The organism is Aurantivibrio plasticivorans (genome assembly GCF_055392955.1).
In genome coordinates this window covers 1-57,671 of record NZ_AP036020.1, presented here as the reverse complement: position 1 = coordinate 57,671, position 57,671 = coordinate 1, and the positions used below count along the sequence as shown (strand labels likewise).

Sequence of the window (57,671 nt, the reverse complement as noted above, 5' to 3'; positions counted from 1 at the left end):
ATGAGCTGAGTTTCAATTGAGCCCTCACCCAAGAAATTTGGAAATAGTGTTTCCAATCGCAGATGTGTCGACTCATTGGTGTAAAAGCCCGTAGCTTGAGAATCAGCAATGATTTTTTGTAGCGTTTCGACGCCACGGCTACGACCTGGAATTGATACAGGAACGACGACCAACCCTGCTTTCAGGCAGGCGAAATAGGTCACAACAAATTCAATGCACTGTGGAAATGCCAGAATGACCCGATCACCGATAGTCGATTTTTGCTTCAGCTTTTGTGCCAAATGATCGGTCAGTTTTTCCAATTGTAGATAAGTGACCGAATTTTCCACTTCGTTATTTTTTAGAAAAATAAACGCGTCATGCCCCGGCGTTTCAATAGCGTAGGCAGACAAATAGTCCAGCAAGCTTCTCCATCTAGGATTGCTTCGCCCAACAGTTTTAATACTCTGTCTATGCGAATCCATGCTCATACTCTCAATGTATGTTGGTGTCGTCGGACCAGCAGCGTCCTGGCATCAACGACATGAGCTCCATCAGCCTGAGACTGATGTGCGACTGAAAACGTAATGGTTATTTGAAGCAAAAAACGCCAGCGTCCAACGATGTAATACAATAAATTTGAAGACGCACTGCTTTTCGAGGCGGCAGAGTATAAGAAAAGATATTGTTTGTTCAATAGAATTTACAGGTTTGATTTCTATTTTTAGAAATTAATCGTGTATTAGAAAAAATGGCGGCTTAAAATTATTGTCGCGATTATCAATCTGTACAATGAGGGGTAATTGTTTTCGCCTCAGCGCTTCGTATAATCCTCTCGTGCAATTCAAACAGTTATCAGAAAACCATTCGACACATATACACTCCAGCTTTTTAGCGCTGGCTTCGCTACAAAATAGATTCGTTTCTGCACGCTGTTCATAACGTATTTCAAATCACATATATTGAAAAAATGCCTTTAAATATAGGGCTAAGTAAAAAAGAGATCGCCAGATAATGAGCACCACAACAGATGATTTAAGCGTCGAAAAATATCGATTGCAATCAAGGAGAGGCTTGACTGTTGACGAAAATGCGAAACCTTTTTTGCGCCAACTTATGAAATTAAACGAAAGGCGATTTTTGCTATATCTTGGCTGTCACGTTGCGGTTTGGATTTTTGCCGCAACCGCTATAGTACAGATTGATAATTTGGCATTTCAAATAGTTTTGTCGATTATTTTAGGTAATCAGCTTCATGCGTTTACCGTGCTGCAACATGAGTGCATTCATGGAACAGCGTTTAAAGCGAAAAACATTAACTATTGGCTTGGTGTGATCTTGGCCTGGTTTATCATCATGCCCTACACAACTTTCAAAGAATGTCATCTTTGTCACCACCGCTATTTAGGCGACACATGTAAAGATCCAGATGAATGGAACTACGGTGGTGGGACGGTGCTATCAATGTTATTGCGCATCATGACTTTTGTCCCGCGATTCGTTTTTATTTCAACAACACGCTATGGAAATTTAGTTGCAAAGCGCGTTTTAGTAGAGCTTTTAACAAACATTATAACGTGGCTTCTGCTGGGAGTGACGTTAATCTACACCGGGCACGGCGCCGAGTTTTTTCTTATTTTTGTTTTGCCCTTACTCATATTGGCAGTTGTCATTAACCCAGCATCACGTGGTTATGAACATTTTCCGCTTGTTTATATGAAGCAGGATGACCAATTTTTGCGGGCCGATATTGCGAAAAGCACGGTATCAGTGACGCACCCAGTTTTTTCCATACTATGGGCAAACATCAACTATCACGTCGAGCATCATGTTTACCCTGGCGTGCCTTTTTATAATTTGCCGGCGCTTTCAAAACTTATGAATAGCAAAAACTATCTACGTCGCCGGTTTATTTTCGAAAAAATATAGACTTACCTACATTCAATCATGTGATTTATTCACAATATAATGGAGCACAGCATGTCAGAAGATATTACAGTCGAGGAAGTATCAAGTTACGAGCTGCTAGACGCATCAACACTGGATAACAGAGCAATACCCAAATTTCAGCCTCAGGAATGGGATAAAGGCGGCTTTGATATCCAATCTTGGCTTGAAAGAACTGCAACTAATCGACTAGCTGATACCGAGTTTGGCGGCAAAAAAAATATCTTGGGGCCAACCGAAGCCGTGATGACCGATCCCCTGTTGAACCAAGTGTGTAAAACAGACCTTGCGGTTTTTCTTACCGCCGAAAAAGTCTCAATGAATAACTTGTGCCAAATGGTTAGTTTCGCGCCCGATGAGGCTAGCCAAGTATTCCTCGCTACCCAATCGTTAGATGAAGCACGTCATTACGAAGTTTTTTGTCGCCGTCTCGCTGATCTCGGTGTTAAACCAGAAGAGCGCGAACAAATGGTAAAAGACATGACTATGCCGAAGATGCAGCAGTTTTATGACCTGATCAATGAACAGGTTGATAAGAAAGCATTCATCCCAGCATTGTTAGCACACAACGTAGTACTAGAAGGCATGGTTTACCCTTTCTATCGCTATGAAATTCGCTATTGGTCTCGCCTAGACCCAGCACTAAGCAATATTATTCGCAACGTTTTCGCCGATGAAGTTCAGCACGTAAGCTATGGTGAACACTTTATCGCGCAGGAAGCTAGAATGGGTTCCCCTATGCGCGCGACAATCCAAAAACTCGCTGGGGAATTCCACCAGTTGATGTCAGAAGTGTTTGAGGAAGCTATCACGAATTTGATCGGCATTTATCAAGCCTCAGCGGATAAACATGCATCAATCATGGCTGACGTTGAGATTTTCCCTGGCATGAAGATGGGCAACATGTCTGAAGAAGATCAAACCCGTAGGCTTCTTAGCGAAATTCAAGAAGAGTATCAAAAACGTTTGCAAGCAATCGGCTTCGCTTAGGTTTTGTAATTCATCCCTGATTCGATGGTTTTTAAATGGATTCAATAGATAACCCACTAGAAAAAATTAGGGTTCCTAGTCTTATTCATAAGCTGTTATTGCCATTGTTAATAGCAATACAAATAGCCAACACCTTGGCTATTTGTATTATGTTGGCCATCTCATACACATTGAGATTTTTGCAAATAGCTTTGTTTGCTCTACCCTATTGTAAGACAGCATGGACAAAGATAGTTACCTGGTACCACGACTGGGTTCAACTACTAGCTGATAACCTATTGGAAGACCCTCGCGATGAACCTATTCTTGCCTGCGTTATCGGTTTGACGCTAACAGCGTTACCCGTGTTAATAATCCAGTTAGCTGTCGGTGAACTCAATTACGGACTAGTTTTACTTTTTTACGCATTTATATACGGGGCCAACATACGGTCTTTTGTACGTTCATTTAGCGCGATGCACCAAGACGGTCATAAACCTGGCGGCGTATTCAAAGGCGGTAGCTGGTGCGAAAAAGCAACCGGGAATTCGTTCACCTATTGTTATCTCGCCATATTTCGAGGAATCATTCCTCACTCTCCGGCGCACACGCAACAACACCATCGGGAAAATACTAGCCCAAAGGATGTGTATGCAACAGAAGAGTTCGATCATACAAACCCCTGGCACTTTATGAAGTACATGGTCAATGAAGTTATTTATCAACAACTCATGATCACGCCTTATATGTACTTCAAAAAGAACAAACAAATAGAGCAAATGCGCTGTATGGTTATGGGGAATATTGTATACTTTTTGCTATTTACCGCGCTGGCATTGTTTGACTTAAAGATCGCATTTTTTTATATGGCCGTTCCATGGTTTGCAAGCAACTTTCTTATGGGTGTCATCCATTGGTGCCAACATGCTTTTTATGGCGGCCAGCAATCTCCTTTAGATTTCGCTTACAACACCACGACTGTTTTAGAGACACCTGAAAACTTTCTCAATGAAGGGTATCACGTGTGCCACCACCACCCGAGTTGTCGTCATTGGAGCGAAGCGCCAGAGCTTTTCATCGAAATTCAGGATGATATGCGCCGCTCTAGATCTATTGTTTTTAAAGACTTAAGCACAATGGATTTGTACCTTTTGCTCATGCTAAAGCGCTATAAGACGCTAGCTAAAAAGCTAGTCTGGTGGCACGACGTAACAGAGGAAGACAAGATAACAATTCTTAAGTCCCGAGTTCGTCCAACTCGGTATGAAGCCAACGGCACCACTAACGGTTCTTCCAATAGCGCGACAACCTCTATCAGTACCACAGCAGTAAGTGCTTAATAGGTAAGGTAATGGCAAGATTTAGTACATACCGAGTAGTAAATATTATTAGGCAAACGCATGATTCAGTGACAATCCAAGTCACTAGACCGCTATTCAGACATAACTACCTACCCGGTCAAACAATCACGGCGAAAATTTACAGGCATGGTTCTGTCCACTACCGATCGTATTCAATTTCAAGCACAGCGGGTATCGACAAGTATTTGTCGTTCACAGTTAAAAAAGTACCTGGTGGTGTAGTTTCAAGTTACTTTAATGATGCACTTTCTGTCGGTGACCGTGTTGAATTATTCATTGCTGAGCCAAGCAGCTTTTGCCTTAGACATTCAAAACAACACTACAACACAATGTTGCTCTTCGGTGCAGGCAGCGGTGTGACTCCACTATTTTCTATTCTAAAGTACACTTTAAGAAACTTCCCTCACTGTGAAATAACATTAGTCCTTGGAAATAGAGAAGAAAGCGATATCATTTTTAGAGATGAATTGTTAGCGCTGCAACAGCAACACCCAAAGACCCTCCACTGCTATTTTACTTTAACCCAACCAGATCAACACTGGAGTGGCCGAACTGGTCGAATAGACGCGCCTCTAATCAATGCGATCATTTCTAGTTTTCTAAATCGTGATTCCAAGCCCGATATTACGTTTGTTTGTGGACCTGAAGGCTTGATGGATACTGTAGAGAACACCATGTGTGGCGCATTAGGTCCAAACTTGCACATCTTACGAGAGTCCTACACTCGATCAAACGTCAATACAAAAACCACACATACGTTTCCCGATACGTCTATTACTATTGTCGATGGTGACGCGTCGATACAAATACCTGTCGAATCCGGCGAATCTATATTGGCTGCAGCCATCAAACACAACATCGATCTTAAACACTCCTGCAAGAGCGGTTTTTGCAGCGCATGCCGCTGTAAAATTAGAAAGGGAAAAGTCTCGCTAGAAGGCTATAGCTGTCTAACAGAAAAAGAACGAAACGAAGGCAGCACGTTACTTTGTATCGGCTACCCCGATTCACATGATGTGGTTATAGAAACTCAAGGTCCTTAATAGTATCTCGCACTACGACGAAACACTTGCCACCGAGCTATACAACTCAGCTGGACTTTCTTGATGTATAGTTTGCTCAAAGTAATCTTTTACCGATTCTTCTACAAAAAACTTTGTTTTAAGGTCAGGGTCGAAGAAATTAGATGCCTGTATTCCCGTTTGAGCTTTGAAATGCTTGCAGAAATGTGAGCTATCAACATAACCTGCATCCTGAGCTGCTTGGGAATGTGAACGACCCATAGCAATTGAAATCACAAAAATATGCATTTTGAATTTGTTCCTAAATTCTTTAAACGTCATATTGAATGATTTTTTAAATAACTGTACTACTCTAGGAACAGACAGCCCAACTGCATCGGCTGCATCTGATATTTTGTAGTTTTTACCCAGCTTACCCATTATCATCAGGCCGATGATTCGTTTTAGCCTTTCATCTCCTACATCGCAAAAATTGTCGAAACGATGCAATCTCAAATGCAGCGCAGTGATCAAGCCATCAGCTGCGTCGATACCAAGCTGGTGGTTGTTAAGTTCATGCAAAACCGTTAAACAGTAGGTTTCGATGTTTTCTTCAAAATCCCAATAAACCGGGCCGTACTTTCTATTGGCTTTGATTTGAAGCACTTCAAAATCTTCATTGAAATAATCCAAGTACAGTACGGCCAGGCTTTGGTTCTCGTTATGGCAAGTGATTTCTGTCGAGGCGGGCACTAATACCATTCGGCATTCCAACACATCTGATTCACCCTTTACTGTTATTTTTAGTGGCCCATCTAAACAAAACATTAAATAGCAAGGAACATATTTCCTCGTTCTAGCCTTTATCGATGGCCCGACAAACAACAGCCGTTTGCGCCAAACATAGATTAGGCTACCGTCGTGTTTACTCGTTGTGTCGAGAATGGAGGTGTTTTTCAGCGTCATTGCAGTAGTCCCCTTAACTAAATTCCTAGAATAGAACCATAGGTACGCAACACATCGTATCGATATGCACCTATGGACTTGGTAAACCCCAAATTAATGCCCATCCTTCCTTTGCACAAAGATATAAATGTGGCATATGTTATCGCATAATTTTGTATTAATAGTTTTTAGAAGCTATGCGACAGAACTTTATAGCATATTTAGGATTTCATATGTTAGGGGGCAACACTTTATTCCATTCGAAATTTCTACATCTTGAAATGACCAAGGGCTAAACTACATTTATTTTTCTTATAGGCATCTTTTTTGACGCCTAAAATTACGGTTCTAGTCGATACGGTGCGATGGCGTTATTGCTTTTTTAGAAGTTGTTAACCGAATCACTTTTTTTATTTTCAATTTTTCACGTCATTTACTTAACTGCTAGCGCTCTATAATTGATTCGGTTTTGTAATATAGACCGCGACGCTTTGATTCCTTTTCGGCATTAACCAAACAGCATTTTTAGAACCGATATTGAATCAGTAGATTATCTCGCGGAATGATTAAGAAACCGCTTAGCCGCTGATAAGTCACTTTTGTGATGCTGAGAAATTGGGGAAGGCGGTACTTCTAGGTATTGATTGAAAAAGCGATTAACTCAAGGATATTGCTTGGGAAGATAGCGGGTTTGCCTTTAGCGATTTCATGTCACGCTATTTTGGGCGTTGCGGGCTAATCAATTATTTAGTGGCTGGTTGTGCTATTAGTTGAGTTGTCGAGAAGGTAATGCCGAGCGTCAAAGCAGCACCCCTCCTCAATAGGCTTAAGCGTTTAACGGCCGTAACTTTTTACAATAGATTGATAGCCAGTTTTCAATTGGCCAATAGTAAAAGGAGGCTTGAAAAAGCCGTAATAGTCGCCGTTAGGGTCTATAAGTACAATTTGTTCACCATGGTCGACATTGTAGTTTTCATCAGCACCTGCTTCTTTCTGAAAGCCGATGTGAAACTGGTTTGATAGTCGCTTGATCGTTAAGAAATCTCCGGTAACGCCCACAAACGCCTGATTGAATTTAGGCATGTAGGCAGCTAACGCTTCTGGCGTGTCGCGAGCTGGGTCGACGCTAACCATCACCACTTGGGTCTGCTCTTTAATCTCAGGCTCTAGTTGAGCATCCATAGCATTCAATATAGCCAAGGTTGCTGGGCAGAACCCTGGACAGCTAGAAAAACCAAAAAATAACAAAGTCCATTGACCTTTAAGCGACTCTTTCGTAAATGGTGTGCCGGTGTGCGCGACCAACTCAAAATCATTAATTGCTTTAGGCTCTTGGTAAGTTATTACGCCTAGTCCAACCAGTTCCTTCACACTCAATATACGTGGCTGCATCATGGTATATGTAAACAAACCCACTAGAATGGCTATAAAACCGCAAACAGCGGCCACTGTTAATGTGATATTTCGTTTTTGTTGATTCATCTTTAATTCAATAAGTAACCGTTTAGTTAAAAAAGTGCTTCCATCAAAAATCAAGGAGCGGATTGTTTACTGAATCGGTAAGTGGTTGTACCGGTAGCAAATAGTGATCGAGTAGCATTATGACAAATAGCGCCATAAGGTAGACAATGGAATATTTAAAAGTATCCTTTCCCGCGCTTTTTCGCTCTGTAAACATCATCACGCAAGCCCAGTACAAAAAGCCTAAACCAAGAACAACTGCACCGAGCAGGTAAAGCCAATTCAGCATACGTGTAGCGTACGGAAGCAGCGTCACAGCAAACATAATGAGTGTGTACAATAGGATGTTGAGATTCGTAAACTTTGTACCGTGCGTCACGGGCAGCATAGGAATATTTACTTTTGCATATTCGTCTTTACGATGTACAGCAAGCGCCCAGAAATGTGGCGGTGTCCAGGCGAATATAATTAATACCAACAACAACGCATGGCCACTCACTTCACCCGTAACGGCCGTCCAGCCAAGCAGCGGTGGTGCAGCTCCCGCGACGCCGCCAATGACAATATTTTGCGGAGTGGCACGCTTTAAATATAGTGTGTATATAAACGCATAGCCCACCAGTGACGCTAACGTCAGCCAAGCTGTTAATGCATTGATAAAAAACATCAAAACAGCCATGCCAATCAAACCTAGCAAGGCAGCAAAAAATGCGGCATTCAAAGGCTCAACGCGACCTTTAGCTAATGGCCTATTGTGTGTGCGAGCCATGTATTGATCGACCCGTCGATCGACGAGATGATTGACCACAGCAGCTGAGCCTGCACAAAGCGCTATCCCTAGGTTACCTAATATCATTACATCCCAGGGCACCATCCCCGGTACGGATAACAGCATGCCGATCACAGATGTTAGAATCATTAACGCAACGACATTGGGTTTGGTCATCTCGAGGTAGTCTTTCCAAATCGGTCCTGACGCCGCTGCCTGATCCGATTCGTTCGCTTGTGTTTCGCTTGTAGTAGCCATTTTGATCTCGCTGCGTGACATTTTATTTGCCACTAAACTCTATTAATTCGACGTTTTAATTAAAAATTTGATGTCATCTAACAAGTCATTTCCCGACTGTGTTTCGGTATACATCATTACCAAGGCACTATATCTATGTAGCAAGTAGTACTCATGGCCATCTAAATCGGCTTTCACTTCTTTCATTGAAGAAAGCATGCTGAGCCAAGCATCTCGTTCACTTTTTAGAACTTTCGCTTTAGGGTGTTGAGACTTTATAAACTCTAACAGTTCGTCACTAGGTTGTTGTGCACCCAACCAAATAAACAAACGCTCCAGCTGGTCCGCTTCACGACCCAGGCGTATATGAACCTGCCTCGAGAGGTACATCAATTCTTCGCACGTGCTATCGCAATCGTTGTCGAGTAAAAAAACTAACCTAAATTTGGGCTCTTGCTCTGCAATGGGCCAAGGCTTTCCCTCAAGGGTTTGAAATTCAAAGCCTGCAACTGAAGCGGGCTCAGAAATTAACACGCCTTTATTTTTTGTCCCCTCAGGGATCCCCCAGCCAGTAACAAACATGATGTACGGGACGAATGTGGAAAGCGCCGCTATAGCAAAAAGCCCAAGCAACTGTTTGCGCCCGACTGACTGTTTGTTTGCTGGTTGATTCATTGAACTCTCTTTTGCTTTTAGTTGGAAAACTTGCTGCGTATAACATTCCAGACATTGGTGCTTGCAAACAAAAACCACACGATTAAACCGATACCCATTGAAAACCATTGAACGGCATATCCGACATGTTTTTCTGGCGTAACGGCAACGGGTTCCCAGTATGCAAGTAGTGCACTGGGTTCATCTGCGTTCAAACGTATCTGCTTAGGAAAGAATTGGATTCCCATGGCAGCGCTAATCTGTTCTATGTCGACCGTTTGAATCACTTGCGGCCATTGATCGTCAGTAAACTCTTGCGGCTCTAGAACATAGCTTTCACCTGGAATGCTATAAATTTCACCCCGGATCGTAATCGGACCACTCGGCGCAGGGTATACTTCGGGTAGCTGGTCCCGAGAACCTGGTGCCTTAACCCAACCTCTATTCACTAGCGCCCAACGTTTGCTGTTCGACGCCACATCAAGGTATTCGAAAGGTTGCAAAATTTCGTAACCCACGCTGCTTTCATATATAGCGTTGTCGAGAAAAAATAGTCGCTCCGGATCAAACTGTCCTCGCAACTCGACCGGTGTAAACGCTAGCAGCTCTTCCGGTGTATTCAGTAACGAACTTAGCGCAACGTCAGGTTGATTTTGCTTTATCTGACGTTGCTCGATAATTTCACGCTTTTCGTCGGCCCTATTAAGCTGCCAAACACCCAAACTCAGTAGAACGGGCAATACGGCAACAGCTAAAAATGTCACCCGAAGATCTAGTTGAAACCTAATTCTCATGACTCTTGTGACTCGAGGATATGGCTGCTACCGTAGCGAACACTAAACCAAACACTACCTATCAATCGTATTTTGTGAGCTCAAACCATGTGGTTAAAAGTCATCATCGTCATTTTGTTTATCGCCATACTGATCAGCCTATCAAGCGGGTTAGTGTTTCTGCTGAAGGACATGGGGGTCCCCGGCTCTAAGCGAACACTTTACGCTCTGGGTGTTCGCATAACACTTGCCGCGCTGCTAATTGCAAGTATTTGGTATGGCTACGATGCGGGTATTTTAACAAATACCGCACCCTGGGGGCGTTAAACGATTGTCGCTACCAATGGCGACTTTTACTCTGTCGGTTTTTTCTTTTCCCTAAAGCTACAAAAGCAGGCCTAGGCCTGCTTTTGTAAAAATCCTTTTAAAATTATGCGGTTACGAACCTAAAATATAAACAAAGATAAATAGGCCAACCCAAACCACATCAACAAAGTGCCAGTACCAACTCGCAGACTCAAAGCCAAAACAGTCATCATGACTGAAGTGTCCCTTGAATACAGAACGCAACCACATAATTAGCAGCATCACTGTACCCATAGTCACGTGCGCACCATGGAAACCCGTTAACATAAAGAAGGTGCTACCGTAGATACCTGCGTTTAGTGTTAAGCCAAGATCCTGGTATGCGTGAACATATTCTTCTACTTGTAAGAACAAGAAACCGATGCCAAGTAGTACAGTTAAACCCAACATGATGTTGAACATCTTGCGGTTAGATTTAAGTAAAGCGGTATGCGCAAAATGCACAGTCACACTAGATGTTAAAAGAACAATGGTGTTAATCAGCGGAAGACCTTTCCATCCCATCGCTTCATTCGCACCGGTATAAGTACTGTTGCCTTTGTAAACTGCATCAGGGTTTGCTTCCTGAGGAGTCGTTAGCAACGGCCAATCAGCTGCAAATTCAGGCCATAGCAACGCACCCGTATTGGCGTTAGCACCCTGACCGTCAATCCAAGGCAAAGCCAGTTGGCGAACATAGAACAGCGCACCAAAGAAGGCAGCAAAGAACATCACCTCTGAGAAGATGAACCAACCCATGCCCCATACGTATGAGCGCTTTAACTGGGCACCGTTCAAGCCTGCCATATTTTCTTTAATAACAATACTGAACCAGTTCCAGAACGTAACAAACAGGATCAACAACCCGCATGCGAACAGAGTAAAACCTGATTCGTTGCCATTAATCCAGTTGGCGGCCCCAAATACTGTTACAAACATACCTAAGCTTGCGAAGAGCGGGAGTTTGCTCTGCTCGGGTACGTAATAGCTACCTTCACTCGCCATTCTATTTCTCCACTATAAAGTCATTCACGATGACTAATTCATTATTGGGTAATCAACGTTTAACGTTGGCTAACCTGTTCATCTTGCGATGCGTCGGTGATATCAAAGATCGTATACGACGCTGTAATATCTTTAATGCTTTTAGGCAAATCTGGATCAACCCAGAACTGCAAAAACATATTAGCTTCTTCACCAGCTTCAAGCGGCTGATTGTCAAAGCAGAAACATTGCACTTTATTGAAGTGTGCTGCTGAAGTACTGGGCACAAAACTAGGAATAGCTCGTGACACCATGGGACGATCTGTGGTGTTTTTTGCATAGAAGCTTGTGTCAACGACCTCGCCCGGGTGGACATACATTACTGCATCGTTGGGCTTAAAATCCCAGGGCATATTTTCATTATTAGTGGCAATGAAAGTAACCCGAATCGTCCGGCTTTCATCAATAACGCGCGGTGATTCTTTATCGGTAACAGCTTCAGTTTGACCCTTGCCGTTTAGCCCTGTGACTTCACAAAAAACATCATAAATCGGCGGTAATACATAAATGGCAAACGCAAACATTACGATAGATAAAACACTTAGTTTTATAACCGTTTTTTGAATATTGCTATTTGCCATCTTTTATACCTTAGCTCAGCAGTTTGGCCGTCTTATTTCACTTCAGGTGGTGTGCTGAAAGTGTGGTACGGAGCTGGAGAAGCGACGCTCCACTCTAAACCTTCAGCGCCATCCCAAGGCTTGTCTACTTCCACTTTTTTACCCGCGACAATAGTCGAGATAATGTTGTACAAGAATAACAACTGCGACAAACCGAATGTAAATGCACCGATAGAAGACAACATATTGAAGTCTGCAAATTGCGTTGCGTAATCTGGAATACGGCGAGGCATACCTGCTAAACCAACAAAGTGTTGCGGGAAGAAGGTTAGGTTAAAACCAATGAACGCAATCCAGAATTGTGCTTTACCCATCGCTTCGTTGTACATACGGCCAGTCCACTTAGGTAACCAGTAGTAGACACCGGCTGCCAAACTAAAGATAGCTCCAGCTACCATGGTGTAGTGGAAGTGCGCAACGATGAAGTAGGTATCGTGATACTGAATATCTGACGGCGCAATTGACATCATCAAACCAGTGAAGCCACCCATGGTGAACAAAATCACGAAAGCAATTGAGAAAAGCATCGGCGTTTCGAACGTCATCGACCCGCGCCACATAGTGGTAATCCAGTTAAACACTTTCACACCGGTGGGTACCGCGATCAACATCGTGGCATACATGAAGTACAACTCACCTGCGAGTGGCATACCCACAGTAAACATATGGTGAGCCCACACGATGAAACTTAAGAATGCGATCGCTGCCGTTGCGTAAACCATTGAAGAATAACCAAACAACGGTTTGCGCGAAAACGCAGGAATAACGGCAGAGACAACACCAAACCCAGGAAGAATGATGATGTATACCTCAGGGTGCCCAAAGAACCAGAAAATGTGCTGGAACAGAACAGGGTCACCACCACCAGCTGCATCAAAGAATGATGTGCCGAAGTGTATGTCCATCAACATCATGGTAACGGCACCAGCCAATACAGGCATTACCGCAACAAGCAAGAATGCAGTGATCAACCAAGTCCACACGAACAATGGCATTTTCATCAACGTCATGCCAGGCGCACGCATATTAAGCACGGTAGCAATAATGTTGATTGAACCCATGATGGACGACACACCCATAATATGAACACCGAAGATAAAGAAGGTAACGGTGTCAGGTGCATAGGTAGTTGAAAGTGGTGCGTAGAAAGTCCAACCGAAGTTTGGCGCGCCGCCTTCCATAAAGAAGGTAGAAGCCAACATCAAGAACGCAAATGGAAGAATCCAGAAGCTCCAGTTGTTCATACGCGGTAATGCCATGTCTGGAGCACCGATCATCAACGGGATCATCCAGTTTGCCAAACCCACAAAAGCGGGCATGATGGCACCGAACACCATCACGAGGCCGTGCATGGTGGTCATTTGGTTAAAAAATTCTGGCTCAACAATTTGCATGCCTGGTTGGAAAAGCTCTGCGCGAATTACCATCGCGAAGAAACCACCCAAGATAAACATTGCAAAACTGAACCACAGGTACATTGTACCGATGTCTTTGTGGTTGGTAGTAAACAACCACCGGCCTAGACCTTTCGCGGGACCATGTGCCATTGTTTACTCCTCCTATTGTGCTGCTTGAACGACATCAACTGGCTGAATTGAATCACCCATGTTGTTGCCCCAGCTGTTGCGCTGGAAAGTAATTACTGCCGCCATTTCTACAGGGGTAAGCTGTTCGCCAAACGCCTGCATCGCGGTACCACTCACACCATTCGCCACGAGGCTTAGGTGATCCATAATTGGGCCGGTCGCCACTGGGCTGCCTTTAATCGCAGGGAATGCACCCGGCACACCTTCACCCGTTGGGCCATGACAAGCGGCACATACACGGTTGTATACCGCCTCGCCTTCAGCGTACAACTCATCGAAGGTAAATGTTTGGCTAGCTAGCTCTGCAATTTTGCGTGCTTGTTCTTGCTGAGCACCGATCCACTGATCAAACTCAGCCTGCTCGACTGCTTTAACAACGATGGGCATGAAGCCGTGGTCTTTACCACACAGCTCAGCACACTGGCCGCGGTAAATACCGGGCTCTTCAATGTATGCCCAAGATTCGTTGACGAAACCTGGGATAGCATCTTTCTTCACCCCTAGCGCAGGAACGAACCAAGCATGCAACACGTCGTTTGCTGTGATTAAGAAACGTACTTTTTTCTTAATTGGCAATACGAGATGGGTATCAGTTTCAAGGAGATAATTCGGGATGGTTTTAACATCGATGCCAGAGTCCAGTTGACGGGCCTCATTATGCTCGGGATGTAGGTTGGAAAAGAAAGAAACGTCTTTTCCAAGATATTCGTATTTCCACTTCCACTGATAACCTGTGACAACGATATCGAGATCCACTTGCTCTTCAGTATCATATATCTTGATCAGCGCTTTGGTCGCAGGAAACGCCATGCCAATCAAAATAAGGAATGGAACCAAAGTCCAGGCGATTTCTAAGCCTAGGTGCTCATGGAACTGAGCCGGCTCACGATCACTTGTCTTTCGATGCGCGATGATCGAATAAATCATAACGCCGAATACAGCCACACCAATGACCACACAAATCCAAAAGATCAGCATGTGCAAGCCATAAATTTCCTGACTTACCGGTGTGACACCTTGGGTCAAATTGACCCCCCAACGCTTTGCTTCTTCTGCTACCGCTGACTGGCTACACAGCGCCAGTACCAAGGCAGAGCTAAGCAGTCGGTGGAAAAGCGGTTTTGCTCTTCTCAACATCGCCCGTTTTCTCCGTATTACAAATGTGAAAATCGTCGTAAAGCACAACAAGAACACCCCCAAAAAGGCAGGACGGCCCCAAGACTATGCGCTTAACCAGACTCAAGTATGTATATTGACCCAATAAAGCCGCGTGATCAGCTCAAACACCATTGCGAACAGCTTGATTACCCATCGAGATTATTATTAGAAGGGCGAACACCAAACCTATCTGCGTTTGGAACCAATAGTAAAGACGCGCCAAGGGGGCCACAAATCCCCACAAAAATCAAGGTTTTGATGGGGCAAGTAGTTGATCTGGACCAACTGGGACGCGTATTTTACAGAGTTCGAAAATAATTTCAGTATCTATTTGCCCCATAAGTGCCTCAATTTACTGACTTTCTACCAGATATCCACAGCAAAAGTGACAAAAATTTACGCGAAGGGATGTGATTTTGTGCGCCACATGTTGCTAATATTTGCACAAGTTAGCGCATTAGTGATCAATTACTACTGCTGAGTCTAGAATCTCCAATCAATAGAACTAACGGTTCTTATGACAAACTTGAGTTTATAGTCCTTTAGGTTATTTTTACCTTTGAAACACGCAACATTTTTTCTATGGCAGCTGGTATCGCCACTAACCACACAACGACACTACTGCCACTGAACAATCATGAGCAAACCACGCACCATGCAAATAAGGGAAACCATTCGACACGCGAAAGAGCAATCGGACTATACCGAAGGCCTGCGCGCGCTGATCGTTAAGCAACTTCCCAAGCTGCACGGCGCCATACAGCTACCCGAGAGCAACCCTGAAGGTGCTCTTCTCGATTTCGTTATCCGCTATATCGAGCACGTACCCAACTTTGTCGACGCCTTGCGCGGGCTAACGAAAGAGGCTGGGATTTATGACGATTACGCCTCGATATTTATCACGCTGGCTGAAGAGTTTTTCACCCAACCTCCTGAGGTGTTAGCCGACCATAACGGGCTGGATGCGTTGATGGACGAAGCCTATTTGGCCCACCGCCTAATCGAAGAGGTCAATGACCGGCTGATCGCGCATAGCGGAATCCCTCTTGTACCCATGGACATGACACGCGCTAATTTGATTGTGCACGAGTTAATTGGCGAGCCTTTCGCAAATGACCTAGATTTTGTGGTGCATTACTCCACTGAAATTCACATGGATAAAGAGAAAGAGCTTAGCAACAACAGCAATTTCCAGCGTTATGTAGACGAACACAAAAAAAATGGCTGGAGCACGGAGTTAAATCGCTGGCCTTGCTTAGCAGATGATTTGGATATCAATTTAGAGTTTGAATCCTTGAAAGACACAACCCCCGTCGACAACCCTGTGCTTCACTGATTATGGACTACTCTTAATCAACATAGCCTTTACGCGCCACGGCTAACCTTACCCTTTAAAGTTACTGGTTTTCATCAGAACCCAATATTTTGACGACCTGCGGTGCATTTTTTTGCTGCTCATGATCATGAATCTGCGCTTGCGCATTGACGATAGGCGTATTCACTCGCGTTTCTAGCTCGGCCTTAGGTCGTCCATTATCATCATCAAACTGTGTCACTTCTTTAAAGTCGCAGCTAACACACTCTCGATGATGGGTATTTTTTATCTTATAGACAACGATGCTATCCATATCGGAGCAGCGCGGGCAGACTGCCCCCGCAATGAAGCGTTTTTTTATCGAAGGTTTTTCGGCTGACATCAATACCGTCCTGTTATTTTGAAATGCCAGTATGGCGTAATAACGGATCGATATCGGGTTCACGTCCGCGAAATTGTGTAAACAACGTCATCGCCTCGTCTGAACCGCCGCGTTGCAAGATGTTTTCTAAAAAGGACGTCGCTGTCTCAGAGTCAAAAATGCCGTTTTCTTCAAACAAAGAAAACGCATCACTGGATAAAACCTCTGCCCATTTGTAACTGTAATAACCTGCTGCATAGCCACCGGCAAAAATATGGGAAAAGCTATTTTGAAATTTGTTGTAGCTGGGAGGCGTCGTCACAGCAACTTGCTCTCGCACCTCGTCTAAGAGCGCTTGCGGGTCACGAGGGTTTTCTGGGTCGTATTCCCAGTGCAAACGAAAATCGAAAAGCGAAAATTCAATTTGTCGCACAGTTTGCATTGCCGATTGATAGTTTTTCGCCTTTAACAACTTGTCCAACAAATCTTTCGGAAGTGGCTCGCCACTTTTATAGTGAGCGGAAATTAATGGGATAACTTCTTCTTCCCAGCACCAGTTTTCTAAAAATTGGCTGGGCAACTCCACCGCATCCCAGGGAACCCCATTTATGCCGCTAACCGCAGGACAATCAATTTGCGTCAGCATATGGTGCAAACCATGGCCAAATTCGTGAAATAACGTCGTTACTTCGTTGTGGGTTAATAGTGATGGCTTTTCTTTAGTTGGCGCCATGAAGTTACAGGTCAAATACGCAATCGGTAATTGAACACCGTCTGCAGTTGCGCGCCTTACACGGCATTCATCCATCCATGCTCCACCGCGCTTGTTTTCGCGCGCATAAATATCGAAATAAAAACCGGCAATCGCTTTCCCATCTCGCAACACGCGATAAAAGTCAGCGTCTGCATGCCAGGTTTCAACCGTCTCATCTTTCTTAAAACTGATGTTGAATAGCCGGCTAGCGACGGTAAACAAACCATCAATCACTTTTGCCGCAGGAAAGTATGGTCGCAACTCTTCTTCAGAAATATTAAAAATCGCTTGGCGTTGCTTTTCAGAATAGTAGGCAACATCCCATGCTTCTAAAATTTCGACATCGTAATGCTCTTTGGCGAACAACGTCAGTTGAGCAAACTCTTGTTTTGCCGCTGGGAGTGCTTTTTCTGCAAGATCAGTTAAAAAGCTCACCACTTCCTCAGGTGTATTGGCCATCTTGGTTGCCAATGACCGTTCAGCATAGTTGTTAAACCCAAGCAGCTGGGCAATTTCGTGACGCAGCCTTAATGTCTCTCGGATCAGTTCATCGTTATTCCACTGTCCAGGACCCTTATCACCGACAGCTAAGCCTTCACTAGATGCTCGCGTGCAATACGCGCGATACATTTCATGCCGCAATTCACGATTGTCAGCATGGGTCATGACGGCCAAATATGATGGAATATCGAGCGTTAATACATAACCATCGATATTTTTCGAGCTGGCAGCCTGCTCAGCCATTGCCAATGCAGTTTCAGGAAGACCCGCTAATTCATCTTCGTCATTTATAACTTTGTACCAGCCTTGTGTTGCATCCAGCACGTTGTTTGAAAACTGTGTAGACAGCTCCGACAAGCGTTGTTTAATTTCCGCATAACGCGCTTTCTTTTCCGCCGGCAAGGCAACGCCTGCCAATTTAAAGTCTCGAAGGCTGTGTTCTATAGTTTTTTGTTGCGCTTGTGACAGTGACTTATATTCTTCGCTGTCCGCTAGCGCTTGATAAGCTTCATAAAGTGCTGGGTTTTGGCTCACTTCTGTAGAGTATTCGGTCAGCAATTGCAAAGCTCGGGTATAACCTTCTCGTAATGCTTCCGAGTTCATCACCGAATTCAAATGTCCGATAGGTGACCAGGCTTGAGAGAGGTGGTCTTCTTGGGCCTCGAAGGGAGCAACCAGACTGGCCCATGTAGGCTGTTTGATGCTGGCCAACAAACTTTCGAGAGACTGTCGATTAGCCTCAACCAGTGCTCTAATAGCTGGCTCTACCTGTTCTGCGGTAATCGATTGGAAAGGTGGTAATTCGTTCGCTTCAACCAAAGGGTTAGTGCTCATTTACTCAATCCTAAACTGGCGATTAATCAATAGGTTAGCTCTGTTTTCAATCCACAGAAACGAGGCTAAAAACAACGCGCAGGAACGCTATGTTACACTCGTTCGCTAGACTTTGCGCCGCGAGATTTCGGGCCCCGCTCCATTCACAATAGACTAGGTACGCAGCATGTCCGCCATTAGACCTTACCAAGGCATCAACCCTCAGATTGGCAAGAACGTCCTTGTCGACGAAGCAGCCGTCATTATCGGCGATGTCCAGATTGGCGACGATTCTTCTATTTGGCCTGGAGCAATTATTCGCGGCGACGTAAACCATATACGTATAGGCGCCCGCACCAGTATTCAAGATGGTTCGGTACTTCATGTCACCCATAAGAATGACACCCTTCCTGACGGTTGGCCTTTGATTATTGGAGACGATGTCACGGTGGGTCACAAGGTTATGCTGCACGGCTGTACCATTGGCGACCGCGTGTTGGTTGGCATGGGAACGATTGTGCTCGATGCCGTTGTTGTGGAAGACGACGTGATGATCGGTGCTGGCAGTCTCATTCCACCGGGAAAAACATTAGAAAGTGGCTATTTATACGTTGGCAGCCCAATAAAGAAAGTGCGTAAGCTCTCAGAGCAAGAAATCGAAAAGTTACAATATTCAGCTGCGCATTACGTGCGGGTGAAAAACACTTATCAGCGCTAATCCATTAGCCCCTTCGCGCTCTATTTGTGAATTGCGAGTACTGCTGCACGCAAAATTAGCCAGCCCATCTACACTCTATAAGAGAGCTCTCTGCCCAGCAGAGCTGCTCATTTTTCTTCAATGTAGTAGGTAGTTGTTTATGTGGCTGCGTCGCTTTTCATTACGCACACGTATAGTCGTGCTCATGGCTCTCATTCTTTCAGCTTTTGCCGCAATCGGTGCGGTATCACTCAGGCAGGTTGAACAAAATATTTTCGAGGAACGGAAACGCTCTATCGCGGCGGTAGTTGATTCTGCCTATTATATCGTCGATGGTTTTTATCGGGATTTTGAAAAGGGTCAGCTTAGCGAGCGGCAAGCACAGCTCGAAGCCATTCGTGTATTGCGCAGTTTGCGTTATGAAACAGACAACTACGTCTGGATCAACGACTTAGCGGGCAACATGGTCATGCACCCCAACAATCGTGAACTTGAAAATAGTAACGTTCTCACAATGGAGGATCCCAACGGTTTACCAGTATTTAAACTGATGATTGATAAAGTCAGAGCATCCGGAGCAGGCTACCTAGAATACATCTGGGACTATCAGGGTCAGCGTGAGCCTGCTGAAAAAATCTCTTTTGTTCGCGGCTTTGAAGCCTGGGGCTGGGTGATCGGCACAGGTGTGTACGTGGTGGACCTTCAATCAACGATTGACACCGCTATATTGACTACCATGCTGGAGTGCATGGTATTCATGCTATTGATCGGTGGCGCAGTGCTAATACTCGTCAGCAGCATTACCTCACCGTTGAGACATATGGTGAATCGCGGCACGCAGATTGTGCGAAACGAGGTGATCGATCTCGACGTCAATTTTAATGAATTGGGTGATGATGAATTGGCCCGCCTGGGTCAAACCTTGAATGAGGTTTTTCGACAAATTCGCGGCACCTTACAGCAAGTTACTAATACGCAAAACATCGTATCGCGCTCCTCATCGACGGTGGCCGACACTGTTGGGCTTACCAAACAATCACTGCACAGTCAGCAGCAAGAAGTGGATAGCCTAAGCAGGGCGGTGCGAGCACTCGGCGGTGCGAGCACTCGGCGGTGCGGTGCAACAGGTGTCGAACGACACTGAAACCGCCGTGGCGCTCTCAGCGGATGCTAACAACGCGGCTCAGGAAGGCAGCCGAGTGGTACAGGATACTGTCAGTGAGATCCAATACCTGCACAGTGCAATGCACACCACTGCTCAATCGATGGATACCTTGGTCAAGGATGTGGAAAGTATTGTCTCGGTGCTAGCGGTGATTAACGGCATTGCCGAGCAAACCAATTTGCTTGCGTTGAATGCTGCAATTGAAGCAGCACGAGCCGGAGAGCAAGGCCGAGGCTTTGCGGTTGTCGCCGACGAGGTCCGCGCATTGGCGCAACGTACGCAGCAGTCGACTCAGGAAATTCAAACGATAATTGAACGCTTACAACACGGCACTGGCGATGCGATGCACAACATGAGCAATAGCTCGGAACGCGCTGATAAAGCCGCGCAATACAGCAATGCTGCGGATCAAGCGTTTCAACTTATCAGCGATATTATTGCGCAGATCGATCACAACACAGCGCAAATTGCGAGCGCAGCCAAGGCGCAACAGAACAATGCGGGCGAGATAGAACACTCCGTTGACACCTTCTGCTCCACCATAGTGCCTGTGCGAGAGTCTATGGACAAAACAGCGGATAGCGCACAAGCGATGGCCGACGCGGTCAAGCAACTAGAAGCGGGAATACGTAAAATTAAGGCAAGCGGTAATTAAATCTCACGACGCATACCCTCGCGCAGCATCTGAATAACCGGAGCAGTTTTAGGACGAACTCGTCGCCACAGATAAAAAGATTCGGCCGCTTGCTCAACGAGCATACCAAGACCGTCAGCTAACGCGACCAGGCCTTGTGATTCTGCCCACTGCAAAAATGCAGTCGGACCACTGCCATAGGCCATATCATAAGCACAGGTTTGGGCTGTCATTTGTGCGGGGTTTAACGGCGGTGCAGCACCCTGCAAACTCATTGATGTGCCGTTGATAATGACATCGAAAACGCCTGGCGGGATACTATTTAAGCCACAGCCGGATACATCCCCCATACCTTCAAACGATTTAGCAAGATCCACCGCTTTACTCGCGGTACGGTTTGCGATCACGATAGATTTAGGTTCTTCGTCTAGAATAGGCCCCAATACACCGCGCACTGCGCCACCAGCACCTAAAATCAATACACGTTGGCTTTTCAAGTGCCAGCGCTGGTTGATAGTGATATCTCGAACGATGCCAATACCATCGGTATTGTCTCCGAGGATAGAACCGTTTTTATCCCGAATCAGCGTATTAACCGCTTTCGCTAGCTTCGCGCGAAGAGACACCTTATCCGCATATTGATAGGCCAGTTCTTTTAAGGGGAGCGTTATGTTCAGCCCCATTCCACCGAGTTCAAAAAAGTCGTCGACTGTTTCTTTAAACTCTTCAGGTGTAACTTCTTGCTTGGTGTACATCATGTCCTGCTCAGTTTGACGAGCAAAGGCGCGATGGACTTCCGGTGATTTGGAATGGACGATAGGTGAACCGAATACTGCGTACAAGTGAGGTCCGAACATTTAATTGGTTAACTCTTTATACCCACTGCCTGTGCGGTAAAAACTTTTCCGTTAATTCCGCTTCCGGGCTACCGGGTTCCGGATGCCAGTTATACCCCCATTTCACCGTTGGAGGCAACGACATTAGAATGGATTCTGTTCGTCCACCACTTTGCAACCCAAATAAAGTGCCACGATCAAAGACCAAATTAAATTCTACATAGCGTCCGCGACGAAATAATTGAAATTCTTTTTGCGCGTCCGTGTAAGGTGTGTTTTTACGTTTTTCAACGATCGGGATATAGGCATCGATATAGCTATTACCGACCGCTTGCAAAAATTCAAAACTTTTTGCAAAACCCAGTTCTGAAAAATCATCGAAAAATAATCCGCCAACACCCCGAGCTTCACTGCGATGTTTTAAGTAAAAGTATTCGTCGCACCACTTTTTAAAACGAGGATAAATATCTTCGCCAAATGGTTCGCACACATTCTTTGCGGTTTGGTGCCACGCGATACAATCCTCTTCTTTACCGTAATAAGGCGTTAAATCGTAGCCACCGCCAAACCACCAAACAGGTTCTTGGCCCTCTTGCTCAGCAATAAAAAAGCGAACGTTAGCATGGCTTGTCGGGATAAATGGGTTGTGGGGGTGGATGACCAAAGAAACCCCCATGGCTTCAAAACTTCGTCCCGCTAGCTCGGGTCGGCTTGCAGTAGCTGAAGGCGGAAGCTGGTCACCGTAAACATGGGAAAAGTTAACGCCACCCTTTTCAATGACAGCGCCGTTATCCATTACTCGTGAACGACCGCCACCACCACCAGGGCGCTCCCAGGCATCCTCTGTAAACTGGCTGCTACCATCCGCACATTCCAGGGCGCTACAAATATTATCCTGCAGGCCCAACAGGTAGGCTTTTACTGCATGTTTATCAACGTCACTCATTATCTACTCGCTGTGGGTACTCAATTAGATTCGCGCCGAAGACGAAGTTACCCGCCAGCGCGAATTAGCGTGCCAGTGATTAAATCACGTATTTCCGATGGTTTCTGCAAGCGCTGCGTTTCTCCGGGTGTAATATCATCCAGCTTGTCACCGAAATAACGCCTTACACTGAGCTCATCAGCCGCGGCGGACAGCCCAGCAGGGTTTGCGGAGGTTGAAACAATCGGGTGGCCAACCCTTTCACAAAGGGCTATAACAAGAGGGTGAGCACTCACTCTTACTGCAATGCTCGGATGTTCACCTGTTACCCACTGCGGGACAAATCCATCATTTGGGATGAGGTAGGTATAGGGTCCAGGCCAGTGAGTATTTAGCGTGGCAAGCTGTGTTTGATTTAAACCTTCGAGCAGCGGCTCAATCTGGCTGAGACCCGAGGCTACAATGATTAGCCCCTTCTCTACTGGGCGGTCTTTTAACGCCAGTAATCGGCGGACAGCTTGCTCGTTATAAGGGTCGCAACCAAGCCCCCAAACGGACTCAGTTGGATAAGCAATAACGCCGCCGCGCTGAATACATGCGGCGGCCTGGGCAATTTGTTGGTTTTTAGACCAATCCATCCGCTTTGAGCTGCTCCTGCAACTTAGCGTCTTTACCCATAACTGCACTAGCGTTAGCCGCACGCTCTTCGATCAAGCGCTGATGCATTTCAGCATCGGCAACACCAATGATTTGCGCCGCTAGGTAAGCCGCGTTTTTAGCGCCGGCTTTGCCAATTGCAACAGTCGCCACAGGAATGCCACCAGGCATTTGCACAGTCGACAGCAAAGCATCTAAACCATCGAGTGTTACATCAATAGGCACACCAATCACAGGCTTTAGGGTGTTAGCAGACACTGCGCCGGCAAGGTGGGCAGCCATCCCTGCAGCACATATAAACGCTGCACAGCCGCGTGCATCAGCATCTTTTACATAGTTGTGGGTGGCTTCTGGCGTGCGGTGAGCAGAGGTCACTTTCGCTTCAAAAGGCACACCTAAAGACTTTAAGGTTTCAAAGGCTGATTTCATTACGCCAAGGTCAGAATCAGAACCCATAAGAATAGCGACAAATGGCTTACTCATATCAATTTTACCTGGGGTTTAAAGGGTTAAATAAGGGGGCTTCGAGACTGTATCTGCGTAAATAAGACAGTGCTCGAAAAGTCGCGCAAGTTACATCAACTGAGCACTTTGCTCAAGTATCACGCCGAATTTTCGACCAGACCACAACGCTGATAGCCGCTGCCGGTATTGGCAACTAATCCTCGCAATTCTAGATTCATCAATACGCTCAATAAGTTACCGGTGTCGAGCTGGGTGCGCTGCACAAGAGTATCGAGGTCTGCTGTTTCAAAGCCTACACTGGTAAATACCAAGGCTTCGTCACCCGACAGGGCTTCCTCAACCGACACGGTTTGCATAGCGCTGCCCTCCGGGGCCATAGCCTCCTTCCATTGCCACTGGAGCATTCCTGCCAGTGCTTGGCGCATGTCGTCCGCGCACTCAACCAAGGTGGCGCCATCTTTTAAGAGCGCATGACACCCTCTGCTAACTGGATTATGTATAGAGCCTGGGATGGCAAACACTTCCCGCCCTTGCTCCATGGCATAACGCGCAGTAATCAATGACCCACTTTTCAATGCCGCTTCCACCACCAACACCCCCATACTCAAGGCGCTAATGATTCGATTACGGCGGGGAAAGTGACTCGCTTGCGGACCGGTGCCAAAGGGGTACTCAGTCACAAGACAGCCACCACCGTCGAGAATCTGTTCGGCTAGGCCTTTATGTCGGTGGGGGTAAACCCTATCGATACCGGTCCCCATGACCGCGATAGTTTTGGCTTTTGCAGCCAACGCGCCTCTGTGTGCGGCGCCATCTACACCGAGCGCCAAGCCGCTAGTGACCACCAACCCTGAAGCACCTAATTCTCGCGCGAATTGAAACGCATTATCTTGGCCTACCGGCGATGGCGAGCGACTTCCAACCATCGCAATTTGCGGCAAATGCAACACGGAAGCATCGCCTTTAACATACAACAAAGGCGGCACCGCACTAATTTCACGTAATAATGCGGGGTAGTCGTCGCTGGACGAAAGAAGAACGGTAATGCCTGATTCGCCCGCACGTTCACGATCCTCGACAACAGCTTGCCATAATGGATGACGGCATTCTTTCGCCAAGAGATCGCGGAGATGTGAATAGATTGCCTCGGGCAGCTGAGCCAACTCATCATCCGGTGCGGAAAACGAGGCACTTGCAGAACCAAAGTGATCACACAGCTGCCAATAACGCTGCGGGCCGATGCCGGGTATACGAAGCAGTAATTGAGTTGCAAATAGATCGTCACTGGCGGGCGTCAAACGCCCACCATGCAATGTACCACTGTCCATGTGAGTACCTGGTGTTGTGTAAGGGAGAAATAAATATGCCCCAGCTAATTAGCTGAGGCAATAGGAACAGAAAGAAGGATTAGGGCTTACGGATAATATCCGAGGTAGAGATTGGCTTTTCCGCCTCAAGAACAATACCAAAGCTTAGCTTTTCAAAGGTACGGAATACCATCAAAGTGCCGGCTTCTTCTTCGGGCAAGCGTACAAACTTGTTGGTGATACGGTCACGAGTTTCTGCCGCTCGTTTAAACACCGTAAACACATTACCGACCGCAACGCCTTCTCGCTCGCCACGGTTAATGACAACGACGTCTAACTTGCCAACCTGAGTCACACCACCTTCAACGGCGAGAATTTTACCGACAATGTCATCGTTGGGGGCAGAAGGGAAAAAGCTCGAGTTGATAGAGCGCTCTTCTTCACTTAACAAGCGATCGGTGATTCGAATTTCTTCATTGGTGCTGACAACACTGGCAGTTGCGATATCGTTTTCCAGCGCTTTGAGTCGCACATTACCAATGTGCAGGGCCTGTACACCGAGTACCTCGTTAGTGTCCGGGTCTACAAACACATCGCCGCGGCGATAAATGCCGTAAGCGGCGATGTCTTCGGGGAATTCACCGCGTGCATATAACGTATCTCCAGCGCCAACCACCAAACGATTGCTACCGCCTGCCAATACATAGGGCGCGCCTTCAAGCTCAGCCCCACTCACGACGCGACTTTTTGAAAGGAAAGTATCAATCGCATCTAGAGGGATGGTTGGAATGGCTTCTGACAAAGGAATGACACGTACCGATGGCTCAAGCTTCACCGCAGTTGGGTCTACCTTAAACGTACGAGCGCTATCGCCGCGCTCGACGGTTAAACGAGGACGTCCATCGAGATAAATTAAGGTAATGAGATCCCCAGGATAAATGAGGTGGGGGTTGCTTATCTGTGGGTTTACATGCCAAATTTCTGGCCACATCCAAGGATTTTGGAGGAAACGTTGCGAGATATCCCAAAGCGTATCGCCTTTGACTACCGTATAGCGATCAGGGTGATCATCGCGGAGGATGGCTTCTTGTGCCCAGCTAGAAACACTCATCACAATCAAAGTGATAAAGCCGATTAGATGTCTTTTCATAGAAACCAGTCCTGTTCAATTCAGCTATTGCGCCATTTGGCGTTATAATGGGCGAAGCTGACTTAGGGTTCCGTGATTGCGTAGCGCAATTAATTAATACATAGCGTATTTATTTGTAGGTCCGGGTTGGGATTAGCCCCACCCCCATCGCAGCTTTCTTAGAAAGACTAGCTACAAGATTATGGCCCAAACCCAAGGTCTAAAATAGCATAAATTCAGTGCGATCATAATGTTAGCAACGAATGTTATGTATTTACTAGAGGTTAATCACAAAGGGTTTTATTTCCTTACCAGCGGCAATTGATCATGGCAAAGCTCGATATATTAGAATTTCCCGACCCTAGGCTGCGCACAGTCGCTCAACCTGTCGAGACGGTCGATGACCGTATCTGTCAGTTAGTTGAGGATATGTTCGAGACTATGTATGACGCCCCAGGCATCGGTTTAGCGGCAACTCAGGTCAATGTTCATGAGCGTGTCATTGTCATTGATATCACTGAAGATAAAACCCAGCCGTTAGTATTCATTAACCCCGAGATATCCGTTTTAGATGACGAAAAGTCAGACTACCCAGAAGGCTGCCTGTCCGTTCCCGGCTATTCCGAAGACGTCACACGCCCGGCGCACATTCGGGTTAAAGCGCTCAACCAGCACGGCGAGAGCTTTGAAATCACACCGGACGGTCTGCTCGCGGTGTGCATCCAACACGAAATTGATCACCTCGACGGTAAGCTATTTGTCGATTATCTATCGCCATTAAAGCGCAACCGCATTCGCAGCAAGCTCGAAAAAGAACAGCGCTTACGAGCCTAGTGCAGGTAAGCGCCTCATCTTTTTTCACCATCTAACTACATAATAGAGGGCTAATCAGGCCATATGCAGGATATTTCACCCTTGCGCGTGATTTTTGCGGGTACCCCTGACTTTGCCGCACAACACCTCGCGGCACTAATTGACGGCCCACACCAGATTATCGCGGTCTACACCCAGCCAGATCGTCCAGCAGGCAGGGGTAAAAAACTGAAACCCAGCCCCGTTAAACAGCTAGCGGTAGAACACGACCTACCCGTTTACCAGCCACTCAACTTAAAGCAGCAAGAAACACAAGAACAGCTGGCGGCGCTCAACGCCGATATCATGATCGTTGTCGCCTACGGGCTGATCCTGCCGCAAGTCGTCCTAGATACCCCTCGCCTCGGCTGCATTAATGTACATGCATCACTATTGCCTCGCTGGCGCGGCGCGGCGCCCATTCAACGAGCGATAGAAGCGGGTGATACCGAAACAGGCGTGACCATTATGCAAATGGACGCGGGCCTAGACACTGGCGACATGTTGAAAAAAATTGCCTGCCCTATCCAAAACGACGACACGAGCACCAGCTTATTTAACACCTTGGCCGCGCTCGGTAGTGATTCAATCAACAATGTCCTTGACGAGCTAGCCGCCGGAAAATTAATACCCGAGCCGCAAGATAACGCGCAAGCTAACTACGCCGAAAAAATTTCCAAAGCAGAGGCGGATATAAACTGGCAGCTAACGGCCGAAGACATTGCGAGAAAAGTTCGCGCATTTAATCCCTTTCCTATTGCGTTTACCCACTCCAACAACGAGCGAATAAAAATCCATAAAGCCACCGCGCTGGAAACTTCCAACACAAAGGCACCAGGTACCATCCTTGAGATCACCCCAAAAGGCTTGTTAGTCAGCTGCAGTGAAAACGCACTATTGCTCGAAGAAATTCAACTCCCAGGAAAGAAAGCCATGACGCCCCACGCAATTTTATTGGGGAATCAATCGCGCTTTAACGTCGGTGATCAATTCACTTGCGAGAATCCAGCATAATTTATGGATGTTCGCGCACAAGCCGCTTTAGTGATTGGCAAACTTTTACAACAAGATGGCTCTCTAGCCACGTTGTTGCCTGGTGCACAAATACAAGTCGCCGACAACGATTCGGCATTGTTGCAAGAACTTTGCTACGGCACGGCACGCTGGTATCCCAAGCTACAATGTTATCTCGATGAACTTCTAGAAAAACCTTTACGCAATAAAGATAGCGACATTCACGGGTTATTACTCGTCGGTTTATATCAGTTAGTTTTCTTACGCACCCCCACTCATGCAGTACTCGACAATACCGTTACGGCGACCAAACCATTAAAAAAAACCTGGGCTAAAAACCTAGTTAACGGCGTATTACGGGAATTTTTGCGGCAACAATCCGAACTCGACCAGGTATTAACCAAGCGCCCTGCGTTTACTACCGCACATCCCAACTGGCTGAACAAACGCATCCAACAAGCCTGGCCCGACCACAGTGCGGCGATTCTCGCCGCCAACAATGCTCATCCTCCTTTCACGTTGAGAGTTAACCAACGCAGAGTATCGAGAGAGGATTATCTCAATTGCCTGAGCCGCGCTGGTATCGAAGCGACAAAAACACTCCACAGTCGCGATGGCGTCACGTTAGAAAAAGCCTGTAGCGTTGCTCAATTACCGGGTTTTCAACAAGGCGACATCAGCGTGCAAGACGAATCGCCACAATTAACGGCCGACCTTATGCAGCTAGCCCCAGGCCAACGCGTCTTAGATGCTTGCGCTGCACCGGGAGGAAAAACCGCACACCTGCTTGAAACGCAACCCGAGATCGCACTCACGGCGTTAGATATTAGCGAACGGCGCCTACAGAGAGTCACTGAAAATGTGCAGCGCATCGGCATGGAAAAACTCGCCACGCTTGTCTGCGGTGATGCATCACAACCCAGTACGTGGTGGGATGGCAAACCATTTGATCGACTATTGCTTGATGCGCCCTGCTCAGCCACCGGCATTATTCGCCGTCAACCCGACATCAAAATGCTACGCACACCAGCGCAAATAGAACAACTTTGCGAGACACAGGCATCACTGATGGACAACCTCTGGCCACTGCTCGCGCCTGGCGGTTTGCTGCTCTACGCCACATGCTCCATACTGCCCTCAGAAAACAGCGAACAAGTGCAGCGCTTTTTGAATACGCATCCCGATGCTGTACATCGGCCAATTGACGCCGCATGGGGATTAGATCAGACCGTAGGCAGACAATTACTCCCACAAATGAACGGCCATGACGGCTTCTATTACGCTACAATTAGCAAACAGAAATAATCAAACGCGCAGATTACGGGGTTAAGCTATCCCCGCAGCACATCTATCGTTAAAATCGCACACCTTGTTGCCAGTGGCACCATAAGGACTTTATAAACGCGATGAAAATTATCATTCTTGGTGCCGGTCAGGTAGGGGGCACCTTGGCTCAAAACCTCGCCAGCGAAGCGAATGACATCACCATAGTCGATGCCAACGAAAATAAATTACGTGACCTACGTGATCGCCTCGATATCGGCGTGGTGGTAGGTGTTGCCTCGTACCCAGAAATTTTGATTCAAGCCGGTATTCGCGATGCGGATATGCTCATCGCCGTCACCAATGACGACGAAACCAATATGATCGCCTGCCAGGTTGCATACAGCTTGTACCGCACACCGACCAAGATCGCACGCATTCGATCTCACGCGTATCTTTCTCATAGCGACCTATTTCGAAACGACGCAATTCCCATCGACGTGTTAATCAGCCCCGAACAATTGGTGTCTGATTATATCTATCGTCTAATCGAGCACCCTGGCGCACTTCAAGTGTTGGATTTTGCGCAAGGTGAGGTGCAACTGGTTGCGGTGAAAGCTTATTACGGTGGCCCACTAGTAGGACAAGAGCTGCGCTTTTTACGCCAGCACATGCCTTCTATCGATACACGTGTTGCAGCGATCTTTCGGCGCGATCGACCCATCACGCCACTTGGCTCCACGATTATCGAAGCCGATGACGAAGTCTTTTTTATCGCAGCGAAATCCAATATTCGTGCCGTCATGAGTGAATTGCGGCGATTAGAATCCTCATACCGACGCATCACCATTGCCGGTGGCGGCAACATCGGTTTGCGTTTAGCGCGCAAGTTAGAAAACCAATATTCTGTCCGCGTATTAGAGCGTAACCCTGAACGTTGCCAACAATTATCGGAACAGTTGACCCGCGCTATCGTTTTGCAAGGCAGCGCATCTGATCAGGAATTGTTGCTCGAAGAAAACATTGAAGATACCGATGTATTTCTCGCACTCACCAATGACGACGAAGCCAACATAATGTCATCCATGCTTGCTAAACAATTGGGTGCACGTAAAGTGATGACGCTAATCAATAACGCGGCTTATGTTGACTTAGTTCAAGGCGGCGAAATTGATATCGCCATTTCACCGCAACTGACTACAACCAGTGCCCTGCTGACCCACGTTCGTCGCGGCGATATGGTAAATGTGCATTCTTTACGCCGCGGTGCAGCAGAGGCCATCGAAGTTATCGCACACGGCGATGAAAAATCTTCACGCGTAGTGGGCAAAGCCATCGAAGATATTGATTTGCCCGCGGGTGCCAATATAGGAGCCATTGTGCGAGAAACTAATGGCACCTCGGAAGTGATTATTGCGCACGATGACGTTGTCGTGGAAACCGGTGATCATGTGATTTTATTTTTAGTCGACAAAAAATATACGCGGGATATCGAAAAGCTATTCCAAGTTGGCTTTAGCTTTTTTTAATCGGGCCGCACACTCATGCATCCAGCGATTATTTCACGCGTTCTCGGTATGTTATTGGTGCTATACAGTATTGCACTACTCCCCCCTACGCTCGTCTCTCTGGTTTACAAAGATAATGCGCATTTAGCTTTTTTATCCACCATGGGCATTACGTTAAGTGCAGGGATTGTGCTTTGGTTGATAGCGAAGGGGAAAAAGCAGGATCTACGCACACGTGATGGCTTTGTTGTTACCGCCCTTTTCTGGTCGGTTCTAGGGCTATTCGGCTCGCTACCCTTTATGTTATCCAGCGCACCCGGTTTAAGTTTTACCGACGCATTGTTTGAATCACTTTCCGGCTTAACCACCACAGGCGCAACCGTCATAACCGGTCTCGACGCGCTACCAGAATCGATTTTATTGTATCGTCAATTGCTGCAGTGGTTAGGTGGTATCGGAATTATTGTTATCGCCATGGCTATTTTACCCATGCTCGGGATTGGCGGCATGCAACTGTATCGCGCCGAGACCCCTGGGCCAGTAAAAGACACAAAACTCACGCCGCGCATTACCGAAACAGCAAAAGCACTTATTTTAGTTTATGTCGGCTTAACCGTCGTATGTGGAGTCAGCTATTGGTATGCCGGTATGACGGCGTTCGATGCTATTTGCCATGCATTTTCAACCGTCGCTATCGGCGGCTTTTCAACACATGATGCGAGTATCGGTTATTTTGATAGCGCCGCAATTATGTTGATATGCATTGTCTTCATGTTTTTGTCCGGCATTAACTTTGCGCTGCACTTCTTTGCCTGGCATACACGCAGCCTTAAACAATACTTCCTCGACCCAGAATTTAAATTTTACGCGACGTGTATTTTGCTTGGTATTGTGGTCACAGTGAGCTATCTCGCTTACACCGGTGTTTACAATAAACAAGATGCCATATTACTAGGCACGTTCGAGCTGGTATCGATTGTCACAACCACAGGGTTCGGTGCCGCAGACTTTAGTGCATGGCCAGCGTTTTTGCCCTTTATGCTGTTTATCGGCGCGTTTATGGGTGGTTGTGCGAACTCTACCGGTGGCGGCATGAAAGCAATTCGCGTACTGCTGGTTTGCAAACAAGGTATTCGCGAAATACATCGGCTGATTCACCCCAATGCGGTTATCCCTATCAAGATTGGTAATCAAACAGTATCTGATCGCGTCGTCGATGCTGTGTGGGGTTTCTTCGCCGCGTATGTGTTTGTGTTTATCGCAATGTTTCTTTTACTGCTCGCTAGCGGCCTCGATTTTCTAACATCCTTCTCAGCGGTCGCAGCGTGCATCAACAACCTTGGCCCCGGTTTGGGCGAGGTCGCATTTCACTACGGCGACATTCCCGGCCAAGCAAAATGGATTTTGTGCTTCGCAATGCTGCTTGGACGGCTCGAAGTTTTCACTTTGTTAGTGCTGTTTTCTCCAATGTTTTGGAGACGATAACCCTCTACCCGCTGGGTGCTACCGACATCCTAGGCCCATTAATAATTTTTAACCTAGCAAAACCTTGGTTGAGTAGTCAGCAATGCTATGATGGCCAGCCTTAATAAAAGTCACCATAGCTGAGAGAACAATAAAATGAAGAGATTAGTTGCCTCAATAAGTCTCGCTGCCGCCACATTGATTGGCGCTTTGCAAGTCAGCGCAGCGCCTTTGACTGCGATGGATTATATCGAGATAGAACAGTTATACGCCCAATACAATCATGCGATCGATTCTGGAGATGCGAAGGGATACGCCTATACATTTGTTGAAGACGGCACCTTTAATAATTTCAAAGGTCATCAACAACTTATTGATTTCGTCACTCGCTATACCGAAAAAATGAACGGAGCAAAACGCCGCCACTGGAATACCAATCTACGTATCACCGGTGACAGCGACGGAGTGGAAGCTTCTGTGTATTTAATGATGTTGGATTTATCCACGGAAACAACCGCGATCTCTACCTCTGCCAAGTACAACGATACCTTGGTCAAAACCGCAGACGGCTGGCGCTTTAAAACGCGAAAAACCACCTCTGACCGCCCTCGTTAATAGGAAGTGGTAATCTTCCCATTGCTATTGCACTATAGCTTGGGGCAGCGGATGGAATACGTTTTCTAAGTTGCTAAGATTCTCTAACCAATTAACCTCTCAGATCCGCGGTTGCGGATGGAATACGTTTTCTAAGTTGCTAAGATTGCACGCGAAAGCGTGCCTTGGAGTTCTGTGTTGCGGATGGAATACGTTTTCTAAGTTGCTAAGATACAAATCAGAAATACCAGTTTTAATTTCGTGTTGCGGATGGAATACGTTTTCTAAGTTGCTAAGATCTACCCCGTAAACTCCCGCCTTACCGCTCTGTTGCGGATGGAATACGTTTTCTAAGTTGCTAAGATCCATCTAGTAGGGTGCGAATACGGCGACTGGTTGCGGATGGAATACGTTTTCTAAGTTGCTAAGATACAACGGTTGAATTCAGATTTACCACTGCGTTGCGGATGGAATACGTTTTCTAAGTTGCTAAGATTAAACATGTTTAATCCTCAACCTATTACGGGTTGCGGATGGAATACGTTTTCTAAGTTGCTAAGATGGGGTGAGCTGTGGCGCTTACTAGCGGTTCGTTGCGGATGGAATACGTTTTCTAAGTTGCTAAGATCTGTGGCATCAGGGAAAGACTTCCTGGGGAGTTGCGGATGGAATACGTTTTCTAAGTTGCTAAGATCACGCCAAACAATGGAACGTCGACGACGGGGTTGCGGATGGAATACGTTTTCTAAGTTGCTAAGATGCTCTCTTTTTAAAGGGCGCGACATTGATCGTTGCGGATGGAATACGTTTTCTAAGTTGCTAAGATTCATTGGCTTAACCGGCCAACCGCTTTGGCGTTGCGGATGGAATACGTTTTCTAAGTTGCTAAGATTCCGCGCGGAGGATGGGCTGACCTGTCGGGGTTGCGGATGGAATACGTTTTCTAAGTTGCTAAGATAGGAAGGCGATAAGCCTTTGATTTGGTTGAAATAAATCGTTAAATGCGATCGAAAAAGCTGGGCGGACGCGCCTAAAACAGCTGAAGCTGATCCACTTTTTTGAGGCTTTCGGGGCTGCCCCCATAGAAAGCTTTAATATTTTCATACTGTTTATCGGTAATTGTGATAATTTGCACTCGACCCTGATCGGGTAGCTGGTCTTCAATTTTTCGCTCGAAACTTTCGACTCGCTCTTTACTCGATACCAGCCGAAAGTACACCGAGTATTGTGACATATCGAAGCCACAGTCGAGTAAATAGTTACGAAAGCGAGTGTATTCTTTTCGATCTTCTCTTGTTACCACGGGAAGGTCGAACATCACCATCATCCACATTAGTCGGTACCCATTGAGAAAATGGACTGAAGACATAGCACAGCCTTAATCCTTTCAGCCACTAGTCAAAAACTAATGTGGGTAACTTTAACCCTACCTCCTTCACTTGGTAGCTCTTCACCAACGAGAAAGCTAGCTTTTGCATTGAGCCAGTTACAGTTGTCATTGCATCATTGGTTTTGATGTCTGCCTGTAAAAGTTTAGCAAGCAATCGCTTTTCGTCAGGTGTTACCGACTTATTTTTTGGTAGTTTTATTACCATAAAATCAACCAACGGGCGGTACACCTCCATTAAGTCATCGACCAAACAAAACGGGTTGCCTTGGTTCTTATGGTAAACGCCCAGTGAAGGCGTCAAGCCAGCAGCCACAACCGCTCGCGCACAGGCAGCGCGAATGATGCTATAGCCATAGTTTAGCGAAGCATTGATAAAGTCTTCGCCATCACTATTGCGACGAAATTCAGCTCCTAAAATGGCACGCCAATACACTTTTGCTGCCTGGGCCTCAATATTCTGCGAGTCACCAGAGCCTACTTTTGACGACATCTTAGCCAGTTGTTTGATTACCACCTCATCTGCGTCAAGGTTTTCTAGAACAAGTGCCTGGTGCTCAATCTTTCTCGCGACCAACATCTGCCACAAACGTTTTTTAAGCGGAACGCTCGCGTCTATTTGCTGACGCAGTATTTTAGTCGAGACGTGATGAGCGCTATAGGGAAGCGTTAGCGAGATTGGATGGTAGTTTTTACCGCAAATAACAATTGGAATGCCTTCTTCTGCCAATCTAACCATGACCGGCTTAGACAATGTCGCTTGTTCCGCAGTGAGAATTAAGCAGCAAAGCTCATCAATTGTAACTCGCCCGAGCTCTTCCTCGGCACACATTACCACTAGAAAGCCACGATTTAGCTTTACGTAGCGGCCGTTTTCAGCAAGTTCTAAAACATTCCATTGCATTGACTATAATCTAAGCTTCTTGAACTGGTGATTTGAGAATAAAGTATTAATTGAAATATGGTTTTGTTTTTCATTCACAGCTTTTAGATTCTCCCTAACATCCAGCTTGTTTTTCGAGGCATCGTAGCCGGCAATACGTATGTGTTCGGCCTCTCCTGTAAGTTTGTTTGTCATGGTAAAACAATCTTGCTTATAGATCCGAACTAACTTTTTCATCGCAGGATGCCTGCCTACTTTGAACGACTCCGGGTCATGATGCTTTGCATCAGCGAAAGCAACAAAGTCTCCCTCAAAGCGATATAGCCACTCTCCTGATTTCTTATCCTTTTTATGAGGAATCATCCACACATCGCAAAATGCGTATGAATTCTTTCCATAGCCTTTATAGCTTGCGCTTTTAATTGCCTCAATACTTGTATTTGGTACATTGATTCGCACTTTATTAATACCAGTTTTTTTCGCAAAACTAGCCTTTTTATCTATAAAGTCTTTTCCAGGCCCTAAACTGACTTTAAATTCTCTCAAGTTTTCCACGGTTAGGCGTCCGGTTAAATGTTTGATAAGGTTCTGTCGAATTTCAGAGTCCCTGATTGCAAGAACCTCTTTTTCGGTAAGAGCTGTAATAGCTTTTCTCGTTACATATTTGGTGTCATCTTCAGTGCTTTTAATGCCATAGGCCGTATCATTGAACATTGAACCGGTTTGAGTTCTATCCGGTTTATAGGATGCAACAACCAAATCGAGTTTTTTAAACAGCTCTTTTTTTAGCTCAGGAATATCATTTACTCGACTTTTAAGGAAGTGATATAAATCCTTTTGCGTTTGATCGACGGTAGAACGGCGCGTATTTAATCGGTTGATGAGTGAACGTGAAGTAAGTCCGACCACAAACGCATCAACAATGTGATGCCTATGGTCTTCCCGATAATGCCCTGTCGCTCGGTCTTTGAAATTATTAAGCTGCCAAACATCACGCAACACTGCCGTCATCATGCCATTAACGCTAACCACGTTGTGCTGTGTACATAAACAGGAAAGATACTGGTGTGCTTTCCGCGAGATATACTTGGTGTCATTGAGTTGGCGAGCAATCATATCGCCCTTTTCGCCACCATAGAATCGCTCATAAGCGTCTTCTTTAAAGCGTTCATATTTTGAGGTTTGACCAAAAACACTCAACGCACGCTTTAGCATATCGTCATAACTATATTGGCTACCAGCGCCTGCAAACGCCTCATGCGGGGTTAGGTTCCCCTTTTGGTTGTTTTCATTCTTAAATGCCAACGTTTTGTTTGCCATACCGTCATCGTAGCATCGACTAAATGGGACTATATGCTCAATCTCTACCTCGCCATTGAATAGCTGTGAAGCGCTTATGCATTGGCCTGAAAATACACTGAACCGCGCGCCTTGCTTGCCTAGCTCTTCCCACAGTTTTACTTTTTGGAAGTCTCTTCTGCTGGGATTAATGATGCCGAGTTCATCGACAAGAAACCGGCGAATCTCATCATTTTTGATTTTGTTTTTCCGTTGCTGCTTTTCAATTTGCTCTCTTGCGTCTTTTGAGTTTTTAAGGTCTCTCGTCAGCTCCGCATGAATTTTAGCCGGTACAGAACCTAACTTGTCGATAACACGATTCACCACAACTCGCAGTTGGTTTAAGGCAACATGGACTGTGGGATTGGCTATTTTCCCATACTGATATGCGTCGTCGTCGCGCTCTAACGGGCTTTTGTTTTTGTCCGCTTCCGGCTGCGCTCCCCAAACAGATTCCGGCATGACTTCGCCATAATAAGGAAGGCGCTGCAAGACTTCGCCTGTATTCCCGTAGGTGTGGTTAAATGGATGCCCATTATCGTCTTTTAGTTGAGCAACAGCATCGCTATAAACTAAACCCTGATCCCGCATAACAGGATTTATCTGCTCCATAAACTTACGTGAGACACCCGCTGTATCTCGTTTAAAGCGATAATTACAGAGATTTTCAATTTGTTCGTCAGATAAATTTGGAATACGTTTTTTTAGCTCTAGCGCGACCTTCTCTGTTTCCATAACGACTTTTTTGCCGTTAATTTCTTCAAGCGGTTCAATTAAAAGATCGGCGATACCATTCAATGCAACGTAATCTATTTTTTCTGCGATCGCGCCTAATAATTCCTTTTTCATAAAGTCGACAAGCGTTTTGTTTCCCATGAGCTTGCCGTTGCGGCTTGCAACATCGAGATTAAACTGCGCATCCGACGGAAAAAGCGGTGACTTTTGCTCCTTTAGCTTAAGCATCTGCTTAAAGGTCATCGTTTTGTGAGACCTAAGGTAGTCGTAAACTGCCTTACGCTGTCGATCATCTAACGAATACTCGATATTTTGCGACTGATAACGAAGTGAGTTAACTTCTTGATAAATTCGATAATCGTGAGAAATAGGAAGATCAATATGCGCTCGGTTTTCTTCTGGGTAGTAACGACACTTACCTTTCGGTACAGGCTTGAGTGGATATTGCCAAAAAGCTGTTTCCTTTAGTGCCGCCCATTGTTCATCATTTAGATGTATGTTTCCCTGTACTGCTTTAATCCGCTCAAATTCATCTAGGTACATCTGCCGATCGGCGTAGAAATCAGTTTCTCCATTGCGGAAGCGAAATGGCTTTTGATCGTGCGCTTTCTTGTCTTTTGCTAATGCTTGGTTTTGTTTTTCCCGCTCAAAAAGGTATTCACCAAGGGTTTTTCCTTCAAGCTTGTTCCTTAATTCGGAAATTTTTTCTTTAAACTCGCTTTCCTCTGATTCTCCAGCCAGGCGATTAGATTTGAAGCCTCTGCGCCGTCCAATGTGGAAAATAGCGCGGCCTAACGTTTCTTTGTCGACAAGTTCTTGCGCAGCCGCTGCCCGCGCATAATAGGGTGATACAGTATCGAATACTTTTTTCCGCTCTCTCTCATCAACAGGGAATAGGCCAAACTCAATCAGCTCTTTCACCAAACGTCTGACACGGTTTTGGCCTCTATCTCTATTACGGCGTATGCCACGGGCTATACGCCTAGAAACAGCTAAGGGTTCTTTAGTTTTGGGGTGCCGCCCATCAGGAAATATTCGAACACCCAGGTCAAGAATACTCTTGGGTTCATCGCTATCATCCAGCGCAAATGCTACATAACCAATTGAAGAGGTGCCTAGATCTAATGCAAGTAGGTAGGGCGTATCCATCGAAATTCCTTTTTACGTTTAATTTAATTTCGAGTGGTTGACTCTAACAGCAAAAGGGATTACTTTCTATTTCGTGACGACGGTCACACTTAGCAACTTAGAAAGCGTGTTCTCTCTGTTAACAAGTTGTAGAACACAAAATAGATAACCCCGCTACGGCGGGGTTATCTATTTTGACACCTAAATCATTTTTATTCTTTCATTAGCGAAGGATGTTGCTTGTTATGTGGCGCTTAATAGTGTCTCTTTATTTTTGTTAAGTTTAGTTTTTGTTTATTCGTTCCACACTTATCTAACGCCCACCCAGTGGCAAAGATAAAACTCCCGCTTATACGCGCTTAAATCGCTTATATTCCCACTGATATTGCGCAGGGGCTTTTCGCACTAACGCTTCCACTTGTTCATTCATCGCGGTGAGGCTTTTTTCAATATTGTCAGAATATAAATCTGCCGGGGGGGCATAAAGTTTCAAGGTAAATCCCCCAGGAACGCGTTCTGCGAATCCAAATACGACCGCACATCCTGTGCGTTGTGTCAGCTTATGGACTAAGGTCATGGTCAGTGCTGGCTGGCCAAACAACGGCGCAATTTCTCCACCGTTAGTTTCCGGAACTTGGTCAGGCAAAATACCAATGAGCTCATTGGCTTTCAGTTTTTTTAAAACACTGCTCACACCTCGAAGATTAGCTGGAGCGAGTGTCCCACCATTTCGTGTTCGGCCGGTAATCATTAATTCGTCTATTGCCTTTAACGACGTTGGCGAGAACATATAGGTCACTGGATATTGCTCAGCTAAATAAGGCCCTATAATTTCCCAATTTCCTAAATGAGGGATCAATAATGTTAATCCCTTACCTTGAGCAAAGGCCTGATCGATAAGCGATTGGTTTTCAACGTTTTTGATATATTTTTCTAACCGCCGGTACGGTTGTACCCAAATGCTAGCCGCTTCCATGGCGGTGCGACCGGTCTCTATTAGGCTTTGTTTAGCGAGTCGCTGGCGAGCGGTATGGTCCAACTCGGGTAAACACTTCTCGATATTTTCAAGCGTAATACGCAGTGTTCGGCCCTTACTCCACCAGGTACATAAACCGACCAGGGTGCCAATATGGCGGTTGATTCCGAGGGGTAACACGCCAAACAGTCGGATTAACTTCGCACCGATTTTGCCGCGAAGCTGGTCGCGCTTGGAGGGATTTGCCATGATGACTGCCTAAACGTGATTGTGTTGCCTAATCAGACCGACGAAGCTTACCGAAAAACCCAACATTTGAAAGCTTTCTTGCCGCACCTGCCATATTAAAGCCGCGCAGAGGCCGCTATAATTGCCGGCTTTCGTTATTTTACTGCCCATACGGGCTTATGCGTCGCAGAGGACATCGTGTCAGAGAATCAGGTTGATGTATCCACCTTCCAAGGGCTGATTGCTGCCCTGCAAGACTACTGGGCCAAGCAAGGCTGTGTCATTTTACAACCGCTAGATTTGGAGGTGGGCGCCGGTACCTTCCACCCTGCCACGTTCTTGCGTGCCATTGGCCCTGAAACCTGGAACACGGCTTATGTACAGCCTTGCCGCCGCCCCACCGATGGCCGCTACGGTGAGAACCCCAATCGCTTGGGGCACTACTACCAATTTCAGGTGATTTTGAAACCTTCGCCTAGCAATATTCAAGACCTATACCTTGATTCCCTTAGGCTGCTGGGTTTTGATCCACTAACCCACGACATTCGCTTCGTGGAAGACAACTGGGAATCACCCACCTTGGGTGCCTGGGGATTAGGCTGGGAAGTTTGGCTCAACGGTATGGAAGTCACCCAATTTACCTACTTCCAGCAAGTCGGTGGCCTGGAGTGCTACCCTGTTTCCGGCGAGATCACCTACGGGCTTGAGCGCTTGGCCATGTACATCCAGGGCGTGGAGTCCATTTTCGATTTGGTCTGGACCCGCGGCCCCGACGGTACACCCGTCACCTATGGCGATGTGTTCCATCAAAACGAAGTCGAGATGTCACACTACAACTTCACCCACGCCAATGTGGACTTCCTTTTCCAGACCTTTGATACCTGCGAAAAAGAAAGTGAAAAGCTCATCGAAGCTGGCCTACCACTGCCCGCTTACGAAATGGTAATGAAGGCCTCCCATGCCTTTAATTTGCTCGATGCGCGTCACGCGATTTCTGTAACCGAGCGGCAACGGTTTATCTTACGCGTGCGCACCTTAGCGCGTGCGGTTGCACAAGCGTATTTTGATGCCCGCAAAAAACTGGGCTTTCCATTAGCACCCGAGGCCCTGCGCCAAGAAGTTTTAAGCGCGGAGGGAGAACAATAATGGCTAACGATTTATTAATAGAACTCGGTACAGAAGAATTACCACCAAAAGCGCTAAAGAATTTAGCCACCGCGTTTCACGATGGTATCGTTGCTGGTTTACAACAACGCGACCTAACTTTCGACAACAGCGCATGGTTTGCGACACCTCGCCGTTTAGCGGTTCGTGTCACTGCATTAATCGAAGCGGCACCCGATAAAGAATTAGAAATTCACGGCCCACCCGTGAAAGCAGCAAAAGATAAAGACGGCAACTGGACCAAAGCGGCCGAAGGTTTTGCGAAGAAAAACAACGTCGCGCCAGAAGAGTTATTAGAACTCGATACCCCTAAAGGCCCTCGTCTAGGGATTAAGTCGACTGCAAAGGGCGTTACCGCGCAAGACAGCGTTAGCGAGATTATTAAAGAGTCTCTCGATAAATTGCCAATTCCAAAACGTATGCGTTGGGGGTCAAGCCGTGCCGAATTTATTCGCCCGGTACATTGGCTTGTTGTGCTTTATGGCAATAGCGTTATTCCTGTTGAAGTCCTCGGCATTACGGCAACACAAGAAACCCGTGGCCACCGTTTCCACTGCAATACGAGTTTTGCCATTAACAACGTCAATGGTTACGAAGCGCAATTAAAAAGTGAAGGTCATATCATTGCGGACTACGCGCGTCGTCAAGCGATGATTAAAGAACAAGTTGAAGCCGAAGCGAAAAAACTTGGCGGCGTTGCCGTGATTGATCAAGACCTTCTCGATGAAGTGACCGCGCTGGTTGAATGGCCCGTTGCGTTGGCCGGTTCATTTGAAGATCGCTTTTTGGCAGTCCCCGCCGAAGCATTGATCTCCTCCATGAAAGAGCATCAAAAATATTTCCACGTGGTCAACGACAAAGGCGAGTTGCTACCGAATTTTATAACGGTATCCAATATTGTTAGTGCTGATCCTCAACAAGTGATTAACGGAAACGAACGCGTCATCCGTCCACGCTTATCAGATGCGGCATTCTTCTTTGAGACCGATAAACAATCCTCGCTCGAAAGCCGTGTCGAAAAATTAAAAACCATCGTCTTCCAACAACAACTCGGCACTTTGTTTGAAAAAGCCGAGCGCGTTAAAGCCATTGCCGGCTATATTGCTGAAGCAATCGGTGCAGACAGCAAAGACGCTGAACGTGCCGCGTTATTAGCCAAGGCTGATTTGGTCTCTGACATGGTATTAGAGTTCGATACTATGCAGGGTATTGCCGGGTACTACTATGCGCTAAACGATGGTGAATCGGAAACCGTTGCCGAAGCGATTAAAGACCAATATCTTCCTCGCTTCGCGGGTGATGCATTGCCCTCATCGGCGGTTGCTTGTGCGGTCGCTCTCGCGGATCGTATTGATACGCTCACAGGTATTTTTGGTATTGGCCAACCGCCCACTGGTTCGAAAGATCCCTTTGCGTTGCGTCGTGCGAGCCTCGGTGTATTGCGTACCATCGTTGAAAAAGATTTAGACCTCGACCTGCGACCGCTGCTTGAAAAGGCCGCTTCGCTACACAACAGTTTGACCAATAAAGATGTGGTCAGCGATGTACTGAGCTACATGATCGAACGCTTCCGTGCTTGGTACGAGGAAGAAAACATTCCAGTACAAGTATTCCAAGCGGTTAGCGCCAAAGAGGTCACTAAACCGCTCGACTTTAATCAGCGTGTTAAAGCGGTCTATGCGTTTAATCAATTATCTGAAGCCGAAGCGCTGGCAGCCGCCAACAAACGTGTATCCAATATTATTGCGAAATACGACGGTGATATTCCTACTGCCGTCGATAACAGCTTGTTAAGTGAAGCAACGGAGAAAACCTTAGCGGAATTAGTTGCGTCACAACAAACTGCCGTTGCGCCGTTATTTGCACAAGGTGATTACACCCAAGGCTTGAGCCAGCTCGCAAGCCTGCGTGAAGCGGTGGATGCATTTTTCGATAATGTGATGGTCATGGCCGATGATGAAGCCGTTAAGCAAAACCGTTTAGCCTTGCTAAATCAATTACGCGGTTTGTTCCTCGAAGTGGCTGATATTTCGTTATTAGCGTCGGCTAATTAACAGAGCATTGTAATGACCAGCTCTAATATCACGCAGCTCGTTATTCTCGATCGGGACGGCGTTATTAATCACGACTCTGATGCTTACATAAAAAGTGCTGAGGAGTGGAACGCCATTCCCGGTAGCTTAGAAGCCATTGCAAAACTCTCGAAGGCAGGTTTCAGTATTGGTGTTGCTACGAATCAATCTGGGTTAGGTCGTGGTTTATTTGATCTCGACGATCTCGAAGCCATGCACGCAAAAATGGTCGATGGCGTCACCGATTTTGGTGGCGAGATTACGGGTATCTTTTATTGCCCGCATCATCCCGATGAAGATTGTAATTGCCGCAAACCGCGCACTGGCTTGGTCGATGCGATGGAATCTGAATTCGGTATTGCCGCCAAAGGCGCGCCCTTTGTTGGCGACAACTTAAAAGATTTACAAACTGGTCTAGCGAAAGGCTGCGTACCCATTTTGGTCCGCACCGGTAAGGGCGAGCATTACGCTGACAACCTTCCCGATGACGTTCGCGCAAAAACCACTATTGTCGCCGACCTAGCCGAGGCTGCAGATTACATCCTCAAACACTTTTCAGTGTCCAATTAATTCTAAGGTAATTCAGCCATTATGATTTCTGTCATTCGTTCGGTGATTTTCAATATCGTTCTTTACACGACCGGCATCATCTACGGCACACTTTGCCTGACATTTATTCTAGCGCCTAAGCGCGCACGTTTTCATTTGGTTTTGTTGTGGGTGCGATTCGCGATGTGGTGGATGCGCATTGCTTGCGGCATAAAAATCACGGTCATCGATCATAACGACGGCCCTTTAAAAACACCGCACGTAGTGCTCTCTAAACACCAAACTATGTGGGAAACGCTGTTTCTGCAATATTACTTTTTGCCCATCAGCACTATCTTCAAACGCTCGCTATTAAAAATCCCTTTTTTCGGCTGGGGCTTATCGCTATTGCGGCCTATTCCCATCGATCGCTCATCACCGGTTAAAGCACTAAAAGACGTACAAGAAAAAGGCGTGCGCCGCATTCAAGAAGGCCTACATGTTTTAGTGTTTCCAGAAGGCACACGCATTCCCGTAGGCGAGGCTGGCAACTATGCACGAAGTGGTGCAGACATCGCTAAAAAAGCAGGTGTCGATATTGTCCCAGTCGCGCACAATGCCGGTGAATGTTGGCCCGCAAAACAATTCACCAAGCACCCCGGCGAAATCCGTGTCGTCATTGGAAAACCCATTTCCACTGAAGGGCTGCACAGTAAAGTGTTAACGGAAGAAGTTAAAAATTGGATTGAAGGTGAAATCGCGAAAATGCCGCCAGGGCGAGCGGATGCCCAACGTGTTGAGGAAGCCGCCTTAGAGAATAACTAGCACAGCTCAATGTAGTAATCACTCTAGTTTTTCTCATTTTGGCACACAGTACCTAGACTATTCGGTTCGTATGGGAAAGAATGCACGGCTCAAAAAGGAAAGTGCTTTAACAAGGAGATTTGATGCCAGCCATTGCACCAGAAGACGTCCTGTTTTACATCGCTGAGCGCGATATGTCGATTGATCAAACACTACGTGCTCTCTACAACCACCCTTCCGAAGTCACAAGAAAACACTTTATTGCCGTAAATTCTCACCTTAAGGGTAACTTCATCCGCGCAGGTCAAATGGTGATCGTGACTCCAGAGAACCCGTTAGGTTGCACGCTGTGGGAAACTCAAATGTCGATTGCGGCTAAGCATGTCGACTCCGAACTCGATCGTCTAACCGCCCAAGAAAGATCAAAACTTGCTGCCAATTACGCTCTACTAAGTAACGCTGCAGGCTACTCCGGCACAATGTATGGTTGGACAAATACTTATTTCCAGCAAAAGAAGCAACACGTTGAACGCGTCCTGAAGCAAATTGAACAGCTGTATAAAAACTCTTACGACACCACAGGGAACCTAAAGGGTAAAAATTTTTTCCAACAACGCCGTGCTCTATTTTTGCAGCTCGACCAAACTATTAATGGCATGCTCGAAAGACAGCTATTCGGTTACGAGGTCAACGCGAATCGAATTAAGTCAAAACTTGGATTAAGCAGTAAAGCCATTGTGCATCAGTGGAATACACAAGGTGGCTCCACTTCGATTGATGGTTTTAAGTCGAACTACACCAAACTTACCAACACAGCTCGTACCTTTAATCGACTGGGCTACGTCGCTATTGCTTTGGATGTAACTGCCAGTGCAGCGACTATAGCAGAAGCTTGTGCAGTCGAGCCCGATTCTGCATATTGTTCAAAAACAAAGTATGAGCAAACCGGGCGCGTAGTGGGAAGTGTTGGCGGTGGTGCAGTAAGTGGTACCGTAGCTACCTATTTAACCTGCAACTTGTTGTTTGGTCTCGAAACGGCAGGGACTAGTTTACTCTGGTGTACCATCATAGCGGGCGCCGCAGGCGGGTATGGTGGAAGTCAACTTTTCGGTTCGTGGGGTAAAGATGCTGGATCAGAAATTTATCACCGAACACACACTGCAAAATAACTAGTTACTGCTATGAGCGACATGCAATTTTGGCTAACTTGTGTAGGTTTTGCAGTGATGTGGATCAACCTAGGTTTAGCTATATACATTTATTTTTCGTTTCAGCGAAAGATTGCTAAAGCGATTGAAGGTGTCGAGTACTATAGTGCTGGCCTGATTCTCAGTATTTTTAAATTGCCGATGTACGGTCATTATTGCTTGTTTCCTAAACGTGCCCAACGTGATGGTGTTGATAATCTCTTTCAATCGCTTCCTACACCGCAAAAAGTAATGCTAATTACTCATTGGGTTACACTCTTTTCCTCTGTTTTAATAATCGTTTTAGCACAAGCCTTTTGAAGCCGTATTTCGGTTCTAGTTTTTCCTAGGTTATTTCAAGCATACACTTGTAGCTAAACACATAGATTAGATAATGGTAAGTACAAACAATAGCTCGAGGCCATTCATGAGATTCTTACCCGCCCTACTCTTGGTTACAGCAACTTTCACACATGCATCAGACCTTACCGTAAAAACCACATCAGTTAGCTGTGAAGGTAAGGACGAGTATGGCAGATACGAATACCAACTTGGTTTGATTGTTCAAAACATAGGGAAAGATGAAATAACCATTATTACTAAACCAAACAGCATGTCCACGCTGCTGTACGAAACGCCTGAATTAACACTTGATAATAGTGAAACAAAGATAAACAAGGTGCCCATCATTCCGCCGGAAAGTGAACTTGGTATTGTGGTTTTGCAGCCAAACGACGGGGCTCAAATTTATCGAACCACCAAAGAGCGGAAGCCGTTAGCTGACAAAGTAGTGGTCGCCTACCAAGGGTCTGCTATTTACGGCGGCCGGTATGGTAATTGGGTCGGCTTGGTGAAAGGTGAACCAACGACTGTGTATGACAATGATAAATGCAAACCATAAATCTCTTTGCAGCTATATGCACTGTCTATAACCGTCCTAAGTTTAACGCGCTTGATCACAAGCAAGACAAATTTGCAGCATAGGGCGCTACAGTATTTTCTTTACATCTAATTAGTTATTAAACGTAGCGGGAATCGATTTGATTTTTGAAACCAGCCTACTAGATAATGTACACGCAGCTTTATTCCTGAAATACAGCGGTTTCAGTTACATGGACGAAACCTAATTCAATTCGCCTAATTACGGCGCAGCCTTTCAAATGGTCTTAAGGAGAAAACCTGATGAAAGTATTCAACATAGTCTTCAAGGTTCATCAATCTAGCATTCACTCTTTAACAAAGGGCTGCTTTTTGCTCTTACTGGCAGCCTATGGCTTAACATCCCAAGCCAATAGCGATGACATCACCATAAAAGGTCGTGTGTTTTATAACGACAACCGGTCATACGGCCACTGGGATAGGCGTGAAGACCTTCGAGGTAAAACTGGCGCTGAGATATCGAACTCCAAGACACCGAATTGGCTAGGTGCGTATAAATGGACTGTTGAGATACTTGAGCTTGATAAGCTCGAGCCAAATGGGAGTAAAGGCTGTAAAAAAAGCCAATCAATTACGACGGTATCTGTTAAATCAGATGGCCGCTTCGAAGCTGTAGTCAGCGGCAAAGACGGATGCCAGTACAATGTCCCGCAGATACTTGATCTGCAGGTTAGAGCAAAAATGCGCTATTGCTTTGGAGAATGGTGTGTATCTTTCCGAGATTCTAGCGGCAATGTCTACGCACAAGATATTCCCGGAGCGACCTATAATAAACCACTTAAATTAAAGTCCGGCCAGACTCACGATTTAGGTGATTTCTATTATCCAGTAAAAACTAGCAAGAATACCGCTACAGTTAAAGGCATTGCCTCAAACTACTATGCTTCGCTAATCGACGCTGCAGTCTTCCTTCACGATGAGTCAAATATTCCGTTTTATAAGGACGAGTTCGGTGAGCTGTCTTACTACTACCCTTCATCCGAATCGGATACAGCAACCGCTAAATCACCGAATAAAGTCGTAATTTCGAGTTACACATTCGAAGAAGAATCCGATACAGGGTTCGAGATTAGCTCGGTTCCCAAATGGATATCTGGTAAAACATCCGTCCACGAGTATGGCCACATACTGATGCAAAGGGCTTGGGGTGGCGGTTACGGTTTTCCCGGCACCGGGCGCTCGGCAAACGACTTTGAAGTGGCTAGGTCACCATCCCCTCAGGTTGCGTTCAAGGAAGCATGGGCGGAGTATATAGTTAAGGCAGTATTTTCTGCTGAGGCTGGGTGTGATGACTCTGGTTTTGATTACAATAATGTAAAAACATTTGATCAATTAAGTCAAAAGCAAGATAAACAAGCGTTATTATTATTAAGCGACCAAAAACGAAAAGATTTATATACGCAATACACAAATAGCAATACTAAACCCAATACCTATGGACCCATTTTGGCTCCTATCTCGAAAGGGGCGAATTATCGCTACAATAACTTAAAGTTTCTTTGTGATTTTGCAGATGGTACACACGCTATCGCGGATTCCGGTAGTTCCGGTAGTTCCGGTAGTTCCGGTAGTTCAAAATCTACTAAGGTTAGGCCCAAACTGTCTCAACAGATAAAAGCACCTATTCGTCAAAATGGTAGTGTTGTCTCTCTTTACAGCGAGCCTCTTCAATACCCATCAGACTCGGCACTTAACGATAAAATAAGCACTTCTGTGTATGAGATGTGGGAGACGCTCCGCTTAATGTACGGGAAGCACCTTGAGTATGGAGGTAACTTCCATGACCCAGGGTTAAACGTATGCGACTGGTCAGATTATTACGTGAACGTAAAACATTCTAAGGAAAGCTCTGGCGATACGCTACACAAGAAGATTGAACGCCAGGTTAACAATATTCTATCGTTAAATAATCTCTCATGCCCTCATGTATTTTAAGTACTCGGTGCTATCCTGATAGCTCAGGACATAAGCCTCAATATTGCTTTTCATTTCTATAAGACCTGGCACAGAAAGAATGCCGGTAAACACCAAGTGTTGGGCTGCCCAACGGCCTTGACCTTGGTGGCCCGGTTTAGAATATTAACGTTTGCTAACACGTTTATCTGCATAGCGATATTTTGAAGGCTGTGTCGCAGTCTTTCGTTATATTAGATATGCTATCCGGCATTCTATAGATTTTCTCTTCCAACATTAACTTTTTCAAATTATAAAACAATGCCTGGCTTACCTCTCACACGAATACCTGCAAGCGATTCCAAACAGCAAGCCATCAGATGCTTGGTAAGCAATACCGAGCACCTGCCGGAAACTTCGCGGGTTGCCCGAGTGGATGACGCAAAAGCATTCACTACTTTCTTGTTAGATCCTAGAGTATCTGCACCTATTTACACACTGCCAACAGACATCAATGTCGACACTGTAGCTAAATTTATTGCGCGTCATCTGGATGAACGTACTCAAGGAGATGGGTTGTTAATGATTGATATCAATGATTCTGGAAAGGTCGTTGGTTATCACGACATTCAATTTTGGCCAGAGTGGTCGGCATGCGAATTGGGCGGTGCCATTAGCCCCGAGGAACAGAGTAGTGGCAAGGGAGGCTCCGGTGCTCTTGCCACATTCAATTGGCTATTTGATGTTGTCGGTGTGGACTTAATTTGTGAAACTGCGGCGCTCGATAATATCAGAACGGCAAAGCTGTTAGAGCGTATAGGTTTTAAATATATGGGCGAAATCGAAAGCACGTTACCTGGAGGAGGCACTCGCCCTTCGCGCTATTGGGAGTTAAGTAGAACCGACTGGTTGAAAAGTAGAGAAGATTAATTCGTCAGTTAAACAAGGCGCAGGCCAATTTGGTTAGCGCCTTGAGTGTTTCTTTCAATAGTTTTTCATCTCAACATCTTAGTGTTGCTCTTAGTCCTTATCCGAACGTTTAGCTTGGTTTTGTTCGCTTTGTTTTGACGAATCACCATTAATGATTCTTACCTTCGCATCCGCTGCAGAGCCATCTTTATCCTCACCAAAGTAAAGCGTCTGATGTGGGAATGGGATCTCGATATTGCGATCGTCGAATACATGTTTCATGCGGCGATTGAATTCTCGCCCGACCTTCCAACGATCATGTGCTCGCGTTTTAACGCGCGCTTTGATCACCACGGCACTATCTGCAAACTTGTCGACACCGAGCACTTCTAAAGGGTCTAGCATTAAGTCTTTGAACTCGTCGTCGTTACGCATCTCTTCATCAATTTCCTGCAGGCACTGCATGACATCATCAACATTTTCACGGTAAGCAATACCCACATCAAACAGATAGTAACTAAACTCTTTGGTTAGGTTCGATACCGTTGTCACTTCCCCAAACGGCACGGTATGAACTGTGCCATCCAGATCACGCAGTTGTATTTTGCGAATAGTAATTTTTTCAACCAACCCGAATCGATCACCAACATTCACTACATCACCCACTTGCATGAGGTCTTCAAAGATCACGATGAAACCGGTAAGAAAATCTTTAACTAACGTTTGGGCACCAAAACCAATGGCAATGCCCACCACGCCAGCACCAGCCATTAACGGCACAATATCAATCCCCAATTCTGAAAGAACGATTAATGTACCCAATATCGACAGAACAAAAAGCAGTACGTTTCGAATTATAGGGGTTAACGTTTGAATTCGGCTTTCAGCCAGACGATGGTTTCGCGACGCCCATACTTCCATGAGTGCGTTGAAAACTTCCCAGATCCCTAAAAGTAGCAGTAAAACAACCAATATACCGATGGAAAAATTTAACAAACTCACTGCTTGTTCAACAGACAGAAATAAACCGCCCTGCCCTTGAAAAAGTTTTGCAGTCGCATAGACGAGCACGAGAAAACCAAACACATACCCCGCTACAATCTGAAGTCTAAACAAGCTGGAGAAACGCGACTTCGAGAAATGTAATTTTCCCCATGAATACTTAAGCCGCTTTTTGACGACTTTTGCCAGTGCATGATTCCCGGCTACGACGACGCCTATCACTAACAGTGCGATTATGAGGGCGAGGAGATTACCAACCGATGAATCACTCAATCCCAATTTCTTTAACTGGCTAAGCGCTCTCCCTACCAAGGTGTCGTTTTTTGGCGAGATATTAAACCAATTCATAATGGGAATGACGGGCTCAGCCGTATCGCCAGGCGCCTGCTCTACCAGCGTTTTTAAGTTCGCGATAAATTGGGTCCGTGCGGTTTCACTTTCCAGCGTGGTAATGAGTTCTTCGATATTGGAAACGTCTATGCTATCTGCTTCAGTCGCCGTATCGGACTGGGCTGAATTAGCGCTATCTTGCGCGATGGCCGACATAGTGCTGAATAACGTTAACAATACAAAGAGAGACGCTGAACGCCAAAATCGGTTCATTCATTAGTCCTTAGGAGTTTGGTTTTTCGATGGTTACCTATTTGTGACTAGTATTACCCAAATACATTCCCCATAGGTGTGTAGAGGTCATTATTTTTTAGAATTGTCTGTACAAAAAAAGCGCTCGTAGTTGAGCGCTTTTTCAGGAGGCGTAACAATCGGAGCCCGTTAAACATCCAAATTTGCAACCGCCAGAGCATTAGTCTCGATAAAGTCACGACGCGGTTCAACTTGATCACCCATTAATGTGGTGAAAATTTGATCAGCTGCGATTGCGTCTTCTACTGTCACTTTCAACATGCGGCGTGTTTCTGGGTCCATGGTGGTTTCCCAGAGTTGGTCTGGGTTCATTTCGCCGAGACCTTTGTAGCGCTGAATGTTGTAGCCACGACGTGAAACATCCATTAACCAGACAAGTGCTTCGTCAAAACTAGAGACAGGTGCTTCACGCTCACCGCGTTTGATGAATGCACCCTCTTCCAGTAATCCGTTCAGAGCATTACCCAATTTCACTATCGATGCGTATTCAGCAGAGCTGAAGAAGTCTTGGGACATGTTGTATTCGGTATCGATACCGTGAGCAACGAGGTCAATTTTGGGGAGGAAAATATGTCGTTCTTCGTCTTCTTTGACAGTAACCTCCCAGCGGTGGCTACCTCCAGAGTTAACAGCCGCTAACTTAGCTGCTAATAGAGCCACCCATTCCTGCATTTTTTCTTCGTTCTTGAGGTCGTCATCTGTGACTTCCGGAAGATAAACTAGGTGCCCCAGCACTTCACGCGGATAGCGACGAGATAATCTTTCGATGGTCGCCATAACTGATCGGTATTGGTTTACCAAAGACTCCAACCCTTCGCCTGCAATAGCCGGCGCGGTAGGATTCACATGCAAGGATGCTCCGTCCAATGCCGCTTGGGTGAGGAATTGAGTTAACGCATCTTCGTCTTTCAAATATTGCTCTTGCTTGCCCTTGCTAATTTTATAGAGCGGTGGTTGAGCGATAAAAACATGACCACGCTCAATCAATTCTCGCATTTGCCGGAAAAAGAATGTTAAGAGCAAGGTGCGGATGTGCGAACCATCCACGTCCGCATCCGTCATAATAATGATGCTGTGGTAACGTAATTTATCGGGGTTGTACTCTTCTCCACCGATGCCACACCCCAATGCGGTAATCAGCGTGCCGACTTCCTGGCTAGAAAGCATTTTATCGAAGCGGGCTTTTTCCACATTGAGAATTTTACCTTTCAGCGGAAGAATAGCTTGAGTACGACGGTCACGACCCTGCTTCGCTGAACCACCCGCCGAATCACCCTCCACCAGGTAAATCTCAGAAAGTGCTGGATCTTTTTCTTGGCAGTCCGCTAGCTTTCCAGGCAGGCCAGCAATATCTAACGCGCCTTTACGTCGAGTCATTTCGCGGGCTTTACGTGCTGCCTCTCTCGCTTTGGCTGCTTCAAGCATTTTACCAACGATCAACTTAGCTTCTTGTGGGTTTTCGATAAGATAATCACCGAAAGACGCCGACATCTCTTGCTCTACTGCGGGCTTAACTTCTGACGAAACCAACTTATCTTTGGTTTGCGAGGAGAATTTTGGATCAGGCACTTTAACGGAAATAATAGCGGTTAAACCTTCACGAGCATCATCACCCGTGGTGGCTACCTTGTCTTTCTTCGCTACGGCTTCTTTTTCGATGTAGCTATTGAGGCTTCGAGTCAGTGACGCTCGGAACCCGGCTAAATGCGTACCACCATCACGCTGAGGAATATTATTGGTATAACAGAAGATATTCTCTTGGAAGCTGTCATTCCACTGTAATGCAATTTCTACCCCGATGCCGTCTTCACGTTCGCAGTTAACGTGCATCACCTTATTAATGGGGTTTTTGTTTTGGTTAAGGTATTCAACAAATGCTTTAAGACCACCCTCATACTCGTAGACTTCTTCTTTTCCGCTGCGCTCGTCTTTCAAGACGATGCGGACACCAGAATTAAGAAACGACAGTTCACGCAAACGTTTTGCGAGGTAGTCGAAGTGGAATTCGATGTTGCTAAAGGTTTCTTTGGAAGGGACAAACCGTACAGCAGTACCAGAGGCCGTAGTATCGCCGACGACAGCCAATGGCGCTTGTGGGACACCATGCTTGTATTCTTGCTCCCACACCTTACCTTCACGGCGGATAGTGAGCTTAAGGTCTTCCGAAAGGGCGTTCACCACCGATACCCCAACGCCATGCAATCCGCCGGAGACTTTATAGGTGTTGTCATCGAACTTACCACCCGCATGAAGTACGGTCATGATAACCTCGGCAGCCGAAACGCCCTCATCGTGCATTTCAGTGGGAATACCACGGCCGTTATCGCCTACGGATACTGAATCATCAGGATGGATAGTGACGAAGATCTCCGAGCAGTGGCCCGCCAGCGCTTCATCGATAGAGTTATCTACCAGCTCGAACACCATGTGGTGAAGGCCGGTACCGTCATCCGTATCGCCAATGTACATCCCTGGGCGCTTGCGAACCGCATCTAACCCCTTGAGTACTTTAATACTGGAAGAATCATAGGACGTTTCTGACATACTTAACTCCATTGTGCTGCCTTCAATGAACAAGCGCTATTGAATAGGTCAGCGGGTCACACTGATCATTGTTAAAATAGAAGGAGAATCCCCGTTTGCTGGTCTGCGGTCATTTAGGTCGCAGTCAGCTAAGTACTTTCCTTATTATTATCTGGTGTTATTTGGCCGTGTTCCACGTGAAACACCTGGGCATCCAGACTATTACCTTGGTGATCTTCTTTATCCCCTGTCCACATAGTGAGCAAAGGCTTTTTATCAACGCCGGTTATTAAAATTTGCACATCCAACGCCATTAGCCACTTTGCTAGCAGCGCTTGATGAACTTCATCCAACTCCGCCGGCAAGTCATCAATCAGAAAAACACAACGACGCTGCGTAAGTTGGTTGAAGACAGCCCCTTGGGCAACTATAAGCCGACAAGTTAAAACTTTTTGCTGGCCTCGCGAGAGGACATCAGCCGCAGGGTACTTATTGGCGGTGATTCGAATATCAGCGCGATGCGGCCCATAATAGGTATACCCACGCTGCAAGTCTTGCTCTAACGACTCTGCTAACACTTCTCGAAAACCCTGCTCGACCTTCCAGCCGGGTCGATAGTTGAACTCGATATCAACGCCATCCAAGATCGCGGGGATATCCGACACCGCTTCATGGAACGTATTAAACGTGCGTTCTCGAATGACGTGTATTTGTTCCGCCAAAGAAGCAAGTTGCAGGTCCCAGGGTTGGAGCTCTGAGCCTGATATTCTACCACGTCGGAGTAAACTATTCCGTTGTTTCAAGCAGTGCTGGAGCGCTTTCCAAGCAGGTAAAAACAAAGGTTCCACGTGGAACGCCAACCAATCAAGCAGTTGCCTTCTTCGCTTGGCACTACCCTCTATAAACTCAAAACTGTGTGCATCAATTGCCAATACGGGTAGGTATTCAGCTAACGCCGATGCCGATGAAAGATTCGATCCATCAACACGAATGACGGACTCGCCTTTGACACTCTTTTGAACGCCAACCTTGTGCGGCTCACCAGACGTAGATATCTCACCAAAGACGGTGAGCAGTTCGGAATCGTAGTTAATGAGCGGCTTCGGTCGATAACTTCGAAAGGAGCGCCCCAAGGCCAGAACATTTACCGACTCGAGCAAACTCGTTTTACCGGAACCATTTTTCCCATAGAAAAGATTGAGGCGCGGGTGAAGTGAAAGGTTAATGCCTTTTAAATTGCGGAGGTTTTGTATTTGCAGCGAGTGGACGGCCATCGTAATCGTTGAGCTAGGCCGTCCACTGCTTAAAGGAAAGCATGGATAAAGTAATTACAGGCGCATCGGCATGATGACGTAAGCGGCATCACCGTCATCAGCATCTTCAATCAAACAACTGGTATTCGCGTCAACGAACGAAGCCTTTAAGCTATCACCTGCTAATACATTAGTAATATCCAGCAAATAGCCCACATTAAACCCAATCTCCAAAGAGTCGCCAGAATAGTCGACGGGCACCGCTTCTTCAGCTTCATCTTGCTCAGGGTTATTTGCTACCAGGGTCATTTGGCCTTCAGATAGCGTGATGCGCACACCGCGATACTTCTCGTTTGACAGGATGGCAACACGCGAAAAGGCTTGGCGCAACTCTTGGCGCTTACCAAATAGAATATTGTTACCACCGCGAGGCAGTACGCGCTCGTATTCAGGGAATTTCCCGTCGACTAGCTTAGTGGTAAACGTAAAATAATCGGTTGAGATCTGGATATGTTTGTCACCCATAACAACCTCAACCGTCGCACCCTCTTCATCGCTCAACAAACGGCCCAGTTCGATAATCCCTTTACGAGGTACAACGGCTTGATAACTGGCATCAGCGCCTGCATCCAGCGGCTTTGTGCACATGGCGAGCCGATGACCATCAGTGGCCACGCAGCGAAAATGTTCGGGACGAACCTCCCACAACATACCGTTAAGGTAATAACGCACGTCCTGCTGGGCCATTGCGAATGAGGTGCTATTAATTAGGCTTTTTAATGTAGCTTGCGGGAACGTGAACTGCAGCTCGCCACTACCTTGCTCCACATTGGGGAAATTACTACTCGGTAGAGTGGATAACTGGAATCGACTCGATCCACTTTTAAGAATAACTTTCTCGTCTTCTTGAGTAAGTTGAATCTCTGCTGTGTCCGGTAGAGACCGAACAATATCGACAAATTTCTTTGCTGGAATGGTGATCTCACCACTTTCACCCATCTGGTTCAGATGTACTCGGGCTACAATCTCTACCTCAAGGTCGGTGCCAGTAAGAGATAACTGATCTCCTTCAAGCACTAGCAATACATTCGACAGTACCGGTAAAGTTTGACGGCGCTCAACAACACCGGATACCAGCTGGAGTGGTTTTAATAAAGCCTCACGGGAAACACTAAACTTCATGAATATTTCTCTTCACCGCACTATGTAGATAAGAGGATAAGGCAATCGCACGACGGCTATTGCCTGATTAATTAACTATTCCATGGGCCAAAATGCGATGCATTCGAACGGCTCTAGAAGACGCCCAATTATCGAGTGACTAAGCTACAAGCACAACCGTTTTGCTATGGATCAGCTCGAATAATTATGAAAAATTAATGGTTTAGTGATCCATTAGGTCGTTAGCGAACGCAACAAGTTTTTCGTATCTTCACGGATATCCGCATCTTCTTCTTTAAGCTCTTTTATCTTGCGGCACGCGTGCAACACGGTTGTATGATCGCGCCCACCAAACGCATCACCTATCTCTGGCAAACTGTGATTGGTCAACTCTTTTGCTAGAGCCATAGCGACCTGCCTAGGACGCGCAACAGACCGACTGCGACGTTTTGATAACAAATCACTGACTTTTATTTTGTAGTACTCAGCAACAACGCGTTGAATATTATCAACACTGACCTGTTTATCCTGCAACGCCAACAAATCTTTCAGAGCCTCGCGCACCAGGTCTACATCAATTTTACGACGCATGAAATGTGCATTGGCAATGACGCGTTTTAAAGCACCTTCAAGCTCCCGAATGTTGGATCGGATTTTTTGCGCGATAAAAAAAGCCGCATCGTGTGGCAAGTCGATTTTCACTTCAGCGGCTTTCTTCATCAGAATAGCGACTCGCGTTTCTAACTCTGGCGGCTCGACCGCTACAGTTAAACCCCACCCAAAGCGAGATTTTAGACGTTCCTCCAAACCACTAATTTCTTTAGGGTAACGATCACAGGTCAAAATAATTTGCTGTCCGCTTTCTAACAATGCATTAAATGTGTGGAAGAACTCTTCTTGAGATCGATCCTTTCCAGCAAAGAACTGAATATCATCAATCAATAGCGCATCCACTGAACGGTAGTAGCGCTTGAAATCATTCATGGCATGTAACTGCAACGCTTTAATCATATCGGCAACAAAGCGTTCAGAATGCAGGTAGGTAATTTTGGCATTAGGGTTTTTCTGCAACATCGCATTGCCCACAGCATGCATTAAGTGAGTTTTACCTAGACCCACGCCACCGTATATAAATAAGGGGTTATAGGAGCCACCGGGGTTTTCCGCTACCTGGTGAGCCGCCGCCAAACCTAATTGGTTAGACTTACCTTCAACAAAACTATCAAAAGTGAAATTGTGATTTAGATTGCTGCGATGACTAATCCCGCCTTCAATATCGCTGCGATCAATCTTAGTTGTTGTCGGCCGCGTGCTGGTGTGAACCGAAGCACTAGTAACCGGTGTAGTGTCTGGAACGATAATAGCGCTTGAAGACGAAGAAGCAGTCGATGGTTTAGGTTCTGAGCGGTTTGTGGTGATCGGTTCGTTACGCTGCTGACGATTTTGAAACTGGCCAACAGGCGAAGCTAACGTCCCCAACACCACTTCAAGCGTGTTACCCGGGCAATACTGGTGAACCAACTCATTAATACGCGTGAGAAATTTCTCAGATACCCAATCCGAGATAAAACGATTAGGCGCCAGCAAGCGTAACGTCTTTTCATCGCCCTCCACTCGCAACGGTCTTATCCAGGTATTAAATTGTTGAGCAGGTAACTCATCCTGCAGATTGGCAATACACTGATTCCAAACAGATTGCGGCAACTCAGCCCCCATTATTGTTATTTTCCTTAACTCTCTATCAGATAAATTCAGCGGTAAAGTACAACGACAAACCAACAACAGCTCGCTACAACTAGCTTGCAATGACTACACA

General features: G+C 46.1%; 51 protein-coding genes and 1 CRISPR repeat array (1 of these 52 running past the window's edge). Of the genes, 24 read left to right on the top strand and 27 right to left on the bottom strand.

Annotation, left to right across the window (positions count from 1 at the left end):
- Positions 1-464: the 5' end (the start) of a fatty acyl-AMP ligase gene (locus ACZ5NB_RS00255; RefSeq protein WP_460230764.1), read on the bottom strand. Its footprint begins 1,339 nt before the window's first position; the window shows 464 of its 1,803 coding nt (coding positions 1-464); it begins with the start codon at positions 462-464; the stop codon falls past the left edge of the window.
- A 589-nt stretch (positions 465-1,053) separates the two neighbouring features.
- On the opposite strand from ACZ5NB_RS00255, the gene ACZ5NB_RS00250 reads away from it, so the two are divergent.
- The 4 genes from ACZ5NB_RS00250 to ACZ5NB_RS00235 are packed head-to-tail and all read left to right on the top strand — an operon-like array spanning position 1,054 to position 5,299.
- Positions 1,054-1,908, top strand: coding sequence for a fatty acid desaturase family protein (locus ACZ5NB_RS00250; RefSeq protein ID WP_464107787.1), 855 nt, complete (start codon positions 1,054-1,056; stop codon positions 1,906-1,908).
- Positions 1,909-1,959: 51 nt separating this feature from the next.
- Complete coding sequence (locus tag ACZ5NB_RS00245; RefSeq protein ID WP_460230762.1) at positions 1,960-2,916, top strand: ribonucleotide-diphosphate reductase subunit beta; 957 nt, start codon at positions 1,960-1,962, stop codon at positions 2,914-2,916.
- Between the two features lie 35 nt (positions 2,917-2,951).
- Entirely contained in the window at positions 2,952-4,235 is a 1,284-nt protein-coding gene (locus ACZ5NB_RS00240) for a fatty acid desaturase (protein ID WP_460230761.1), read from the top strand.
- A gap of 11 nt (positions 4,236-4,246) precedes the next feature.
- On the top strand, positions 4,247-5,299 hold the full coding sequence (locus tag ACZ5NB_RS00235) for a 2Fe-2S iron-sulfur cluster-binding protein (RefSeq protein ID WP_460230760.1): 1,053 nt from the start codon (positions 4,247-4,249) through the stop codon (positions 5,297-5,299).
- A 12-nt stretch (positions 5,300-5,311) separates the two neighbouring features.
- Here the strand turns inward: ACZ5NB_RS00235 and ACZ5NB_RS00230 are convergent, their stop codons facing one another.
- From ACZ5NB_RS00230 to ACZ5NB_RS00210, 5 genes are all read right to left on the bottom strand, one after another.
- Positions 5,312-6,223 carry a helix-turn-helix domain-containing protein gene (locus ACZ5NB_RS00230; RefSeq protein ID WP_460230759.1) on the bottom strand — a complete coding sequence of 304 codons (912 nt, stop codon included), beginning with the start codon at positions 6,221-6,223 and terminating at the stop codon, positions 5,312-5,314.
- Between the two features lie 813 nt (positions 6,224-7,036).
- Positions 7,037-7,684 carry an SCO family protein gene (locus tag ACZ5NB_RS00225; protein ID WP_460230758.1) on the bottom strand — a complete coding sequence of 216 codons (648 nt, stop codon included), beginning with the start codon at positions 7,682-7,684 and terminating at the stop codon, positions 7,037-7,039.
- A gap of 43 nt (positions 7,685-7,727) precedes the next feature.
- Positions 7,728-8,690, bottom strand: a complete 963-nt coding sequence (gene cyoE / locus ACZ5NB_RS00220) for a heme o synthase (RefSeq protein WP_460230757.1) — start codon at positions 8,688-8,690, stop codon at positions 7,728-7,730.
- A 42-nt stretch (positions 8,691-8,732) separates the two neighbouring features.
- Positions 8,733-9,344, bottom strand: coding sequence for a hypothetical protein (locus ACZ5NB_RS00215; RefSeq protein WP_460230755.1), 612 nt, complete (start codon positions 9,342-9,344; stop codon positions 8,733-8,735).
- A gap of 17 nt (positions 9,345-9,361) precedes the next feature.
- Positions 9,362-10,117: an SURF1 family protein gene (locus ACZ5NB_RS00210; protein ID WP_460230754.1), complete on the bottom strand. Its 756-nt coding sequence runs from the start codon at positions 10,115-10,117 to the stop codon at positions 9,362-9,364.
- An 87-nt stretch (positions 10,118-10,204) separates the two neighbouring features.
- Here ACZ5NB_RS00210 and ACZ5NB_RS00205 point away from each other — a divergent pair, with 87 nt between their 5' ends.
- Entirely contained in the window at positions 10,205-10,423 is a 219-nt protein-coding gene (locus tag ACZ5NB_RS00205) for a DUF2909 domain-containing protein (RefSeq protein ID WP_460230753.1), read from the top strand.
- A gap of 111 nt (positions 10,424-10,534) precedes the next feature.
- On the opposite strand, the gene ACZ5NB_RS00200 is transcribed toward ACZ5NB_RS00205, so the two are convergent.
- The 4 genes from ACZ5NB_RS00200 to coxB are packed head-to-tail and all read right to left on the bottom strand — an operon-like array spanning position 10,535 to position 14,828.
- Entirely contained in the window at positions 10,535-11,446 is a 912-nt protein-coding gene (locus ACZ5NB_RS00200) for a cytochrome c oxidase subunit 3 (RefSeq protein WP_460239447.1), read from the bottom strand.
- Between the two features lie 59 nt (positions 11,447-11,505).
- Positions 11,506-12,066, bottom strand: coding sequence for a cytochrome c oxidase assembly protein (locus ACZ5NB_RS00195; protein WP_460230750.1), 561 nt, complete (start codon positions 12,064-12,066; stop codon positions 11,506-11,508).
- Positions 12,067-12,098: 32 nt separating this feature from the next.
- Positions 12,099-13,652, bottom strand: a complete 1,554-nt coding sequence (gene ctaD, locus ACZ5NB_RS00190; RefSeq protein WP_460230749.1) for a cytochrome c oxidase subunit I — start codon at positions 13,650-13,652, stop codon at positions 12,099-12,101.
- 12 nt (positions 13,653-13,664) lie between these two features.
- A complete protein-coding gene (coxB, locus tag ACZ5NB_RS00185) occupies positions 13,665-14,828 on the bottom strand; it encodes a cytochrome c oxidase subunit II (RefSeq protein ID WP_460230747.1) in 1,164 nt (387 codons plus the stop codon).
- 658 nt (positions 14,829-15,486) lie between these two features.
- Between coxB and ACZ5NB_RS00180 the strand changes: the two genes are divergently transcribed.
- A complete protein-coding gene (locus tag ACZ5NB_RS00180; protein WP_460230745.1) occupies positions 15,487-16,185 on the top strand; it encodes a hypothetical protein in 699 nt (232 codons plus the stop codon).
- Between the two features lie 61 nt (positions 16,186-16,246).
- Here ACZ5NB_RS00180 and ACZ5NB_RS00175 read toward each other — a convergent pair whose 3' ends face one another.
- Positions 16,247-16,546 carry a YheV family putative zinc ribbon protein gene (locus ACZ5NB_RS00175; RefSeq protein WP_460230744.1) on the bottom strand — a complete coding sequence of 100 codons (300 nt, stop codon included), beginning with the start codon at positions 16,544-16,546 and terminating at the stop codon, positions 16,247-16,249.
- A 13-nt stretch (positions 16,547-16,559) separates the two neighbouring features.
- Positions 16,560-18,614, bottom strand: a complete 2,055-nt coding sequence (prlC, locus tag ACZ5NB_RS00170) for an oligopeptidase A (RefSeq protein WP_460230743.1) — start codon at positions 18,612-18,614, stop codon at positions 16,560-16,562.
- A 166-nt stretch (positions 18,615-18,780) separates the two neighbouring features.
- Between prlC and ACZ5NB_RS00165 the strand changes: the two genes are divergently transcribed.
- From ACZ5NB_RS00165 to ACZ5NB_RS00155, 3 genes are all read left to right on the top strand, one after another.
- Positions 18,781-19,311 (top strand): gamma carbonic anhydrase family protein, encoded by a 531-nt coding sequence (locus ACZ5NB_RS00165; protein WP_460230742.1) that lies wholly within the window; start codon positions 18,781-18,783, stop codon positions 19,309-19,311.
- Between the two features lie 139 nt (positions 19,312-19,450).
- Positions 19,451-20,434, top strand: a complete 984-nt coding sequence (locus ACZ5NB_RS00160; protein WP_464107786.1) for a cache domain-containing protein — start codon at positions 19,451-19,453, stop codon at positions 20,432-20,434.
- Positions 20,418-21,110 carry a methyl-accepting chemotaxis protein gene (locus ACZ5NB_RS00155; RefSeq protein ID WP_464107785.1) on the top strand — a complete coding sequence of 231 codons (693 nt, stop codon included), beginning with the start codon at positions 20,418-20,420 and terminating at the stop codon, positions 21,108-21,110. The genes ACZ5NB_RS00160 and ACZ5NB_RS00155 overlap by 17 nt, the downstream gene beginning before the upstream one ends.
- On the opposite strand, the gene aroE is transcribed toward ACZ5NB_RS00155, so the two are convergent.
- The 6 genes from aroE to ACZ5NB_RS00125 form a co-directional block, all read right to left on the bottom strand.
- Complete coding sequence (gene aroE / locus ACZ5NB_RS00150) at positions 21,107-21,946, bottom strand: shikimate dehydrogenase (protein WP_460230740.1); 840 nt, start codon at positions 21,944-21,946, stop codon at positions 21,107-21,109. The genes ACZ5NB_RS00155 and aroE overlap by 4 nt on opposite strands.
- Before the next feature lie 16 nt (positions 21,947-21,962).
- Complete coding sequence (gene hemF / locus ACZ5NB_RS00145; protein WP_460230739.1) at positions 21,963-22,871, bottom strand: oxygen-dependent coproporphyrinogen oxidase; 909 nt, start codon at positions 22,869-22,871, stop codon at positions 21,963-21,965.
- A 47-nt stretch (positions 22,872-22,918) separates the two neighbouring features.
- The gene (gene tsaC / locus ACZ5NB_RS00140; RefSeq protein WP_460230738.1) at positions 22,919-23,488 is read right to left on the bottom strand and encodes an L-threonylcarbamoyladenylate synthase type 1 TsaC; all 570 of its coding nucleotides are present in this window, start codon (positions 23,486-23,488) and stop codon (positions 22,919-22,921) included.
- Positions 23,475-23,990, bottom strand: coding sequence for a 5-(carboxyamino)imidazole ribonucleotide mutase (gene purE, locus ACZ5NB_RS00135; RefSeq protein ID WP_460230736.1), 516 nt, complete (start codon positions 23,988-23,990; stop codon positions 23,475-23,477). Before purE ends, tsaC begins: the two co-directional genes overlap by 14 nt.
- A gap of 119 nt (positions 23,991-24,109) precedes the next feature.
- The gene (gene dprA, locus ACZ5NB_RS00130; RefSeq protein ID WP_460230735.1) at positions 24,110-25,300 is read right to left on the bottom strand and encodes a DNA-processing protein DprA; all 1,191 of its coding nucleotides are present in this window, start codon (positions 25,298-25,300) and stop codon (positions 24,110-24,112) included.
- Between the two features lie 79 nt (positions 25,301-25,379).
- Complete coding sequence (locus ACZ5NB_RS00125; RefSeq protein WP_460230734.1) at positions 25,380-26,429, bottom strand: LysM peptidoglycan-binding domain-containing protein; 1,050 nt, start codon at positions 26,427-26,429, stop codon at positions 25,380-25,382.
- Between the two features lie 306 nt (positions 26,430-26,735).
- Between ACZ5NB_RS00125 and def the strand changes: the two genes are divergently transcribed.
- The 6 genes from def (at position 26,736) to ACZ5NB_RS00095 (ending at position 33,124) form a co-directional block, all read left to right on the top strand.
- Positions 26,736-27,242, top strand: a complete 507-nt coding sequence (def, locus tag ACZ5NB_RS00120; RefSeq protein WP_460230733.1) for a peptide deformylase — start codon at positions 26,736-26,738, stop codon at positions 27,240-27,242.
- Positions 27,243-27,305: 63 nt separating this feature from the next.
- Positions 27,306-28,274 (top strand): methionyl-tRNA formyltransferase, encoded by a 969-nt coding sequence (gene fmt / locus ACZ5NB_RS00115; protein WP_460230731.1) that lies wholly within the window; start codon positions 27,306-27,308, stop codon positions 28,272-28,274.
- Positions 28,275-28,277: 3 nt separating this feature from the next.
- Positions 28,278-29,579, top strand: a complete 1,302-nt coding sequence (gene rsmB, locus ACZ5NB_RS00110; RefSeq protein ID WP_460230730.1) for a 16S rRNA (cytosine(967)-C(5))-methyltransferase RsmB — start codon at positions 28,278-28,280, stop codon at positions 29,577-29,579.
- Positions 29,580-29,680: 101 nt separating this feature from the next.
- Positions 29,681-31,066 carry a Trk system potassium transporter TrkA gene (gene trkA, locus ACZ5NB_RS00105; RefSeq protein ID WP_460230729.1) on the top strand — a complete coding sequence of 462 codons (1,386 nt, stop codon included), beginning with the start codon at positions 29,681-29,683 and terminating at the stop codon, positions 31,064-31,066.
- A gap of 15 nt (positions 31,067-31,081) precedes the next feature.
- Positions 31,082-32,530, top strand: coding sequence for a TrkH family potassium uptake protein (locus tag ACZ5NB_RS00100; protein WP_460230727.1), 1,449 nt, complete (start codon positions 31,082-31,084; stop codon positions 32,528-32,530).
- Positions 32,531-32,665: 135 nt separating this feature from the next.
- On the top strand, positions 32,666-33,124 hold the full coding sequence (locus tag ACZ5NB_RS00095) for a nuclear transport factor 2 family protein (RefSeq protein WP_460230725.1): 459 nt from the start codon (positions 32,666-32,668) through the stop codon (positions 33,122-33,124).
- Positions 33,125-33,168: 44 nt separating this feature from the next.
- Positions 33,169-34,061: direct repeats of the CRISPR family, unit length 36 nt; unit sequence GTTGCGGATGGAATACGTTTTCTAAGTTGCTAAGAT.
- A 72-nt stretch (positions 34,062-34,133) separates the two neighbouring features.
- On the opposite strand, the gene cas2 is transcribed toward ACZ5NB_RS00095, so the two are convergent.
- From cas2 to ACZ5NB_RS00075, 4 genes are all read right to left on the bottom strand, one after another.
- Positions 34,134-34,472 carry a CRISPR-associated endonuclease Cas2 gene (gene cas2 / locus ACZ5NB_RS00090; protein ID WP_460230723.1) on the bottom strand — a complete coding sequence of 113 codons (339 nt, stop codon included), beginning with the start codon at positions 34,470-34,472 and terminating at the stop codon, positions 34,134-34,136.
- A gap of 25 nt (positions 34,473-34,497) precedes the next feature.
- On the bottom strand, positions 34,498-35,394 hold the full coding sequence (gene cas1 / locus ACZ5NB_RS00085) for a type II CRISPR-associated endonuclease Cas1 (protein WP_460230721.1): 897 nt from the start codon (positions 35,392-35,394) through the stop codon (positions 34,498-34,500).
- A gap of 3 nt (positions 35,395-35,397) precedes the next feature.
- A complete protein-coding gene (gene cas9 / locus ACZ5NB_RS00080) occupies positions 35,398-38,595 on the bottom strand; it encodes a type II CRISPR RNA-guided endonuclease Cas9 (RefSeq protein ID WP_460230720.1) in 3,198 nt (1,065 codons plus the stop codon).
- Between the two features lie 328 nt (positions 38,596-38,923).
- Entirely contained in the window at positions 38,924-39,799 is an 876-nt protein-coding gene (locus ACZ5NB_RS00075) for a lysophospholipid acyltransferase family protein (RefSeq protein ID WP_460230718.1), read from the bottom strand.
- A gap of 177 nt (positions 39,800-39,976) precedes the next feature.
- Here ACZ5NB_RS00075 and glyQ point away from each other — a divergent pair, with 177 nt between their 5' ends.
- From glyQ to ACZ5NB_RS00030, 9 genes are all read left to right on the top strand, one after another.
- On the top strand, positions 39,977-40,924 hold the full coding sequence (gene glyQ / locus ACZ5NB_RS00070) for a glycine--tRNA ligase subunit alpha (RefSeq protein ID WP_460230716.1): 948 nt from the start codon (positions 39,977-39,979) through the stop codon (positions 40,922-40,924).
- Positions 40,924-42,996, top strand: a complete 2,073-nt coding sequence (glyS, locus tag ACZ5NB_RS00065; RefSeq protein ID WP_460230714.1) for a glycine--tRNA ligase subunit beta — start codon at positions 40,924-40,926, stop codon at positions 42,994-42,996. Before glyQ ends, glyS begins: the two co-directional genes overlap by 1 nt.
- Before the next feature lie 12 nt (positions 42,997-43,008).
- Positions 43,009-43,584: a D-glycero-beta-D-manno-heptose 1,7-bisphosphate 7-phosphatase gene (gmhB, locus tag ACZ5NB_RS00060; protein ID WP_460230713.1), complete on the top strand. Its 576-nt coding sequence runs from the start codon at positions 43,009-43,011 to the stop codon at positions 43,582-43,584.
- 21 nt (positions 43,585-43,605) lie between these two features.
- On the top strand, positions 43,606-44,367 hold the full coding sequence (locus ACZ5NB_RS00055; RefSeq protein WP_460230712.1) for a lysophospholipid acyltransferase family protein: 762 nt from the start codon (positions 43,606-43,608) through the stop codon (positions 44,365-44,367).
- A gap of 122 nt (positions 44,368-44,489) precedes the next feature.
- Positions 44,490-45,515 carry a hypothetical protein gene (locus tag ACZ5NB_RS00050; protein WP_460230711.1) on the top strand — a complete coding sequence of 342 codons (1,026 nt, stop codon included), beginning with the start codon at positions 44,490-44,492 and terminating at the stop codon, positions 45,513-45,515.
- Positions 45,516-45,527: 12 nt separating this feature from the next.
- A complete protein-coding gene (locus tag ACZ5NB_RS00045; protein ID WP_460230709.1) occupies positions 45,528-45,854 on the top strand; it encodes a hypothetical protein in 327 nt (108 codons plus the stop codon).
- A gap of 106 nt (positions 45,855-45,960) precedes the next feature.
- On the top strand, positions 45,961-46,434 hold the full coding sequence (locus ACZ5NB_RS00040) for a hypothetical protein (RefSeq protein WP_460230708.1): 474 nt from the start codon (positions 45,961-45,963) through the stop codon (positions 46,432-46,434).
- 281 nt (positions 46,435-46,715) lie between these two features.
- Entirely contained in the window at positions 46,716-48,407 is a 1,692-nt protein-coding gene (locus tag ACZ5NB_RS00035) for a hypothetical protein (RefSeq protein WP_460230707.1), read from the top strand.
- A gap of 279 nt (positions 48,408-48,686) precedes the next feature.
- Positions 48,687-49,295, top strand: a complete 609-nt coding sequence (locus ACZ5NB_RS00030; protein ID WP_460230706.1) for a GNAT family N-acetyltransferase — start codon at positions 48,687-48,689, stop codon at positions 49,293-49,295.
- Positions 49,296-49,385: 90 nt separating this feature from the next.
- Here the strand turns inward: ACZ5NB_RS00030 and ACZ5NB_RS00025 are convergent, their stop codons facing one another.
- From ACZ5NB_RS00025 to dnaA, 5 genes are all read right to left on the bottom strand, one after another.
- On the bottom strand, positions 49,386-50,879 hold the full coding sequence (locus tag ACZ5NB_RS00025; RefSeq protein ID WP_460230705.1) for a mechanosensitive ion channel family protein: 1,494 nt from the start codon (positions 50,877-50,879) through the stop codon (positions 49,386-49,388).
- A 168-nt stretch (positions 50,880-51,047) separates the two neighbouring features.
- Entirely contained in the window at positions 51,048-53,462 is a 2,415-nt protein-coding gene (gyrB, locus tag ACZ5NB_RS00020; RefSeq protein WP_460230703.1) for a DNA topoisomerase (ATP-hydrolyzing) subunit B, read from the bottom strand.
- Between the two features lie 128 nt (positions 53,463-53,590).
- Positions 53,591-54,715, bottom strand: coding sequence for a DNA replication/repair protein RecF (recF, locus tag ACZ5NB_RS00015; protein WP_460230701.1), 1,125 nt, complete (start codon positions 54,713-54,715; stop codon positions 53,591-53,593).
- 54 nt (positions 54,716-54,769) lie between these two features.
- Positions 54,770-55,876 (bottom strand): DNA polymerase III subunit beta, encoded by a 1,107-nt coding sequence (gene dnaN, locus ACZ5NB_RS00010; RefSeq protein ID WP_460230699.1) that lies wholly within the window; start codon positions 55,874-55,876, stop codon positions 54,770-54,772.
- Between the two features lie 213 nt (positions 55,877-56,089).
- Positions 56,090-57,571, bottom strand: a complete 1,482-nt coding sequence (gene dnaA, locus ACZ5NB_RS00005) for a chromosomal replication initiator protein DnaA (protein ID WP_460230698.1) — start codon at positions 57,569-57,571, stop codon at positions 56,090-56,092.
- Positions 57,572-57,671 lie beyond the last annotated feature (100 nt).

Coding starts and splice junctions, on each gene's coding strand:
- coxB (WP_460230747.1), bottom strand. CDS start 14,828: ATGTTGAGAAGAGCAAAACCGCTTTTCCACCGACTGCTTAGCTCTGCC.
- ACZ5NB_RS00245 (WP_460230762.1), top strand. CDS start 1,960: ATGTCAGAAGATATTACAGTCGAGGAAGTATCAAGTTACGAGCTGCTA.
- glyS (WP_460230714.1), top strand. CDS start 40,924: ATGGCTAACGATTTATTAATAGAACTCGGTACAGAAGAATTACCACCA.
- cas2 (WP_460230723.1), bottom strand. CDS start 34,472: ATGTCTTCAGTCCATTTTCTCAATGGGTACCGACTAATGTGGATGATG.
- ACZ5NB_RS00100 (WP_460230727.1), top strand. CDS start 31,082: ATGCATCCAGCGATTATTTCACGCGTTCTCGGTATGTTATTGGTGCTA.
- ACZ5NB_RS00210 (WP_460230754.1), bottom strand. CDS start 10,117: ATGAGAATTAGGTTTCAACTAGATCTTCGGGTGACATTTTTAGCTGTT.
- rsmB (WP_460230730.1), top strand. CDS start 28,278: ATGGATGTTCGCGCACAAGCCGCTTTAGTGATTGGCAAACTTTTACAA.
- ACZ5NB_RS00205 (WP_460230753.1), top strand. CDS start 10,205: ATGTGGTTAAAAGTCATCATCGTCATTTTGTTTATCGCCATACTGATC.
- ACZ5NB_RS00030 (WP_460230706.1), top strand. CDS start 48,687: ATGCCTGGCTTACCTCTCACACGAATACCTGCAAGCGATTCCAAACAG.
- ACZ5NB_RS00180 (WP_460230745.1), top strand. CDS start 15,487: ATGAGCAAACCACGCACCATGCAAATAAGGGAAACCATTCGACACGCG.
- hemF (WP_460230739.1), bottom strand. CDS start 22,871: ATGAGTGACGTTGATAAACATGCAGTAAAAGCCTACCTGTTGGGCCTG.
- ACZ5NB_RS00175 (WP_460230744.1), bottom strand. CDS start 16,546: ATGTCAGCCGAAAAACCTTCGATAAAAAAACGCTTCATTGCGGGGGCA.
- ACZ5NB_RS00230 (WP_460230759.1), bottom strand. CDS start 6,223: ATGACGCTGAAAAACACCTCCATTCTCGACACAACGAGTAAACACGAC.
- ACZ5NB_RS00225 (WP_460230758.1), bottom strand. CDS start 7,684: ATGAATCAACAAAAACGAAATATCACATTAACAGTGGCCGCTGTTTGC.
- ACZ5NB_RS00055 (WP_460230712.1), top strand. CDS start 43,606: ATGATTTCTGTCATTCGTTCGGTGATTTTCAATATCGTTCTTTACACG.
- cyoE (WP_460230757.1), bottom strand. CDS start 8,690: ATGGCTACTACAAGCGAAACACAAGCGAACGAATCGGATCAGGCAGCG.
- cas1 (WP_460230721.1), bottom strand. CDS start 35,394: ATGCAATGGAATGTTTTAGAACTTGCTGAAAACGGCCGCTACGTAAAG.
- ACZ5NB_RS00045 (WP_460230709.1), top strand. CDS start 45,528: ATGAGCGACATGCAATTTTGGCTAACTTGTGTAGGTTTTGCAGTGATG.
- ACZ5NB_RS00075 (WP_460230718.1), bottom strand. CDS start 39,799: ATGGCAAATCCCTCCAAGCGCGACCAGCTTCGCGGCAAAATCGGTGCG.
- trkA (WP_460230729.1), top strand. CDS start 29,681: ATGAAAATTATCATTCTTGGTGCCGGTCAGGTAGGGGGCACCTTGGCT.
- ACZ5NB_RS00125 (WP_460230734.1), bottom strand. CDS start 26,429: ATGAAAAGACATCTAATCGGCTTTATCACTTTGATTGTGATGAGTGTT.
- ctaD (WP_460230749.1), bottom strand. CDS start 13,652: ATGGCACATGGTCCCGCGAAAGGTCTAGGCCGGTGGTTGTTTACTACC.
- gmhB (WP_460230713.1), top strand. CDS start 43,009: ATGACCAGCTCTAATATCACGCAGCTCGTTATTCTCGATCGGGACGGC.
- ACZ5NB_RS00215 (WP_460230755.1), bottom strand. CDS start 9,344: ATGAATCAACCAGCAAACAAACAGTCAGTCGGGCGCAAACAGTTGCTT.
- ACZ5NB_RS00240 (WP_460230761.1), top strand. CDS start 2,952: ATGGATTCAATAGATAACCCACTAGAAAAAATTAGGGTTCCTAGTCTT.
- cas9 (WP_460230720.1), bottom strand. CDS start 38,595: ATGGATACGCCCTACCTACTTGCATTAGATCTAGGCACCTCTTCAATT.
- dnaA (WP_460230698.1), bottom strand. CDS start 57,571: ATGGGGGCTGAGTTGCCGCAATCTGTTTGGAATCAGTGTATTGCCAAT.
- dnaN (WP_460230699.1), bottom strand. CDS start 55,876: ATGAAGTTTAGTGTTTCCCGTGAGGCTTTATTAAAACCACTCCAGCTG.
- ACZ5NB_RS00235 (WP_460230760.1), top strand. CDS start 4,247: ATGGCAAGATTTAGTACATACCGAGTAGTAAATATTATTAGGCAAACG.
- ACZ5NB_RS00025 (WP_460230705.1), bottom strand. CDS start 50,879: ATGAACCGATTTTGGCGTTCAGCGTCTCTCTTTGTATTGTTAACGTTA.
- dprA (WP_460230735.1), bottom strand. CDS start 25,300: ATGGACAGTGGTACATTGCATGGTGGGCGTTTGACGCCCGCCAGTGAC.
- ACZ5NB_RS00160 (WP_464107786.1), top strand. CDS start 19,451: ATGTGGCTGCGTCGCTTTTCATTACGCACACGTATAGTCGTGCTCATG.
- ACZ5NB_RS00035 (WP_460230707.1), top strand. CDS start 46,716: ATGAAAGTATTCAACATAGTCTTCAAGGTTCATCAATCTAGCATTCAC.
- ACZ5NB_RS00200 (WP_460239447.1), bottom strand. CDS start 11,446: ATGGCGAGTGAAGGTAGCTATTACGTACCCGAGCAGAGCAAACTCCCG.
- ACZ5NB_RS00095 (WP_460230725.1), top strand. CDS start 32,666: ATGAAGAGATTAGTTGCCTCAATAAGTCTCGCTGCCGCCACATTGATT.
- purE (WP_460230736.1), bottom strand. CDS start 23,990: ATGAGTAAGCCATTTGTCGCTATTCTTATGGGTTCTGATTCTGACCTT.
- prlC (WP_460230743.1), bottom strand. CDS start 18,614: ATGAGCACTAACCCTTTGGTTGAAGCGAACGAATTACCACCTTTCCAA.
- def (WP_460230733.1), top strand. CDS start 26,736: ATGGCAAAGCTCGATATATTAGAATTTCCCGACCCTAGGCTGCGCACA.
- recF (WP_460230701.1), bottom strand. CDS start 54,715: ATGGCCGTCCACTCGCTGCAAATACAAAACCTCCGCAATTTAAAAGGC.
- ACZ5NB_RS00050 (WP_460230711.1), top strand. CDS start 44,490: ATGCCAGCCATTGCACCAGAAGACGTCCTGTTTTACATCGCTGAGCGC.
- ACZ5NB_RS00040 (WP_460230708.1), top strand. CDS start 45,961: ATGAGATTCTTACCCGCCCTACTCTTGGTTACAGCAACTTTCACACAT.
- tsaC (WP_460230738.1), bottom strand. CDS start 23,488: ATGGATTGGTCTAAAAACCAACAAATTGCCCAGGCCGCCGCATGTATT.
- fmt (WP_460230731.1), top strand. CDS start 27,306: ATGCAGGATATTTCACCCTTGCGCGTGATTTTTGCGGGTACCCCTGAC.
- aroE (WP_460230740.1), bottom strand. CDS start 21,946: ATGTTCGGACCTCACTTGTACGCAGTATTCGGTTCACCTATCGTCCAT.
- ACZ5NB_RS00195 (WP_460230750.1), bottom strand. CDS start 12,066: ATGGCAAATAGCAATATTCAAAAAACGGTTATAAAACTAAGTGTTTTA.
- ACZ5NB_RS00165 (WP_460230742.1), top strand. CDS start 18,781: ATGTCCGCCATTAGACCTTACCAAGGCATCAACCCTCAGATTGGCAAG.
- gyrB (WP_460230703.1), bottom strand. CDS start 53,462: ATGTCAGAAACGTCCTATGATTCTTCCAGTATTAAAGTACTCAAGGGG.